This is a genomic window from Anianabacter salinae, assembly GCF_019061145.1.
In the GTDB taxonomy this organism is placed as follows: Bacteria; Pseudomonadota; Alphaproteobacteria; order Rhodobacterales; family Rhodobacteraceae; genus Anianibacter; species Anianibacter salinarum.
In genome coordinates this window covers 558311-613216 of sequence record NZ_JAHQZS010000001.1, presented here as the reverse complement: position 1 = coordinate 613216, position 54906 = coordinate 558311, and the positions used below count along the sequence as shown (strand labels likewise).

Below are 54906 nucleotides of genomic sequence, written 5' to 3'. Positions count from 1 at the left end.
GCCCCGCCTCGCGCGCCATGTCGAAGGCGTAGTCGAAGTCGCGGGCCTGCCCCGATTTCTCGTCTCCCGCGATGCCGAACCCGGTCAGGAAATCGCCCATCGTCTCGGCGGCGCAGCGCGCGGTTTCCCTGGCCTTGTCCGGGCCGAAATGGCGGATGCAGGTGACGATGCCGCGCATCGTGATGCCGTCCTGCCGCTCTGCCGCCTCGGCCGCCTCGCGGATGGCATGCAGGTATTCCTTCCACGCGCCCACATCGCGGCCACCGCAGAAATCGGGCGACAGGAACGCCTCGGTGTAGATCACGCCCTGCGCGGCGCTTTCGGCCAAGACGGCGCGGGTCAGGCGCTGGTAATCCTCGGGGCTGGTCAGAACGCTGGTAGCGGCCTCGTAGACCTCGAGAAAGTGCCAGAAGTCGCGGTAGGCATAGCTGCCGTCCTCGGCGAAGACGCCGTTGAGGTTGATGCCCCTCTCCTTGGCCATGTCGGCGATCAGGCGCGGCGGGGCGGCACCTTCGAGGTGCAGGTGCAGTTCGACCTTGGGCGTTGCGCGGTGGCTCATAGGAAACTCCGTCCGGCTCCTCGTTCGGAAAGGCCAAGGTGGTGAGCAAGCGTCGCGGCCACGTCGGCGAAATTTATCAGACCTACCTCGCCCAAGTCGGCCCCGTGCACAAGCACCGGCACCCGCTCGCGGGTGTGGTCGGTGCCGCGCCATGTGGGATCGTTGCCGTGGTCAGCGGTCAGGATCGCCAGATCGCCGGGGCGCAGGCGCCCGAGGAAACGCGGCAGCGATTGATCGAACCATTCAAGCGCGCGGGCATAACCGGACACGTCGCGGCGGTGGCCATACAGGCTGTCGAACTCAACGAAGTTGGCAAAGGTCAAGCTGCCCGGCGCCGCGCGGCCTGCCGCGTCCACCAGATGTTGGAAAAGGGCGGCATCGTCGCCCTTCGTCACGTCGTCGATTCCCCGCATCGAGAAGATGTCACCGATCTTTCCGATTGCATGAACCGAACCTTGTGCCGCTTGCACCCAGTCGCAGAGCGTGGGGCTTGGCGGCGCGATGGCAAAGTCCTTGCGGTTGGCAGTGCGGGTAAACCCGCCTTCGGGACAGCCGACAAAGGGCCGCGCGATCACCCGCCCGACCTTCATCTCGTGCAGCGTCGGCGCCAGCGCCCTGCACAGCGCATACAAGCGATCCAGCCCGAAGCTGTCCTCATGCGCCGCGATCTGGAACACGCTGTCGGCGGAAGTGTAGCAGATCGGCCAACCGCTGCGGATATGCTCGTCCCCCAGATCGTTGATGATGACCGTGCCCGAGGCGTGGCAGTTGCCAAGGATGTTGTCGGTGCCTGCTGCCGTGCAGACCTCTGCCACCAGATCGGCGGGAAAGGCCGGGGTCGCCTGCGGGAAATAGTGCCAGTCCCACGGCACCGGCACCCCCGCCAGTTCCCAGTGCCCCGATGGCGTGTCCTTGCCTTGCGACAACTCGGTCGCCGCCGCCCAAGCGCCCCGCGGCACGGCATCCAGCCCCGGCGTCGCATCCCCCGAGGCCAGCCGGATCGCCGCCCCCAGCCCCATGCCGTCCATGTTGGGCAGGTGGAGCGGACCGCTGCGCCCCTGTTCCGCGTCGCCCCGCGCACAAGCCTGCGCGATATGCGCCAGCGTGTTCGCGCCCGCGTCGCCGAAAGCCTCTGCATCGGGCGCGCCGCCGCACCCGGCGCTGTCGAGCACGATCAGAAACGCGCGGGCCATCAGCAGACGCTCCGGTAGGTGATCGGCGGCAGGTCGGGCAGCGTATCGCCAAGGATGATCGCGTATGCCACCGCATCCGCCGCCGCCTCTGCATCCTGTTCGCTTGCCGCGTGGACCATCGCGAGCAGATCGCCGGGCGCAACCTCGTCGCCCAGCCCGACGATGGACGACAGCCCGACAGAAGGATCGATGCGGTCGCCGGGGCGCAGCCGCCCCCCGCCCAGCCGCACCACCGCCTCGCCCAACGCGCGCCCGTCGATGGCGGTGACATAGCCGCGCCGCGTCGCCGCGATGGCCACCTGCACGCGCGCGCCCGGCAGGCGGTCGCGCCAGCGGTCCACGAAATCGGCAGGGCCGCCCATCTCGGACACCATCTTGCCAAAGCGTTCGGCGGCAGCGCCGCTGGCGATGGTCTGCAGGATCAGCGCCGCGCCTTCGCGCCGGTCGTCCGCCATGCCCGCAAGCCGCAACAACTCTCCCCCCAGATCCGCGGTCAGATCGCACAGCGCCGAGGCCGGATCGCCCTCGGTCAGCGCCTGCATCACCTCCATCACCTCAAGCGCGTTGCCCGCTGACGGTGCGACCGGCTGGTTCATGTCGGTGATGAGCGCCGATGTCCGGCACCCTGCCCCGTTCGCGGTCGAGACCAGCGCCTCGGCCAATGCCACGGCGTCGTCCATCGTCTGCATGAAGGCGCCCGATCCCAGCTTGACGTCCAGCACCAGCGCCTCGAGCCCCGCCGCCAGCTTCTTGGACAGGATCGACGCTGTGATGAGATCGAGGCTGTCGACCGTCCCGGTCACGTCGCGCACCGCGTAGAGGCGCTTGTCGGCGGGCGCGATGTCGGCACTGGCGGCGACGATGGCGCAGCCCGCCTGCTCCACGATCCGGCGAAACCGCGCCTCGTCCGCCTCGACCTTCAGCCCCGGGATCGATTCCAGCTTGTCCAGCGTGCCGCCGGTATGACCAAGCCCGCGCCCCGAGATCATCGGAACATAGGTGCCCAGCGCCGCCAGCGCAGGCGCCAGCAGCAGCGACACGCAATCGCCGATGCCTCCGGTGGAATGCTTGTCGATCACCGGCCCCGGCATATCCCAGCGCAGCACCTGCCCGCTGTCGCGCATCGCCAGCGTCAGGGCGACCCGCGCCTCGGGCCGCAGGCCGCGCGTGCACACGCCCATGGCAAAGGCCCCGGCCTGTTCATCCGTCACGCCGCCATCCGCCAGCCCGCGCGCGAACCAGCCGATCTGGTCTGCGGTCAGCGCCTTGCCCGCGCGCAGGGCCGACAGGACCGTCCGGGCGTCCAAGGTCAGCCCTTGTCCATGTGCGCGCGCACGAACACGCCGGGGATCAGGTCGGCGATGGCGGCGCGCGTCTCGGCGCCGTCGGTGGTGGCCATGGTGATCTGTGCCAACGGCCCGGCGAATTCCGCCAGCTTCTGGCGGCAGCCGCCGCAGGGCGGCACAGGATCGGGGCTGTCGGCGATCACCGCGACCTCTGCGATCACCGTCTCGCCATCGGCGATCATCGCCGCGATCGCCCCCGCTTCGGCGCAGGTGCCTTCGGGATAGGCGACATTCTCGACGTTGCAGCCGACATAGACCTTGCCGTTGGCGCCCAGGATCGCCGCGCCGACCTTGAAGTTGGAATACGGCGCATAGGCGCGGTCCCGCACCGCGCGGGCGGCTTCCGTCAATGACATCGCAGGCGTTCCTTCATCCAGGGCCAGCATTCAGGGCCAGTCGGTCAAGCCTGTCTCGCAACAGCGCGCAAGGCAAGGTGTCCCGTCGCGTCCCGTTTACGCTTGACCGGCAAGATCGGCGATGTGCATGGGGATTGCAGCGACCCGCAGGGCGCGGGATAGTCGTTCAACGTTAAACTATCGGGCGGAACCATGAACTCGAACGATCTCAGGCAGGACGCATTCCGCGACACGGCGCTGCGGTATCACGAATTCCCAAGGCCCGGCAAACTGGAGATCCAGGCGACCAAGCCGCTTGCGAACGGCCGCGACCTTGCGCTGGCCTATTCGCCCGGCGTCGCCGAGGCCTGCCTTGAAATCAAGGACGATCCGCAGAACGCCCGGCGCTACACCACGCGCGGCAATCTTGTCGGCGTCGTCACCAATGGCACTGCGGTGCTCGGTCTTGGCAACATCGGCGCACTGGCGTCCAAGCCGGTGATGGAAGGCAAGGCGGTCCTGTTCAAGAAGTTCGCCAACATCGACTGCTTTGACATCGAACTGGACGAATCCGACCCTGAAAAGCTCGCCGACATCGTCTGCGCGCTGGAGCCGACGTTCGGCGCGATCAACCTTGAAGACATCAAGTCGCCCGATTGCTTCATCGTCGAACGGATCTGCCGCGAGCGGATGAACATACCCGTCTTCCACGACGACCAGCACGGCACCGCCATCGTCGTAGGCGCCGCCGCAACGAACGCCATGCGTGTCGCGGGCAAGGCCTTTGCCGATATCAAGATCGTGTCCACGGGCGGCGGCGCCGCCGGCATCGCCTGCCTCGACATGCTGCTGAAACTTGGGGTCCAGCGAAAGAACGTATGGCTGTGCGATCTGCACGGGCTGGTCCACGAGGGCCGCGCCGAGGATATGCCCGAGCAGAAGGCTGCCTATGCCCAGCCGGGCGGTCCGCGCACGCTGGCCGATGTGATCGACGGCGCCGACCTGTTCCTTGGCCTCTCCGGCCCGAACGTCATGACCCCGGACATGGTCGCGCGCATGGCCGAGCGCCCGATCATCTTTGCGCTGGCCAACCCCACGCCCGAGATCATGCCCGATGCCGCGCGCGCCGTGGCCCCCGACGCGATCATCGCCACCGGGCGCAGCGACTACCCGAACCAGGTCAACAACGTGCTGTGCTTTCCGTTCATCTTTCGCGGTGCGCTGGACGTCGGTGCGACGACGATCAACGACGAGATGAAGATCGCCTGCATCGAGGGGATCGCCGCGCTGGCCCGCGCCACCACCAGCGCCGAGGCCGCCGCCGCCTACCAGGGGGAGCAGCTGACGTTCGGGCGCGACTACCTGATCCCCAAGCCGTTCGATCCGCGCCTGATGGGCGTCGTCGCCAGCGCCGTGGCGCGCGCTGCGATGGACACCGGCGTCGCGACCCGCCAGATCGACGATCTGGACGCTTACAAGAAGCAGCTCGACGGCTCGGTGTTCCGCTCTGCCCTCATCATGCGCCCGGTGTTCGAGGCCGCCGCCACCGCGAACCGCCGCATCGTCTTTACCGAAGGCGAAGATGAACGCGTCCTGCGCGCCGCAAACGCGATGATCGAGGAAACCACCGATGTGCCGATCCTGATCGGCCGCCCCGAGGTGATCGAGGCCCGCGCCGAGCGCGCCGGCCTCGCGATCCGCCCCGGCACCGATTTCGAGCTGGTGAACCCAGAGAACGACCCGCGCTACCGCGACTACTGGACGACCTACCACGGGCTGATGGAACGGCGCGGCGTGACCCCCGATCTGGCGCGCGCGATCATGCGCACCAACACCACCGCCATCGGCGCGGTGATGGTGCATCGCGGCGAGGCCGACAGCCTGATCTGCGGCACCTTCGGACAATATCTGTGGCACCTGAACTACGTCAGCCAGGTGCTCGCCACCGACGGGTTGCACCCCGTGGGCGCCCTGTCGCTAATCATCCTCGAAGACGGGCCGCTGTTCGTCGCCGACACCCAGGTGAACCCCGAACCGACACCCGCCGAGATCGCCGAAACCGTGATCGGCGCGGCACGGCACGTCCGGCGCTTTGGCCTTTCCCCGAACATCGCGCTGTGCTCGCATTCGCAGTTCGGCAACCTCGACATCGATTCCGGGCGCAGGATGCGGGCCGCGATCGACCTGCTCGATGCCGCACCCCGCGATTTCGCATACGAGGGCGAGATGCACGCCGATGCCGCGCTTGACCCCGAACTGCGCGCGCGCATCTTCCCGAACGCGCGTCTGCAGGGGCCCGCGAACGTGCTGGTCTTCGCCTCGACCGATGCCGCGTCCGGTGTGCGCAACATCCTCAAGATGAAGGCGCGCGGTCTCGAGGTCGGGCCGATCCTGATGGGCATGGGCAACCGCGCCCATATCGTGACCCCGTCGATCACCGCGCGCGGGCTGCTGAACACCTCCGCCCTCGCCGGAACGCCGGTGGCACATTACGGCTGAGGGCTGGGCGCGACAGCGGGTTTGCAAACGGCCCATGCCAGGTGCGCGCGCGGCAAAGCGTGTCCGACTTTGCAAAGCTAGCCGCACAGCGGGCACCGAATTCTGCAAATTTCGCGCCCGGTGCGCCCGGGTGCGGCGCTAACACGCTTGCCGCGCCGCCAAGCGGGGCCTTACACCTGACCCGTCACGACGGAGGAGGAGAGCGGTCATGGCGACGTATGCCGAGGTCTATGAAGCGTGGAAATCCGACCCCGAGGGGTTCTGGATGGAACAGGCGCAGGTGATCGACTGGGTAGAGCCTCCGTCCCGCGCGCTGTTCGACAAGAACGCGCCGCTTTATGAATGGTTCGTCGATGCCAAGGTCAACACCTGCTGGAATGCAGTCGACCGCCACGTCAAAGCCGGGCGCGGCGATCAGGCGGCGCTGATCTACGACAGCCCGGTGACGGACACCAAGGCGACGATCACCTATTCCGATCTTCAGGACCGCGTTGCGCGGCTTGCCGGTGCGCTTCAGGCGCAGGGTGTCGGCGTCGGCGACCGCGTCATCATCTACATGCCGATGATCCCCGAGGCGGTGGTGGCGATGCTCGCCGCGACTCGCATCGGGGCGATCCACTCGGTCGTCTTTGGCGGCTTCGCGGCGCATGAACTGGCCGTCCGGATCGACGATGCGACACCGAAATGCATCATCGCAGGCTCTTGCGGGATCGAGCCGGGGCGCGTCGTCCACTACAAACCGCTTCTGGACGGCGCCATCGAACAGGCGCGGCACAAACCCGAGTTCTGCGTCATCCTGCAACGCCCGCAGGGCATGGCGGACCTGACCGAAGGCCGCGACCACGACTGGGCCGATTTCGCGGCCGATGCGCCCCATGCCGATTGCGTCCCGGTGCCGGGCGATCACCCCGCCTACGTCCTCTATACCTCGGGCACTACCGGCCAGCCCAAGGGCGTCGTGCGCCCGACCGCGGGGCATCTTGTGGCCTTGCAATGGACGATGAAAAACATCTTCAACGTCGATCCGGGCGAGGTGTTCTGGGCCGCCTCGGATGTGGGCTGGGTCGTAGGTCACAGCTACATCTGCTATGCGCCGCTGATCGCGGGCAACACCAGCGTCCTGTTCGAGGGCAAGCCGGTCGGCACGCCCGACGCAGGCACGTTCTGGCGCGTGATCTCGGAACACAACGTGCGGTCCTTCTTTACCGCGCCGACCGCCTTCCGCGCGATCAAGCGCGAGGACCCCAAGGGCGAATTCCTCAAGCCCTACGACATCTCGTGCCTGCGCGCGCTGTATCTCGCAGGTGAACGGGCCGATCCCGACACCATCACATGGGCGCAGGACCTTATGGGCGTGCCGGTGATCGACCACTGGTGGCAGACCGAAACCGGCTGGCCCATCGTCGCCAACCCGATGGGGATCGAGGCGCTGCCGGTCAAGATCGGCTCGCCCTCCGTGCCGATGCCGGGGTGGGACGTGCAGATCCTCGACGAGGCGGGACACGAGGTCGCGCCCGGCACGCTGGGCGCCATCGCCGTCAAGCTGCCGCTGCCCCCCGGCACGCTGCCGACGCTGTGGAATGCCGAAGACCGGTTCCGCAAGGCGTATCTCGACCACTTCCCCGGCTATTACGAGACGGGGGATGCGGGCATGAAGGACGAGGACGGCTATCTGTGGATCATGGCGCGCACCGATGACGTCATCAACGTCGCGGGGCACCGGCTGTCCACCGGCGCGATGGAGGAAGTCCTGGCCAACCACCCGGATGTCGCCGAATGCGCCGTGATCGGGGTCGCGGATGAGCTGAAGGGGCAGTTGCCGATGGGCTTCGTCTGCCTGACCAAGGGCGTGAACCGACCGCACGAGGAAATCGCGAAGGAATGCGTGGCGATGGTGCGCGATCAGATCGGGCCCGTTGCGGCGTTCAAGCTGGCCGTGGTGATCGACCGGCTGCCCAAGACCCGTTCGGGCAAGATCCTGCGCAAGACGATGGTGCAGATTTGCGACGGGGCCGAGTTCAAGGTGCCAGCGACCATCGACGATCCGGCGATTCTGGACGAGGTGCGCGCGGCCGTGGGCACGCTGGGGTATCCCAAGGGGGCGTGACGGGACGGCGGGCGGGGCGTCTTCGCGGCGGATGCCGCGAACAGCGCCGCGCGCCGGCCCCCTCAAGCGCGGTTGGTCAGACGAACTGCTCGCGGATCAGGCGTTCTTCCAGCCCGTGACCGGGATCGAACAGCAACCGGTGCCGCACGTCCGGGTCGCTGATGATCTCGACCGACACCACGGTGCCGACGCTGCGCGCATCGGCATCGGCCATCACCGGGCGCTTCTCCGGCTCCAGCACGTCGATCCGCACCCGCGCGGTGTCGGGCAGCAGCGCGCCGCGCCAGCGACGCGGGCGAAACGCCGACATCGCGGTAAGCGCCAGAACATCGGCGTCGATGGGCAGGATCGGCCCGTGTGCCGAGTAGTTGTAGGCCGTCGATCCGGCGGGCGTGGACAGAAGCGCGCCGTCGCAGACCAGCTCTTCCATGCGGATGCGGCCATCGACCGAGATCTTCAGCTTGGCCGCCTGCGGACCAGAGCGCAGCAGCGACACCTCGTTGATCGCAAGCGCCGCGTGTTCCTGCCCGTCCATGCCCATCGCCGTCATCGACAGCGGGTTGATGACCGTCTCCTCGGCCGCCTCCAGCCGGTCCCACAGGTCATGGGCGTGAAACTCGTTCATCAGAAAGCCGACGGTGCCCCGGTTCATCCCGTAGACCGGCACATCGAGATGCATGGTGCCGTGCAAGGTCTGAAGCATGAACCCGTCGCCGCCCAGCGCCACGATCACGTCCGCCTCGTCCAGCGTCACACCGCCATACGCCTCGGCCAGGGTGGCCTTGGCGTGCTGCGCGATCTCGGCCTGGCTCGCCACGAAGGCGATGGCGGGGCGGTTGGCCATTTCGGTCCTTCCGAAAGGTTTCGCATACGTCATCCCGCGTCACATCTGGAAACACAAGCGCCGATCCGCGCCCCTCGAGGTCGTCCTCTGCCGCGCGGATCGCCACATCTGCCGCTTTCAGCCTTTCATGGCCACGGCGATTCCCTTAGATACCGCGCATCCCAGACAGCCTTTCAAGGGGGACCAAGGCCCATGAACGCACCGCACCGCGACGACGGCTTCTTTACCGAACGCCTTGCCGACCGCGACCCGGAGCTTTTCGGCGCGATCACGTCAGAGCTGGGCCGCCAGCGCGACGAGATCGAGCTGATCGCCTCCGAGAACATCGTCTCTGCCGCCGTGATGGAAGCGCAGGGTTCGGTCATGACCAACAAGTATGCCGAGGGGTATCCCGGCCGCCGCTATTACGGCGGGTGCCAGTATGTCGACATCGCCGAGGAACTGGCGATCGACCGCGCCAAGCAGCTCTTTGGCTGCGGCTTTGCCAACGTGCAGCCGAATTCGGGCAGCCAGGCGAACCAGGGCGTGTTCACCGCGCTGCTGAAACCCGGCGACACCATCCTCGGGATGAGCCTCGATGCAGGCGGGCACCTGACCCACGGCGCCAAGCCCAACCAGTCGGGCAAGTGGTTCAACGCCGTCCAGTATGGCGTGCGGCAAGACACGCTTGACGTCGACTACGACCAGATCGAGGCGCTGGCGCTGGAACATCAGCCGAAGCTCATCATCGCGGGCGGCTCGGCCATCCCGCGCCGTCTGGATTTCGCCCGGTTCCGTGCCATCGCCGACAAGGTCGGCGCGCTGGTGCTGGCCGATGTCGCGCATTACGCGGGCCTGATCGCGGCGGGCGTCTATCCCTCGCCCTTCCCGGACTGCCACGTCGTGACCACGACCACCCACAAGACCCTGCGCGGTCCGCGCGGGGGCATGATCCTGACCAACGACGAGGATATCGCCAAGAAGGTCAACTCGGCGATCTTCCCCGGCATCCAGGGCGGTCCGCTCATGCATGTGATCGCCGCCAAGGCCGTTGCCTTCGGCGAGGCGCTGCGCCCCGAGTTCAAGACCTACCAGGAACAGGTGGTGAAGAACGCCGCCGCGCTGGGCGAGGCCCTGATGGCGGGCGGTCTGAACCTTGTGACCGGCGGCACCGACAGCCACCTTCTGCTGGTCGACCTGCGCCCCAAGGGCGTCAAGGGCAACGCCACCGAAAAGGCGCTGGGCCGGGCGCACATCACCTGCAACAAGAACGGCATCCCCTTCGACACCGAAAAGCCGATGGTCACCAGCGGCGTGCGCCTTGGCACGCCCGCGGGCACCACACGCGGCTTTGCCGAGGGTGAATTCGCCCAGATCGGCCGCTGGATCACCGAGGTCGTGGACGGGCTTGCCGCCAGCGGCGAGGACGGCGACAGCGCCGTCGAGGCCCGGGTCAAGGCCGAGGTGATGGAGATGTGCGCGCGGTTCCCGATCTACCCGGCGCTCTGATCCGCCCCCCATCGAGACGACAGGCCGGCGCGGAGGCCATCCCCCGCGCCGGTTCGCGTTTCAGAGGTAGCCGCGCCAGACCAGCACGGCGACGACGATCACGAACATCACCAGAAGATCGAAGGCCACGAGAGCGGCAAGGTTCAAGAGCCGCCTGCGCCTGCGCTCGGCAGGATCGACCTTGGCCAGGTAGCGTGACACGGCGCTGAAATCCTTCTCGATGGCGCCCGGGTCCATCCGGCTGGCAAGCTTGGGGTGCGCCGACAATTCCTCGGCATCGGCCAGCCGCTCGATCGAGGCGCGCACGTCCCAGGGCAGCAGCCTGCGCGTGCGTTTCAGCTTGGCGCGCAGGGTCTTGCCGCCGACGCCAAGCTTTTTCTCAAGCATCCGCGCGATCAGGTCGGCCTTGTCGGCCGCAAAGCCCATCTGTTGCGCCAAGTGCCGCCCCCCAAAACCAGACGGTGCGACCTTAGCGAGCATCCGGGGCGCTGGAAACCCCGCCAACATGCGTCTAGACCAAGGGTCATGCTGACCCGGATCGACCACCCCTCTGACGGCGCCGCGCGCCCGCTTCTCATCGCCCACGGCCTGTTCGGGTCGGCGCGCAACTGGGGCGTCATCGCCAAGCGCCTGTCCGACCGCGGCCCCGTGGTGGCGGTGGACATGCGCAACCACGGCGACAGCCCCTGGACGGACAGCCACGGCTACGACGACCTTGCCGCCGATCTGGCCGAGGTGATCGAGGCCATGGGCGCGCCGATGGACGTGCTGGGGCATTCGATGGGCGGCAAGGCGGCGATGGTGCTGGCGCTGATGCAACCCTCCCTCTTGGGCAAACTCGTCGTCGCCGACATCGCGCCGATGGCCTATGGGCACAGCCAGATGCAGTACATCGACGCGATGCGCGCGGTGGACCTGTCGGGGATCGAGCGGCGCTCGGACGGCGAGGCGCTGCTGGCGCCGCATGTCGCGGACAAGGGGCTGCGGGCGTTCTTCCTGCAATCGCTCGACGCCGCGCAGAAGCGGTGGAAGCTGAACCTCGACGTGCTGGCCGCAGACATGGACCGCATCACCGGCTGGCCGGACACGCCGGGCACATTCGACGGCCCCGCGCTGTTCCTGACCGGCGCAGACAGCGACTACGTCCCGCGCAGCGCGCGCGATCAGGTCCGCGCACAGTTCCCCGACGCCCGCTTCGCGTCGATCCCCGGCGCGGGCCACTGGCTGCACGCCGAAAAGCCGCGCGACTTCGAGGCGGCGGTGCGGGTGTTCCTGGACCTGTGATCAGCGCAGGATCTGCCGCGTGACGATCCACGTCGCGGGGATCGCCAGCACGAAACCGATCCCGACCGCGATGAGGATGGGCTCAAGCGTGTCATGCCCCATGGTCAGCGCCGCAACGAAGGCGGAGCCCGCAAGGGTGGTGGCCACAAGGCTGAACAGGATGGCCGCAAGGCGTAGCATGTGAAGTCTCCCGGAAGGCGCGCGTCTGGGGGGAGACTAGCGTGCAGGCGGGATGGGCGGCTTTGCGCTGGGTCAAGTCGGGGGCACGGTCTGGGGCGTTCAGGCGGAGATGAGCACAGCGTTCCGGCGGCAAGCACTTACTAGACACACATTCTTTAAATTAATCGTCACCCAACTTTGGAAGTATTGGGAAAGCCTGCCTGAGCCTTCTATAAATAGAACGAATAGTTCCAGGCGCGATTTGATCCATAAGACCCAAAATAGATGCCAAGCTTCCAATTGCGCCAAGCGCTGCAGGATTCAAAACAACAAAGAGTGAAGAAAAGAAAAGTATTCTCCCAATATAAATAGAACCACTCTTTACCGCCTCCAATCGACGCCTACGAAGAACGCCGCGCCTAAATTCGTCTGCTGTAAATACTTCAGCCTCTCCAATATCTCGCACCTCCTTCCCAATATCACGGAGCAAAGTTGGTATATCGCTGTCAAAGACTGGCTGACCATCACCATTTACCGTGCTCTCAATAAGGTCTGCGGCATCATAAAAATGATCCGCAGAAGTAACACCCTGAGATTCGTCTTCGACAGGCATTGCCTCCACTTCTTGAGCCTTGGCCAATGCCTGCCTAAAGTATAATCTCATCAAATCGATATGATCTTTATTAAATCCGTCGATGGCGACCTCGTCCCATCGGTTTACAGCATGTCTCACATCGTCATCTTGTGTCTGACGCGCTATTGTATCTCCTAAGCGGTGAAGCAATCTAGGATTGGGCTCTTGATTTGAAGCGTGAGTTCTGTACTCATCAAAGTATCTGACAAAATTTTCTGAGTTGAGATTCGAAAATCTGTCTACAGAATCCGAAATCAGTCGAGCTTGCGTTGCCAGTGAGGCAAGGAGATTCCTCTTGTCCTCTTCAAGTTCCTTCTGGTCTCGGACCCGATCATCTGATTGAAACGGAATGGGAACTATTCTGTTGCGCGCCTTGTCGAATTCAAAGTCAGTGATCGCCGCGTTTAGGATCGAATTGTCCAAGCCACGACGCGTAGAAACTGCATCGAATTCGATCTTTATACCAACCCTGCTGGCCAATCCATTGATGCTAGACTTCTCTTCTTCCAAAACGGTACGAGAAGCTGATAGTAGACGCCGCCTATACCCAGTATTTGGATACGTTATTCCACGTTCCCAATTCCCAATAGTGCCCTGCGCCACCCCAACGAGATGAGCCCATTCAGATTGAGATCGAGTCGAGTTCCTAAATCCAAAGAATAGATGACGATCAAACACGTCATCAGATTCCAACCTTTCAACAAATTCTTGATAACGCGAAACGCGCTCAACCCATATCGCTCTTAGTCTAGCCGACGGGTTGCTCGAACGTTTCTGAATGGCCAATTCATGTATCCTTAGAAATTCTTCCAACCAGAGGATACGAGCTTTGCAGTCCTGATCAAAGCTCTTTCTTAGCTATCCATCTTCAGCGCGTTGATGAACGCCTGCTGCGGGATCTCAACCTTGCCGAACTGGCGCATCTTCTTCTTGCCGGCCTTCTGCTTTTCCAGAAGCTTCTTCTTCCGAGTCGCGTCGCCGCCGTAGCACTTGGCGGTCACGTCCTTGCGCAGCGCGGCGAGCGTCTCGCGGGCGATGACCTTGCCGCCGATGGCGGCTTGGATCGGAATCTTGAACATGTGGCGCGGGATCAGCTCTTTCAGCTTTTCGCACATCGCCCTGCCCCGCATCTCGGCGCGGTCGCGGTGGACCATCATCGACAGCGCGTCCACCGGCTCGTCGTTCACGAGCACGGACATCTTCACGAGGTTGTCCTCGCGGTAGCCTTCGATGGCGTAATCGAACGACGCATAGCCCTTGGTCACCGATTTCAGCCGGTCGTAGAAATCGAACACCACCTCGTTCAGCGGCAGGTCATAGACCGCCATCGCGCGGCTGCCCGCGTAGGTCAGATCAAGCTGGATGCCGCGCCGGTCCTGGCAAAGCTTCAGCACATCGCCGAGGTATTCGTCGGGCACGAGGATCGTCGCCTTGATACGCGGTTCCTCGATATGCTCGACCGTGGCAGGGTCGGGCATGTCGGCGGGGTTGTGCAATTCGCGCATCTCGCCGTCCCGCGTGAAGATGCGGTAGACCACAGAGGGTGCCGTGGTGATGAGGTCAATGTCATACTCGCGTTCCAGCCGGTCGCGGATGACTTCGAGGTGCAGAAGCCCCAGGAACCCGCAGCGGAAGCCAAAGCCAAGCGCGGCCGAGGTTTCCATCTCGAAGGTGAAGGACGCGTCGTTCAGCGCCAGCTTTTCGATGGCGTCGCGCATGTCCTCGAAATCGTTGGCGTCCACGGGAAAGAGGCCGCAGAAGACCACGGGGATCGACGGCTTGAAGCCCGGCAGCGCGGTTTCGGTCTGGCGCTTTTCATGGGTGATGGTGTCGCCGACGCGGGTGTCGCGCACCTGCTTGATCGAGGCGTTGAGATAGCCGATCTCGCCCGGGCCCAGTTCGCCTACCGAGGTCATGGCGGGGCGGTAAACGCCCACGTCGTCCACGTCATAGGTGCCGCCGGTCTTCATCATGCGGATGCGGTCGCCCTTTTTCAGGACGCCGTCGATGATGCGCACGATGACGATCACGCCGAGATAGCTGTCGTACTTGCTGTCCACCAGCATCGCCTTGAGCGGCGCGTCGCGGTCGCCGGTCTTGGGCGGCGGCAGGCGGGTGACGATCGCTTCCAGCACGTCGGGGATGCCGAGGCCGGTCTTGGCCGAGATCAGCACGGCATCATGCGCCTCGATCCCGATCACGTCCTCGATCTGTTCGCGCACGCGGTCAGGCTCTGCCGCCGGCAGGTCGACCTTGTTCAGGACCGGAACGATCTCGTGATCGGCGTCGATGGCCTGGTAGACGTTGGCCAGCGTCTGCGCCTCGACGCCCTGGCTGGCGTCCACCACCAGAAGCGAGCCTTCGACGGCGCGCATCGAGCGGCTGACCTCATAGCCGAAATCGACGTGCCCGGGGGTGTCGATCAGGTTGAGAACATAGGTGTGGCCGTCCTTGGCGGGATAGTCGATCCGCACCGTGTTGGCCTTGATGGTGATCCCGCGCTCGCGCTCGATGTCCATGGCATCGAGCATCTGCTCTTTCATGTCGCGTTCGGCGACGGTGCCGGTCAGCTGGATCAGCCGGTCGGCAAGGGTGGATTTCCCATGGTCGATATGCGCGACGATGGAGAAATTGCGGATATATGCGAGCTCGGTCATTGCGCGGATATGCGGCTGTTTTCGGCAATGGTCAATGGGACGTGGCGCGGCGCCGCGTGCCGCAGGCGGCGTTGGCAGGGAACTGTGCCCCGCGTCGCGGGATTGTCATGGCAATGGCCGATCAAGGGCCTTGAAAGGAAGCGAGGAGGCAGCCCGAGATGACCGACACCACCGCGATCCGGGCGCGCATCAGCGGCCGTGTGCAGGGCGTGGGATTCCGCGCCTGGGTGCAGCATGAGGCCGAGGCGCGCGGGCTGACGGGATGGGTGCGCAACGAAGGCGACGGCAGCGTCGCCGCGCTGATCGAGGGGCCCGCAGCGCGGGTGGCCGAGATGCAGGCGCTGCTGCACCACGGGCCGGACGCCGCGCGGGTGTCCACCGTCACGGTCGAGGACGCCCGCCCCGGCGACGCGGGCGAAGGGTTCCGGATCACGGGGTAGCGGTCACAGGTCCAGCTTGCCCTGGGCGCGCGTGTCCTGTTCGCGGGCGGCCTTCTTGAAGGCGTCGTCGCGGCGGGCGGGAAGGCGCACGGCGCGGTCGCGCAGGGCCAGAGCTTCTTCGATAGAGACGATCTGCAGGCGCGGCACCGGGGAAAAGCCCGCTTCCTCGTATTGGCCCGCCGCCGCCGCTTCGGCGACCATCGGCTTGGTCGGTTCGGTCAGCGTCAGGAAGATGCCGATCTCGGCGCCTTCGCGTTCGATCACGCCGCGTAAGTAGCTTTTACTTCACACGTCAAGTGAACCCTGAGGGTCTTCCGGTGGTAAGTCGAGATCGGCTGTGCGGTAGGCATCCAATCCCGCATGTTTGGAATAGCTGTGCACGTCTGCGTCATCTGAATAGACCGCATGCGCGCCTTCTGCCTTTGCGATTGCGACGATCTGTCGGTCGAACTTGATCTTGGTCTTGGTCGCATCTGGATTTGCCGCATCGACGCGATGGCCGCCGCGCTTGATCGCATCACTCATGGCGAGTGCCGCTTCAATGGCGGCCTTCTGGTCAAAGGGCGCTATCCGAAATGCAGACTGGCCGTTCATGATGTCGAGATAGGGCTGCATCGCCTCGCCAGCGTGAACCAGAATCTCGGTCAAGACCGGTGTAGGGATCACGATTTTTTCGTTGTCAGCCGTTAGGTTATGGATCAGATGCTCAATCCGTTTGGCAGCCTTGTCCAATGGTTGTCCCGTGGCGGGATCGTTGGGCGGTTTGGCGTTCTGATCGAGGACAAGAAGCAGAACCGAGCTATCGAAAACAACCATTAGTGCAAACCGTTATCCTTTTCGCGAAGGGCTTTCACGGCACTGATGGGATCGTCCATGTCTTTCCACTCGCTGCCTTCGATTTTGCGCATCTGGTAAATGGCTTCCTTCAGATCATCGTCCGCAAGGACGCTATAGCTTTCAACCTTGAACTTCTTCAGACTCCACTTCCCGTCCTGGTCACGCAACCACCGGCCCGTGCCGAACACGCGCACGGGTTCATACATGTGTTTGGCCAGTCGGCGTGCCGTCTCGCGGTTCGTGTCGATCCCCGTGTACTTGGTTTCGCCGTTTTGAAGCTGAAGGTGTACGGTATGATCTGCGCCACTAACGCTGATCAAGATACCGTCGAGCGAGCCTACTTGGTTGAACGGGCCGAACGTGCTTGGCTTCGGCCGAGTCACGCCTGGGAATGCGATGATTTCAGCGCTCTCGTCTTCATCCTCATAGACAAAGCCCGTTGCGTTGTCCTCTGCCAGCAAGCGGTCGATTTCAGCGTGCGCCCTGGTGGCTTCCGGACTGCCTTCACCGCGCTTCACTTGAGCCAAATGAGTTGCGACCTTTGGCACGTCTTCATGGTCGATCCTGGTGACAAGCTGTGTACTGCCAGGTTTAAGCGTGTCGAAGTGTACGGCTGCATCGTGACCGAGCATTGCAGCTAGATTTTGCATGTACTGAGCCAGCCGGGCCATGGGGATGGTCTCGGGCGTATAGGCTTTGATGTACAATGTGTAGCTCTTGCTCATTCCAAATGGCCTACTGGAGGACGCTGGTAGCCTTTCTACTTAACCCACATGACGCATTTTAACTAGGCCATCATGTCGTTTTCCCCGAGGAACGAGCGCATCGCCCGCAGCATTTCCGCCGCCGCCCCGTTGCCCGAGCGCAGCACCTCGCCGAACGCCTCGATCTGCGCCGCGCTTTCGTTGCCCTGCGGCCCCTTGAACAGCACGTTGTAGCTGGCATTCGAGTTGAACGGCGGGTCGAGATAGATCAGGTCTACGCTTTCATCCGCGATGCTCTCGCGCAGCACCCGCAGGTTGTCGCCGTAATACAGGTGGTTGCCCATGAACGCCCTCCGCCGTGTCCGGTTCTGCGCCGGGATCGGTTAAGGCCGAGTTTAGGAACACCCCCCGAAAACACAAGCCACAGTTGCCCGGCGCCCACCGACCCCGAAATCTGCCCGATTGAGTTTTTCCACGATTTGCAGCATCTTTGCGCAAAGAGTTAATCCCGAAACCGGGACCACAGGGGCAGTATCCATGCGAACCATGCAAACCACTTTCGTGCTTCTGGCGGCGCTGGCGCTTGGCGGCTGCGGCGGCGGGGGCGATACGGTCGACCGTGCGGCGACCTACTCGCCGGTGCGCGCGGCCTCGGGGCCGATCTCGACCGCGTGCGCGCGCTCCGAGCGCGGGGCGAAGACCCCGGCGGTCTGCTCGTGCATCCAGGGGGTCGCAGACGTGTCGCTGTCCTCAAGCGACCAGCGGATGGCGGCCAAATTCTTTGCCGACCCGCACCAGGCGCAGGAAATCCGCCAGTCGGACAATCCCCGGCACGAGGTGTTCTGGAAGAAATACGTCGCCTTCGGGGAACAGGCGGAACTGTACTGCCGCGTCTGACCTTGTCGGTCCGCGTCCCTGCGCTGTGAAAGGTCGGCAGATGCAGGACATCGTCATCCTGACCGGCGCGGGCGTCTCGGCCGAAAGCGGGCTTGGCACGTTCCGTGATACGGACGGGCTTTGGACGAAATACGATCTGGCCGAGGTGGCGACGCCCGAGGGCTTTGCCCGCGATCCGCAGCTAGTGCATGATTTCTATAACGCCCGCCGCGCCAATGCGCGCGGCGCGGTGCCGAATGCCGCCCATGACGCGCTCGCCCGGCTTGAGCGCGCCCATGCGGGGCGCGTCCTGATCGTCACGCAGAATGTCGACGACCTGCACGAGCGCGCCGGATCGCAGGCGGTCTGGCACATGCATGGCACGCTCGCGGGCGCGCTCTGCGCCGCCTGCGGGCACCGGTGGGAGGCGCCGCCCCTGATGGCGCCGGACGATCCCTGCCCCGCGTGCCAGCGCCCCACCACCCGGCCAGACGTCGTGTGGTTCGGCGAATTTCCCTACCGGATGGAGGAGATCGCCGACCGCCTGGCGGCGTGCGACCTGTTTGTGTCCATCGGCACCTCGGGAAGCGTCTATCCCGCCGCCGGGTTCGTGGCCGAGGCTGCGGCGCGCGGGGCGCGCACGGTCGAATTGAACCTCGAGCCGTCCTCGGGCGGGGCGCTGTTCGACGAGGCGCGGCATGGGCTGGCAAGCGAGATCGTGCCCGCCTTCGTGGACGAGGTGCTGGCGCCGCGCTGAGCGGATCAGCGGAACGCCGGGCCGTGCGCCCATGTGGTCAGCGAAGCCCGCCCGCCTTGGGTCACCGGCGTGACCCGGTGGAGCGCGAAACTGGGGAACAGCGTCGCCGTACCCACCTCTCGCGGCGCGGTGCGGACTTCGGCGTCGATCTGCCATTCCAGCGCGCCGCCTGCATAGTCCGCCGGATCGCTCAGTTGCACCACCAGCGTCAGCTTGCGCTTGCGCGCCACGGGGCCGTCGCCGACATCGGCATGCCAGTCGAAATGCCCCGCCACCTCGGCGCCATAGCGGGCCACCTGCGGGCTTTCGGCGAACTCGGTCAGGTCAAAGCCGAAATGCGACCGATTCGCCTCGGCGACCAGCGTGATGATGCGCTGCATCACCCAATCCGTGCCGGGAGCCTCGTCCAGCCAGGCGATCTCGGCCCGGCGCATGTTGTGAAGCTGGCCGCCGACAAGGCCTGCGTCCTGCGCGGGCGCGGCGGCGGACAGCACCAGGATGGCAGCGCATTCGGCGGGCGAGAACGCATCGGGGATCGTGAGGGCGGAGAGCATAGGGGCACCTTGTGGCAAGGTTGACCCGATGCCCCGGAATGCGGTGGCCCGCTGCGCCATCTGCGACGCGGCGGGCCGAAAGCGACGTCAGTTGGTCGGTGTGCCGTGCTTCATGCTGCCGTGCCCGCCATGGTCCATCGGCATCCGGTCATTGTCGAGCGGCACCTCGACGGTGATCTCGCCCACCTTCTCGAACACCAGCGTGACGGTCACGCTGGCATCCTCGGACATCGGCGCGCCAAGACCCAGGAACATGACGTGATCCGCGCCGCGGTCGAGCATGTGCATGCCATTCGCAGGGATCTCGAAGCCGTCCTCGTCATGGGACATCTGCATCTTGCCGTCGCCAAGGTCGATGTGGGTGTGCAGTTCCACCCGCTCTGCCGCGTCCGAGCGCACGTCGATCAGCCGGTCGGCCTCGCCGCTGTTCTCGATGGTCATGAAGGCGGCGCCGGTGGGCGCGGTCGGTGGCACCCGGCGCAGGTAGGGGTCCTTGACGGTGATCTCGGCAAGCACGGGAGACGCGGCAAGGATCGCCGCAAGGGCGGTGGTCAGGAAGGTCTTGGTCATCGGAGTGGTCTTTCTCTGGTCTGATCGTTGATGAAAGGCGGTGGCGATCAGGCCAGGGGAGGTCCGCGTGCCGAGGGCGCGCGCAGGGCGCGGGCAATCGCCGCGGTCCGGTGCAGACCGAACGGTTCGGTTGTGGCAAGGGCGGTCGGCGGAACGGGTGCGGCGACAGCGGGCAGCACGCCAAGCGCCAGAGACATCATGCAGTCGGGACAGATATGGGCAGGGCCGGTCGGCTGGCCGTCCGCATCGACGGGAACCGTCACAGGGCCGGTGCCGGTGCACAGCACCATCTCGCCGACCGCCATGGACTGGCCGCGCGCCAGCGTCATCGCCGGGCCGGTCAGAACCAGCACCGCCACCAGAAGGCAGGACAGGAGGGCGCGTGTCATCCGCATGGCACAGCGATACCGGCGCGCCGCGGGATTCGAAAGCGTCAAAACGAAGCGGCCCCGCCCGTCGGGGCGAGGCCGCTTTGATGTGCAGTGCCGAAAAGGATCAGGCGGCGGGGGCCTGCGCCTTGGCGATCTCTTTCTTGACCTTCAGCGCGCGCGCGCTCAGCTCTTCGTCCTTCGACTTGGCAAAGAACGCGTCGATACCGCCACGGTGATCGACCGTGCGCAGCGCGGCTGCCGAGATGCGCAGCTTCACGGGGCGACCCAGCGCCTCGGACATCAGCGACACGTCGTTGAGGTTCGGCAGGAACCGGCGGCGGGTCTTGTTGTTGGCGTGGCTGACATTGTTGCCAGTCATCGGCCCTTTTCCAGTCAGTTCGCAGCGGCGCGACATCGGTTCATCCTCGTCTTTTCATAGTTTCCGGCCGGGCACTGGCGCCGGGGCCAATAGAAACAGGCACCGCGGGCGGGCGGTGCCCTGAAATTCGTCGCGTGGCTTTACCGCCGGATTCTGGTGGCGTCAAGGGGCCGGGTCCGCTTTCGCGGCAAGTTGCTCGGCGGCGCGGGCGATCTCGGCGCGCAGCTGCAGGCCCTTCACCTCGGCGCGGGCGGCCCAGAACGGGTGCCGCCGCGACAGACCGGCGGCCATGTTGGCCCAGTAGGACGGCGAGCGGTGGCGCGTGTCGCGGAACAGCGCCAGCACCTCGCGGCGACCGGCGCCCTCGTCCAGCGCCAGCGCACGCAGATCGGCCGCCCCGCGCCCGACCGACAGCACATCGGACGCCGGATGCCCGGCAAAGGTAAGAGCCGTCAGTTCCAGCCGGGGAAACAGCACTGAAATCGCACGGGCATGCTGCCGGTCCTCGGAAATCGCGGGGTCGTACAGCAGCGCGCCGGTCAGATCGCTGCGCGCCGCCTGCGCCAGATCGCCCGCCTGCCCGTCGAAGCCCTGCGCCTCGGGATAGCGCGATTCCCACGGCGCGCGCCCCCGGTCGAGCGAGACCTGCGGCGACACCGCGATCATCTGCGACAGCCGCAGCGCCCGCGACAGGCGCAGCCCAGCATAGCCGCCGAGCGAATAGCCAAGCCCGTGCACCCGGCGATACCCCTTGACGAACCCGGCCAGCGCCGCCTCGAGCGCGGGCAGGTCGGGGTTCACGAACCAGTCGTTGCGGATCGTCTGAAGCCGCAGAAGCGTGACCTTGCGGCGGATGCACAGATTGGATCGCTTGGCCCTCTCCCACCCCGCCTTGCCAGGATTGTAGTGATCGAACGTCACCAGAAGATCATCAAAGCCCGGCAGGATCGCCACCGCGCGGGAATGTGCGCCGCCGAACACCAGCGTCTTGCGCGCCTCGGCCATCCCGTCAGCGCCCTAGGAACCGGTCGAGGACACGCTCTGCCGCGACGGCAGGCGCAAGCGTTCCGGCGGCAAGATCGGCGTCGATCGCCTCGATCTCGGCGCGGATGGCGGGATCGGCGGTCAGCCGGTCCAGAAGGCCCTGGCGCAATTCCTCGTCAAACCAGCGCCGCGCCTGCCGGGCGCGCCGGGTGGCCCAGTGTCCTTGCGCGCGCCGCCAGTCGGCAAGCGCCTGCATCTCGGTCCACGCCTCGGACAGCCCGGTTTCCGCCATGGCCGAGACGGTCAGCACCTTGGGAAAGCCCTCGGGGTCTTCCTCGCGCTTGCGCATCAGGTGCAGGGCGCCGCGATAGTCGGCCTGGGTGCGCCGCGCCGTCGCGGCCAACTCGCCATCCGCCTTGTTCACGAGGATCAGGTCGGCGATCTCCATGATGCCGCGCTTGACGCCCTGCAATTCGTCGCCGCCCGCAGGGGCCATCAACAGCACGAAGATGTCCGACAGGTCAGCCACCATCGTCTCGGACTGGCCGACGCCCACCGTCTCGATCAGGATCACGTCATAGCCCGCCGCTTCGCACAGCGCCGCCGCCTCGCGGGTGCGCCGGGCGACACCGCCCAGGTGCGACTGGCTGGGCGACGGGCGGATGAAGGCATCCGGGTCGCGCGCCAGACGGTCCATCCGGGTCTTGTCGCCCAGGATCGACCCGCCCGACCGGGCAGACGACGGATCGACCGCCAGCACCGCGACCTTGATCCCCTGTCCCGTCAGCATCGTGCCGAACGCCTCGATAAAGGTGGACTTGCCGACGCCCGGCGTGCCCGACAGCCCCACCTTCAACGCCTCGCGCCCGCCCTTCAGCGCCGCCAGAAGGTCGAGAGCGGCCGCGCGGTGATCGGCGCGGCGGCTTTCCACCAGTGTCACGGCACGCGCCAGCGCTCGGCGGTTTCCCGCCCGGATCGCGTTGGCAAGCTCTTCGGTTTCAGCCCGTTTCATGGCAGTCTTTCACCCGGTGACGGTGCCTTGATTTGACCGTTACCGTCGCGTTCTGCCTTTTTGCCACCTCGGGGTCCACCCCGCACCAGAAACCGACGAGTGATTGACATGATCCGTATCCGCACCCTCGCCGCCGCTGCGGTCCTTGTCCTTGGGCAGGCCCTGTCCGCCGCCGCCCAGGCCCGCGACACCACCGCCACGTTCGACGTCTACTTCGCCGGGATCAAGGCCGGGGTCGCCGCGTTCAAGGGCATCACCACCGACAGCGCCTATTCCGTGGCCGGCCAGTTGAAATCCACCGGCCTGATCTCGGCGGTCGTGGACCTGCGCTACGACGTGAAGGCGCAAGGCGCGCTGCGCAACGGCACCTTCATTCCGACCAGCTATTCCGAGAACAACAACGACGGCCGCGAAGTCAGCCGTGCCACGATGAGCTTTCAGAACGGCGTACCACGGGTCATGCAGACCACGCCCCCGGCAACGCGCGGCCCGAACGCGCTCGATCCCGCGACGCAAGGCGGCACGCTCGATCCTGCGACCGCGCTGTTCGCCACCTTGCGCGACCGCCCGAAGACCGAGCTGTGCAACCGCTCGGTCGACATCTTCGACGGCTCGCGCCGTGCCCGCATCGCCATCGGTCCCTTGCGCGAAGAGAGCGGCGCGGTCACCTGCAGCGCCAGCTACCAGCGCATCGCCGGATACGAGCCGTGGGAGATGCAGGAACGCCGCGTGTTCCCGTTCGAGCTGAACTTCCGCCCCGCGGGCGAGGTCTGGCAAGTGTCCGAAGTGCGCATCGCCACCGTCTACGGCACGGCCAAGCTGATCCGGCGCTAGGCGCACGCTCTGGCCCCGGCACCGCCCACAGGCTAAGCCGGGACCATGACCCGCCTACCCATCGAAGACGCGATCCCCGACCTTCTGGCTGCCCTGCAGGCCCAGGGGCGCGCCGTGCTGCAGGCGCCCCCCGGCGCGGGCAAGACCACGCGCGTGCCGCTCGCGCTGCTGGACCATGTCCCGGGCCGGATCGTCATGCTCGAGCCGCGCCGCCTTGCCGCCCGCGCCGCCGCCGAGCGCATGGCCGAAACGCTGGGCGAGCCTGTCGGGCGCACCGTCGGTTACCGGGTGCGGGGCGAAGCGAAGGTGTCAGGCGTCACCCGGATCGAGGTCGTCACCGAAGGCATCCTGACACGGATCCTGCAATCGGACCCCGAATTGACCGGCATCGGCGCGGTGATCTTCGACGAATTCCACGAACGGTCCCTGAACGCCGATCTCGGCCTTGCCCTGACCTGGGAGGTGCGCGGCGCGCTGCGCGATGACCTGTGGCTTCTGGTGATGTCCGCAACGCTCGACGCCGCCCCCGTCGCCGCCCTGCTGGACGACGCGCCGGTGGTCACCTCGGACGGCCGTGCCTTCCCCGTCGAGACCCGGTGGCTTACGGCGCCGCTGCCGCGCGGCCAGCGCCCTGAAGCGGCGGTTTCCGCGCTGGTGGAAGGCGCCCTGTCCGAGACGGACGGCGGCGCGCTGGTGTTCCTACCCGGCGAGGGCGAGATCCGGCGCGTGGCGGCGGCGCTGGAGGGGCGCCTGCCGCCGGGCTGCGCGATCCGGCCGCTCTACGGCGCCATGCGCTTCGAGGACCAGCGCGCCGCGATCGCCCCCGCAGCATCGGGCCGCAAGGTGGTGCTGGCCACAGCCATCGCCGAAACCTCGCTGACGATCGAGGACGTGCGCATCGTCATCGACGCCGGACGCGCGCGGCGGGCCCGCTTCGATCCGGGCACCGGCATGTCCCGCCTCGTGACCGAGCGCGTCAGCCGCGCCGAGGCCGACCAGCGGCGCGGGCGGGCGGGCCGTGTCGCGCCGGGGGTCTGCTACCGGCTCTGGACCCGTGCCGAGGAAGGCGCGCTGCCCGCCCATCCTCCCGCCGAGATCGAAAGCGCCGACCTGACCGGGCTGGCCCTGGACCTTGCGCAATGGGGCGCAGCGCCCGAGGCTCTCGCCTTCCTCACCCCGCCCGCGGCCGGTGCCTACGCCGAGGCGCAGGCGCTCCTGCATGATCTGGGCGCCCTTGGACCCTCCGGGCTGATCACCGACCACGGACGCGCGCTGGCCGCGCTGCCGCTGCACCCGCGGCTGGCCCACATGCTGATCCGCGCGGGATCGCAGGCCGCGCCGCTGGCCGCACTTCTGGGCGACCGCGATCCCCTGCGCGGCGCGGGCAGCGACCTGACGCTGCGCCTGCGCGCCTTGCAGGGCGAGCGTGTGGGCACGGCCGATCCGGCCGCGCTGAGGCGCCTGCGCGACGAGACGCGCCGCCTCGAGCGCCTGGCGCCGCGCGGCGGCGCGCCCCTGTCCCCCGGACAGATGGCCGCCCTCGCCTACCCCGACCGTATCGGCCTGCGCCGCCCCAGCGATGCGCCGCGCTGGCTGCTCTCGGGCGGGCGCGGGGCCGAGGCCGCAGCGGACGATCCGCTGGCCGGGCAGCGCCTGATCGTCGCGCCCGACCTCGACGGCGGCGGGCTCGAGGCGCGCGTGCGCCTTGCCGCAGCGCTGAGCGAGGCAGAGTTGCGCGCGGTCCACGCCGACCGCATCGGCTGGGTCCGCTTCGCCCGCTGGTCACGCCGCGAGCGCCGCGTCGAGGCCCGGCAAGTGGAACGGCTGGGCGCCATCGCCCTCGACACACGCGCCTGGACCGATGCCCCGCAGGATGCGCTGGTGGCCGCGATGCTGGACGGTGTGCGCGATCTTGGCCTGCCCTGGTCCGCCCCCGCCCGCCGCCTTCAGGCCCGCGCCGACCTGATGCGCCGCGAAGGCGCCGAGATCGCCGACGTCTCCGACGCCGCCCTCACGGACAGCGCCGAGGACTGGCTGGCCCCGTTCCTGAACGGGATCACCACCGCCGATCAGCTCAAGCGGCTCGACCTGACCGAGGCCCTGCGCCAGCACCTCGGATGGGACGCGCTGCAGCAGATCGACCGGCTGATGCCCTCGCACTTCGAGACACCGCTCGGCCGCCGGGTGCCGATCGACTACGCGGGCGACCACCCCACCATCGAGGTGCGCCTGCAAGAGATGTTCGGCGTGACCGAACACCCCGTCGTCGGTCCGCGCCGCCTGCCGCTCCGCATCGCGCTGCTCTCTCCTGCCCAGCGCCCGGTGCAGGTCACGATGGATTTGCCCGGCTTCTGGGACACCAGCTATGCCGATGTGCGCAAGGACATGCGCGGGCGCTATCCCCGCCACCCCTGGCCCGAAGACCCCCGCGCCGCCGATCCGACCCTGCGCGCCAATCGCAGGTCCTGATCCCCGCACCGCTGCCCCCCCCCCGCTGCCCCCCGGCCCCCAAAGGCGCCGGTCCCATCTTTGGCCCCGAAATACTCGGGAGAGCGCGAGAGGGAACCGTCTCGCACGCCCCAAGCGGGCTCGATGCCCGCGCCGGGGCGTTCCCCCGTCCCCGGACTTGCGCGCAAGGCCAGCCCCGTTAAACAGGGCAGGACACAGCGCAACCGGGGGCGAGGGACGATGACGGATACCATGATCGGCGTGATCGGCGGATCGGGCGTCTACGAGATGGGCGGGCTGGAGGACGCGACATGGGTCGCGGTCGAGACGCCCTGGGGCACCCCGTCCGACCAGGTTCTGACCGGCGCGCTCGGCGGCGTGAGGATGGCCTTCCTGCCCCGCCATGGTCGCGGCCACGTCCATTCGCCGACCACCGTGCCCTACCGCGCCAACATCGACGCGCTGAAGCGGCTTGGCGTGACCGACGTGATCTCGGTCTCGGCTTGCGGGTCGTTCCGCGAGGACATGGCGCCAGGCGATTTCGTCATCGTCGATCAGTTCATCGACCGCACCATCGCGCGGGAAAAGTCGTTCTTCGGCACGGGCTGCGTCGCGCATGTGTCCGTCGCGCATCCGGTCTGCCCCCGCCTCGGCGCCGCCTGCCTCGAGGCGGCCCGCGCGGAGGGCATCACCGTGCATGACGGCGGCACCTATCTTGCGATGGAGGGGCCGCAGTTCTCGTCGATGGCCGAATCAAAGCTCTACCGCGAGGTCTGGGGTTGCGACGTGATCGGCATGACCAACATGCCCGAGGCGAAACTCGCCCGCGAGGCCGAGCTGTGCTATGCCTCGGTCGCCATGATCACCGACTACGACAGCTGGCACCCCGACCACGGCGCGGTCGAGATCTCGGACATCATCCGCACCCTCACCGGCAATTCGGACAAGGCTCGTGCGCTGGTCAAACGGCTGCCGGGGCTTCTGGGCGCGGACCGCGCCCCCTGCCCCCACGGCTGCGACCGCGCGCTGGAATTCGCCGTGATGACCGCCCCGGACAAACGCGATCCGGTGCTGGTCGGCAAGCTGGACGCAGTCGCAGGGCGGGTTCTGCGCGACTGACCCTGCGACACTCTGGCAGACATTTATTCATTTATTTGCATGTATAGTCCGGCGATGCCCTAAGGGGCGCCAAAGGAATGACAGACATGATCCGCATTATTTCGATTACCGCCTCCGCCCTGCTTGCGCTGGCCCTCACTCCCGGCGCCATGGCGCAGGGCATGGGGCATGGGCACGGCGCCCTGCACGGCGCGGACGGCACCGGGCATGACGAGGCCGTGATGCCCGGCCTGCGCGGGCGTGATGCGACGCCCGAGGAAAGCGCCGAGATGGCCGCGCTGTTCCGCCGTTTCGAGGACCTGCGCCGCGCGGTCGAGCTGCTGCCAAACGGCATCCGCACCGTGACGGGCACCGACGATCCGGACCTCATGGCGATCCTCGCAAGCCATGTGACCGGCATGATCGGCCGGGTCGAGGATGGCCGGGACCCGCAGGTCTTCATCCAGTCGCAGACCCTCGGCATCTTCTTCGAGCGGCCCGAGGCCATCGTCACCGAGATCACCCTGACCGACGTGGGCATCGCCGTTGTTCAGACATCGCAGGACCCCGAGGTCGTCGCTGCGCTGCATGCGCATGCTGCCGAAGTCACGGACATGGTCGACCGCGGCATGGAGGCCGTCCACGACCGCATGGCAAGCCAGTCCGGGAACTGAACCCCGCACTTGCGCGGGCGTACGTCTTTTGCCCTAAAGGAGACCGACCCGATCCAACCGGAGCCCGGCCCATGACGCCTCGCAAGACTGTCCGCGATTACATCCGCACCATCGTCGATTTCCCGCACGAGGGCATCCTGTTCCGCGATGTCACGACCTTGTTCGCCGACGCGCGCGGGTTCCGCATGGCGGTCGACCAGATGCTGCACCCCTATGCCGGGCAGCGCATCGACGCGGTGGCGGGGCTCGAGGCGCGGGGCTTCATCCTTGGCGGCGCCATCGCGCACCAGCTTGGCACCGGCTTCGTGCCGATCCGCAAGAAGGGCAAACTGCCCGCCGCCACCATATCGGAATCCTATACGCTCGAATACGGCGAGGCCGTGGTCGAGGTGCACGACGACGCCATCGCCGCCGGACAAAAGGTGCTGTTGGTCGACGACCTGCTGGCCACCGGCGGCACCGCCGAGGCCGGGATCAAGCTGGTGGAACGGCTGGGCGGCGAGATCGTCGGCTGCGCCTTCATCATCGACCTGCCCGACCTTGGCGGACGCAAGAAGCTTGAAGCGTTGGGAATGGATGTGCACGCGCTCTGTGCGTTCGAGGGCGACTGATGGCGGGCGCGCTCGCGCTTTACGCAGCCGCGGCGCTCGCGGAAATCGCCGGGTGCTTCGCGGTCTGGGCGTGGCTGCGGCTTGATCGTTCGATCCTCTGGCTGCTGCCCGGAACCGCGTGCCTGATCCTTTTCGCGGTCCTTCTGACCCGGATCGACACCGGCTTTGCCGGGCGGACCTATGCGGCCTACGGCGGCGTCTACATCGCGGCGTCACTGCTCTGGCTGTGGGTGGTCGAGGGACAGTCCCCAACCCGCTGGGACCTTGTGGGGGCGGCCGTCTGCCTTGTCGGAACCGCGATCATCCTGTTCGGCTCGTCCGCGCGGGCCTGACACCCCGCTGCACCACGCGCGCGCATTAACGCTTTCGCAACCTGTCGCGCGCTAGGGTGTCCGCATGGGCGCCAGGCGGCAGCGCCGGTGCACCTTCCCTCGACTGTCCAGAAACCCCGCCTGCCCCGTGCGGGCGGGGTTCACCTGTGCCGCAGCACCGCACCGGGGTTCATGATCCCCGCCGGGTCGAGTGCGTCCTTGATCGCGCGCATCGCCGCCAGCTTTACCGGATCGCCATAGCGTTCCAGATCGGCGACCTTGGCCCGCCCGATGCCATGCTCTGCGCTGATCGACCCTTCCATCTCGGCCAGAAGATCATGGGTAATCGTCTTGGCACGCTTGCGATCCGCCTCGCGGCCCTTGTTGGTCTCGCCCGGCGCCGGAAAGACGTTGAAATGCAGGTTGCCGTCGCCCAGATGCCCGAAACAGTTGATCCGGCAGGACATCGCGGCGTGCAACTCAGCCCCCGCGCGGTCGATGAACTCGGCGACGCGGCCCAGCGGCAGGGAGATGTCGTTGGACACGATGGCCCCGACCTTGCGGTTTGCCAGGGGGATCGTCTCTCGCACGGTCCAGAAGTCGTGCCGCTGCTGCTCGGACTGGGCGATCAGGCCATCGGACACGAGATCCGCCTCGAAGGCGTCGGCGAACAGCGCTTCAAGCGCCGCTGACGGATCGAGGCCTAGTGGCAAACCAAGGTCGATCAGCACATGCCAGTCCGGCGGCGTTTCGAACGGCTGGCGGATGTCGAACCCGGTTTCGGTCAGAAAGCGCAGTCCCTCGCCGGAAATCAGCTCGAACGCCGAAATCCCCTCGCCGATGCGCGCCTGCGCCATCGACAGAAGGGCAAGCGCCGCCGCGGGGTCCGGCACCACCATGACAGCGGCGCCTGTCGCGGCAGGGCGCGGGAACAGCCGCAGCGCGGCGGCGGTGATGACGCCCAGCGTGCCCTCGGCGCCGATCAGAAGGTTGCGAAGGTCATACCCGGTGTTGTCCTTGCGCAGCCGCCGCAGCCCGTGCCATATTGATCCGTCGGGCAGCACGGCTTCAAGCCCCAGCACCAGATCGCGCGCGTTGCCGTAGCGCAGCACGTTCACCCCGCCCGCATTGGTGCCCAGAAGCCCGCCGATCCGGGCCGAGCCTTCGGACGCCAGCGACAGCGGAAACAGGCGCCCGGCGCCCTCCGCCGCTTCTTGCACTGTTTGCAGGATCGCGCCCGCCTCGGCGATGAGCACGTTCTCATCCGCATGGATGCTGCGAATCGCGGTCATCCGGTCCAGGGACAAAAGGATCGGCGCGGGGCCATCCTCGATCACCTGCCCGCCGACAAGGCCGGTGCCGCCGCCATAGGGGATCACCGGCACGCGCAATTCGGCGGCAATACGGATCACCGCCGAAACCTCGGACACGTCCGCCGGGGCGACGACGGCGCCCGCGATGCCGTTGTGAAGGCCGCGCGGCTCTTCCAGATGGCGCGGCTCGACGGGCCGGACGGCGCCGGGGACGGCGTTGTTCAGGCGGGCGATGACGGTGTCGTCGCAGGGGTTCAACGTGGTCATGCTGGCGTTATGGGACGCAGCGGCGGCGGCGGCAAGCGGCTGCGGGTTCGCCCGGGTAGGCGGGACGAGTCCCGCCCTACAGACCGAGGTCAAGGGTCAGGCTTTGCGGGTGCGAGCGTCCCTTCGTAGGGCGGGATTTATCCCGCCGTCCCTCGCCCCCCCCGCACCAAGTCGCGCAGGCGGCGGGACAAGTCCCGCCCTACGGGGTCAGCAGTCTTGGTTCCAGCACCATGACGGTGGGGCGGGACGGCAGGTCGCGCAGCGACAGGGTCAGCGTCGATGTGCCGGGCCGTTCGATGGCGAACTCGTCCGACATGCGCGACAGGAACGTCTCGAGTGCCGAGCGCCCGAACCAGTGCATCGGGATCACCACCGAGGATTTCAGGCGGTTCATGATCTGCGTCATCGTGCCGACGTCCAGCGTCAGCCCGCCGTCGACCGCCGCCATCACCACGTCCAGCCGCCCAAGCGCGGCGTATTGCTGATCGTTCGGCTCGTGATGCAGGTGCCCCAGATGGCCGATGCACAAGCCTGCCACCTCGAACACGAAGATCGAATTGCCGTTCTCCTCGGTCGAATATCCCCGGCGGATGTCCGTCGGCACGTTGCGGATCAGCACGTCGCCGACCTCGAGGTAGTGTTCGCGCGGCTCGCCCGGAACCTCGCCCCAGCCCGGCAGCGCGTGGGGGATGGCGGGATCGACAAACGGCGTCCAATGCGTCGAATGGGCGTGGTTCATCGTCACCACGTCGGGCAGGAAATCGGCGGTGCCGGTATAGCCTGCGTAGTCGGTGACGATGTTCACCCCGGTCTCGGAGCGGATCAGGAACATCGCGTGGTCGATGTAGTGGATCAGCACCGAGTATTCGGGCACCGGATCTGCGTAACTGGCCTTGTGCAGGTACTCGATCCCCGGCGCGGCATCGGCGATGGCGATGCAGTGGCTGGGGCGGCGGTCCTGCGCGGCGGCGGGAAAGGCGGCAAGCATGAGAAGGCAGGCGAGAAGGCGGCGCATGGCGGGTCTCCGGGCTGTCATGCCCGCAGCATAGCGCGCATGCCCGCCCCCACGGCAAACGCCGCGCGGCCTGCGCCGCTCACATCCCCGTGTGGTGCCTGCGGATCAGGCGAGCCCGACGTCGGTGCGCCCGCGCCGATCGCTGCGCAGGTTCGCGTAGAGGACATGGTTGCGCCAGCGCCCGTTGATCTGCAGGTAGCTTTGCGCGACGCCCTCGTACTTGAAACCGGATTTCTCGAGCACCCCGCGCGAGGCGGTGTTCTCGGGCAGGCAGGCGGCCTCGATCCGGCTGAGATCAAGCGTGTAGAACGCGTGGTGCACGACGGCTTCGATCGCCTCGCGCATGTAACCGAGACGGGCGTGCGGCTCGCCGATCCAGTAGCCCAGCGTGCCCGATTGCGCCGGACCGCGCCGCATGTTGTCGAGCGTGATCGCCCCCACCAGCGCCTCGTCCATCCGGCGGAACAGGAACAGCGGCACCGCCGTGTTGCCGGTGATCGACCGCTGCGCCCAGTAGACGCGGTTGGTGAAGGCCTTGCGCGTCAGGTGGTCGTCGGCCCAGGTCGGCTCCCACGGCTGAAGGAATTCCGACGAGATGGCGCGCAAGGTCGTCCAGGCCCGGAAATCGCCATGCTGCGGCGGCCGCAGGATCAAGCGGTCCGTCCCGATCCGCACCGTCCGGCGGCGGGTGAACATCAGGCGGCAAGCCTTTGGCGGATCGCGTCCAGCTCTGCCCGCTTGGCGTCGGGGCCATAGACCGTAAGCGCGGCCGGCGCCTCGGCGGTGCGGCGGGCGAAGGCCAGGACATCCTCGCGGCCCACCGCCTCGATATGGGCGATGGTTTCCTCGATGGTCGGCACCCGGTCCCAGATCGACACCAGCCGCGCCAGCCGCTCGGCCCGCGACGAGGGGCTTTCCAGCCCGATGAGCAGCCCGGCCTTGAGCTGAGCGCGGGCGCGCGCGACCTCGGCCTCGGTCATGTCGTCGGCGGCGCGCCGAATCTCGGTCGCCGTCAGGTCGGCCAATTCGCCAAGCTGCTTGCCGGAGGTGCCCGCGTAGATCGTCGTCATGCCGGTGTCGGCATAGGCACCGGACTGGGCGAAGATGGTGTAGCACAGGCCCCGGTTTTCCCGAATCTCCTGGAAGAGGCGCGAGGACATGCCGCCGCCCAGCGCGGTCGAATAGACCTGCGCGGTGTAGATATCGAGGTCGCGGTAGCCGGGCGCCTCGAAGGCGAGCGCGAAATGCACCTGTTCAAGCGTCTTGGTCTCGCGCCGCTCGCCGATCTGGAACTTGGCGGGGGTCGTCACCTCGCCCGCGCCGCGCGGCAGGTGCGAGAACAGCTTTTCCGCCTCGCGCACCAGCCAGTCGTGGTCGATGGCGCCCGCAGCGGCCAGGATCATCCGGTCGGGGCCATAATGCTCTGATACGAACGACGACAGATCGTCCCGCTTGAAACCCGATACCCGCTCGGTCGGGCCAAGGATCGACCGGCCCAGCGCCTGGTCGGGATAGGCGACCTCTTGCAGCCAGTCGAAGACCACGTCGTCGGGGGTGTCCAGCACCTGACCGATTTCCTGAAGGATCACGCCGCGCTCGACCTCGATCTCGCGGTCGTCGAAGACCGGGTTCAGGACGATGTCGGAAATCACGTCCAACGCCAGCCCGGCATCCGCCTCGAGCACGCGGGCGTAATAGGCGGTCATCTCGCGGCTGGTGTAGGCGTTGATGTAGCCGCCGACGTCCTCGATCTCTTCGGCGATCTGCAGGGCGGTTCGGGTCTTGGTCCCCTTGAACGCCATATGCTCAAGGAAATGGGCGATCCCGTTCTGTTCCAGCCGCTCGTGGCGACCGCCCGCATTGACCCAAAGGCCAAGGGCGGTCGAATGCAGTGCGGGCATGTGTTCGGACACGACCCGAAAGCCGTTCGGCAGCGTGGTGATCTGGACAGTCAACGGGGCAGACGCTCCTTGATGAGGGATGTCAGCGCGCCGTGGTCGTTTGCGACCGCGGTCACGCGTTCCGGCCTCTCATAGAGGTCGGCCATGCGATTTGGAAGGGGCGGGCGCGTGCCTGTCGCAGCCTCGACCGCATCGGGGAATTTCGCGGGATGCGCCGTGGCAAGTGTGACCATCGGGGTCGGGCCAAGGTGATCGGCGGCCACCTTCACGCCGACGGCGGAATGCGGGCACAGCGTCTCGCCAGTGGCGGCAAAGGTTTCGCGGATCGTGGCGCTGGTCTCGTCCTCGGACACGCGGCCCGAGGCGAACACCTCTCGCAGACGCTCCAGCGCGCCCTGGCTGACGGTGAACCCGCCGTCCCGCTTCAGCGCATCCATCTGCTGTGCCACGGCGCGCCCGTCGCGGTCGTAGACATCGAACAGCGCGCGTTCAAAGTTCGACGACACCTGGATGTCCATCGAGGGGCTTATGGACGGCGTCACGCCCTCTTTCCGGTGCATGCCGGTGGCAAGGGTGCGGTGCAGGATGTCGTTCTGGTTCGTCGCGATCACCAGCTTGCCGATGGGCAGACCCATGCGCCGCGCGATGTAGCCTGCAAACACGTCGCCGAAATTGCCGGTGGGCACTGTAAAGTTCACCTCGCGCCCCGGCGCGCCCAGCGCCACGGCGGCGGTGAAGTAATACACCACCTGCGCCAGCACCCGCGCCCAGTTGATCGAGTTCACGCCCGCCAGCCGCACCTCGTCGCGGAATGCAAAATCGTTGAACATGTCCTTGAGCGCAGCCTGGCAATCGTCGAAATCCCCCTCGACGGCGAGCGCATGCACGTTGGATTCGGTCGGCGTGGTCATCTGGCGGCGCTGCACCTCGGACACGCGGCCATGCGGGAACAGGATGAACACATCCACCGCCTCCAGTCCCCGGAACGCCTCGATCGCGGCGCTGCCGGTGTCGCCCGAGGTGGCGCCGACGATGGTGACGCGGCTGCCGGAGCGGGTGAGCGCGGCCTCGAACAGCTGGCCGATCAGCTGCATGGCGAAGTCCTTGAACGCCAGCGTCGGGCCGTGGAACAGCTCCAGCAGGAAATGGTTGGGGCCGAGTTGCACAAGGGGCGCGCGGGCGGCGTGGCCGAACCCGGCATAGGCGCGGGCGATGATGCCGCGGAATTCGTCATCGGTGAAGGCGTCACCGATGAACGGGCGCATCACCCGGAAGGCGACGTCTTCATACGGTAAACCCGCCAGCGCCGTGATGTCGGCATGGCTCATCTGCGGGATGGTCTCGGGGACATACAGCCCGCCGTCGCGCGCAAGCCCGGTCAGCATCGCTTCTTCGAAGCTCAGCGTCGGGGCGGCGCCCCGGGTGGAAACATAGCGCATGGAAACCCTTCCCTCAGACAGTCCGACGCCTGATACGCGACAGCAGGAACCCTGTCATCCCCAGCCACACGGCGCAGAGCGAAAACCAGGTGACCGCGTATTCGAGGTGGTCGTTCGGAACGCCCACCGTCGAGACCGGCAGCGGCGTGACGACATCACCCGGCGGCTCGACCGTGCGGGCGACGATCAGCAGCGGCTCTGTCCCCAGCGCCTCGGCGAGCGCGGGGACGTCGCGGGCGAACCACAGCGCCTCGGCCGGGTCCGGGTCGGGGGTGAAGCTGTCGATCTCGTCGGGCCAGTGCAGGTTGCCGGTGACCGTCACCTGCCCCGGCGTAGACACCCTGTCGCGCGCGGCGACGGGAACGACGCCCCGGTCCAGCAGCACCCGGCGCCCGTCTGTCGCGAACGCCGAGATCACGCGGTAGACGGCGCCCATGTCCTTGACGCTGGCCAGCACGAACGCCGTCTCGCTGCCCGCAACACCGCTGGCGCGCACCGGCAGATAGCGGTCCGCCTCGGGGTCTGCGCTGGCAGGCAGCGCCACCGGGGCGGCGGCGATCCGTGCCTCGATGTCCGACAGGATCGCCTCTTTCCACGCCAGCCGCTGAAGCTGCCAGACGCCCAGGCCGATCAGGATCGCCGCGCCGACGATCCCGATCAACAGCGGCACGATCATGCGTTTGGTCATTGCGTCGTCCCCTGACGTGACAGGGGGCGCAGGATGTCCCCCGCGCCCCCGTTGCCTGTGGTCCGAAAGATCAGGGCGCGGTCAGGCGCTGCCCCAGATGTAGATCGCGGCGAACAGGAACAGCCACACCACGTCGACAAAGTGCCAGTACCAGGCCGCCGCTTCGAAGCCGATGTGCTTTTCGGGGGTGAACTGGCCCGCCAGCGCGCGCAGCAGGCAGACGAACAGGAAGATCGTGCCGATCACCACATGCGCGCCGTGAAAGCCGGTCGCCATGAAGAAGTTGGCGCCATAGATGTTGCCCGAGAAACCGAAGGCCGCGTGCGAATACTCGTAGGCCTGGAAGAAGGTGAACACGATCCCCAGCAGGATCGCCACGATCAGGCCGTTCACGAGGTCCTTGCGGTTGTTCTCGTGCGCAAGCGCATGGTGCGCCCAGGTCGCCGCCGCGCCCGAGCACAGCAGGATCAGCGTGTTGATGAGCGGCAGGTGCCAGGGATCGAACACCTCGATCGAGGGCGGTGGCCACTGGCCTTCCGAGAATTCCTGCATCGGGTAGATCGCGTGCTTGAAGAACGACCAGAACCACGCGGCGAAGAACATGACCTCGGACATGATGAACATGATGAAGCCGTAGCGCAGGCCGATCCGCACCACGGGGGTGTGGTCGCCCTGCCGCGATTCCTCGACCACCTCGGACCACCACGCGAACATGACATAGGCCACGCCGGCAAAGCCGATCAGGAACATCCACGGGCCGTTGCCGTGGAACATCAGCACCGCCCCGAAGAGCATGATGAAAGCCGATACCGCGCCGATGAACGGCCAGATCGACGGCTGCAGGATGTGATAGTCGTGGTTCTTTTCGTGCGCCATTGGTCTTGTTCCCCCGTCGGGCGATCAGGTCAGTTGGTCTCGGTTTCCTTGGTCGCGGGCTCCGCGTCAAGCGCAGCCTGCTGGTCCATGTACTCCTCGGGCAGCGGGGCCTCGTGGAAGGTATAGGACAGAGTGATCTTGTTCAGGTGTTTCGCATCGCGGTCGTTCACCATCTCGGGATCGACGTAGAAGGTTACCGGCATCTCGACCCGCTCACCCGGCTGCAGCACCTGCATCTCGAAGCAGAAGCAGTCGATCTTGGTGAAATAGCCGCCCGCCTCGTAGGGATAGACGTTGTAGCTGGCGGTGCCCGCGACCACGCGGTCGGTGGGGTTGTAGGCCTCGTAGAACGCCAGCCCGCTTTCGCCGATGCGAAGCTCGACCTCGTTGGCCACCGGCTTGAACTCCCACGGCATCCCGCGCGCCTTGGAGGCGTCGAAGCGGATCTTGATCGTGCGGTCAAGGATGGTGTCCGATCCCGCCTCTGCGACACCGGTGGTGCCGCCGAAGCCGGTCACGCGGCAGAACCAGTCGTAGAACGGCACCGACGCCCAGGCGAGTCCGCCCATGACGATGACGACGCCGACAAGCTGGATAACGGTCTTTTGCGGCCCGGTCATTCGCCTGCTCCTGCAGCCAGTTCCGGGCGCACGACATGGTCAAAGCCCTGCACCGCGCCGATCTGCTGCACCTTGACGACGGTCAGGCCCAGCACGATGGCAACGAACCCGACAAGGCAGATGGCAACGCCCATGTTGCGGCCCGAGCGGCGCTGGTGGATTTCATGTTCGACCTTCAAAGCCATAGGGCACCCCCGAAGCCTGCGCGCAGCAAGGCCGCATCCGCGAGGAGGGCACCGAAATGCGCGAACAGGTAATACAGCGAAAAGCGGAAGAACGTCTTTTCGACCTTGTAGTTATCGGCTTCCGCAAGCCCCTCGTCCCGGCGCCAGATTTGCACGGCACCCTTCAGGAACCACGCGTTCATCAGAACGGCGGTAACCAGATAGACCGGCCCGCCCACGCTGGTCAGGCCAAGGCCCACGGCCAGCGGCGCCAGAAGCACGGTATAAGCCAGGATGTGGCGGCGCGTGGCAGGGCGACCGTGCGTCACCGTCAGCATCGGGACGCCCGCGTCGTCGTAATCAGAGCGCATGAACAGTGCCAGCGCCCAGAAATGCGGCGGGGTCCACATGAAGATCAGCGCGAACATCAGCACCGATTCCAGCGCCACGCCGCCGGTGGCAGCGGCCCAGCCGATCATCGGAGGGAAGGCGCCGGCCGCGCCGCCGATCACGATGTTCTGCGGGGTCGAGCGCTTGAGCCACATGGAATAGACGACGGCATAGAAGAAGATCGTGAAGGCCAGAAGGCCCGCCGCGAACCAGTTGGTCGCCAGTCCCAGCATCACGACCGAAAAGCCCGACAGCGCCAGCCCGATCGCCAGAGCCTCGTCGCCCGCCACCTTGCCGGAAGGGATCGGCCGCTTGCGCGTCCGCTTCATCACGCTGTCGATGTCGGCATCCCACCACATGTTCAGCGCGCCCGAGGCGCCGCCGCCGACCGCGATGAACAGGATCGCCGCGAAGCCGATGAACGGATGCACCGGAACCGGCGCAACCAGAAGCCCGGTGAAGGCCGTGAAGACGACAAGCGTCATCACGCGCGGTTTGAGCAACGCGAAATAGTCGCCAAAGCTCGCTTCGCCTTCATGGGTCTGGATGGTGGTGTCGGTCATGGTCGTCCTTGCGCATGTCTTGGCCGCAGCCCGGCGGTCCGGAGCGGCGGGTCCGGGCGCGGCTGTTGCGGCGCCCGGGTCTGGACCGGCGTCAGCCGTTCGCAGCCACGTCCTGCTCGGCGGTCAGGGTCGGCGTGCCGCCCTGTTCTTCGATCCACGCGTTGTATTGTTCCAGCGTCACGGCCTTGACGGTGATCGGCATGTAGGCGTGGTCCTTGCCGCACAGTTCGGAACATTGACCAAAATAGATGCCTTCGTTGCCTTCGTCGACCTCGAACCACAATTCCGCAAGGCGGCCGGGGACCGCGTCCTGCTTCACGCCGAAGGCCGGGATCGTCCAGGAATGGATCACATCGGCGCCAGTGACCTGCACGACGACCGTCTGGCCGGTCGGGATCACCATCGCCTCGTTGGTGGCCAGAAGGTATTCGTCTTGCGTGTAGCCGAATTCCTCAAGCTCTTCGCGGGTCAGCATGAAAGCGTCGAAGGACACATCGTTGTCGGTGTATTCGTAGCCCCAGTACCACTGGTAGCCGGTGGTCTTGATGGTCACGTCCGCCTCGGGGATTTCCTGCTGCTTGAACAGCACCGGCAGCGAGAAGGCGCCGATGAACACCAGGATCAGGATCGGAACCACGGTCCAGGTGACTTCGAGGGGCGAGTTGTGGGTGAACCGCGCGGGGTTGGGGTTCACGCGCTTGTTGTAGCGCACGATGACCACCGCCAGCAGCCCGGTCACGAAGACGGTGATCGCGGCGATGATGATAAGCACCATCCCGTCCAGCCAGTGCAGATCGCGCGCCAGTTCCGTCGCGGCCGGCTGAAAGCCGATGCCGTCGGGGGTCGGCTTGCCGATGATCGGCAGGTTGCCGAACGAGTCCTGGGCCTGCGCGGCCACTGCGGCGACCGAAACGGCGGCGGCGGCGGCGATGCGGGTGAAGATGGTGTTCAAGCGCATGATGATGTCTTCCTGTTCGGCTTGGCGGCCGTGGCGGCCCCGTCCCGGCGCCGGTGCTTTCGCGGCACCGGCATTCCGTTGTATCCCGGCGGTCTAAGACCATATTGAACGGCATGGAACAAGCATTTCCATTGCGGCATTCAGCCGCTTCGGAGCATCGCCTGATCCATATCAAGGACACCATGCGAGGTATTGCGATGTCATCCGACGCTTTCCGCCCCTTTGAAACCGACCTCGATCAGGACAGCGCCCTGCGCCTGCTGCGAGAGGCCGTCGCGGGCGCCGACGATGGCGAGTTGTTCCTCGAACGCCGCCGGTCCGAGGTGATCTCGTTCGACGACGGGCGCGTGAAGACCGCAAGCTACGATGCGTCCGAGGGATTCGGGCTGCGCGCCGTGCGCGGCGAGACGGCGGGTTATGCCCATTCCTCCGACGTTTCCGAGGCGGCGCTCAAGCGCGCGGTCGAAACCGCCCGGCTGGCGGTGGGCGACGGCGGCGGCACGCTGGCGGCGGCACCGCGCGCGACGAACCTCAGGCTGTATGGCGACTTCGATCCGATGGAAGACGCGGTGTTTCCGGTCAAGATCGACACTCTGCGCGAGATCGACGCCTTCGCCCGCGAGCTTGATCCCCGCGTCGTGCAGGTGTCCGCGACCCTTGCCGCCTCGATCCAGGAGGTCGAGATCCTGCGCCCCGAGGGTCATCTGGTGCGCGACGTGCGCCCGATGACGCGGCTGAACGTGTCGGTGATCGTCGAAGAGAACGGCCGCCGCGAATCGGGCGGCATGGGCGGCGGCGGGCGCATCGGGCTGACCGGCCTCATCACCCGCGAGCACTGGGAAGGCGTCGCGCGCGAGGCCTTGCGCATCGCGCTGGTGAACCTGCGCGCGGAACCGGCCCCGGCGGGCGTGATGGACGTGGCGCTTGGCGCGGGCTGGCCCGGCATCTTGCTGCACGAGGCAATCGGCCACGGGCTGGAAGGCGATTTCAATCGCAAGAAGACCTCGGCCTTTGCCGGGCTGATGGGCCAGCGCATCGCCGCCCCCGGCGTCACCGTGCTGGACGACGGCACCATCCCCGACCGGCGCGGGTCGATCACCGTGGATGACGAGGGCACGCCATCCGCGAAGAACGTGCTGATCGAGGATGGCATCCTTGTCGGCTACATGCAGGACCGCCAGAACGCGCGCCTGATGGGGGTCGAGGCCACGGGCAACGGACGGCGCGAAAGCTATGCCCATACGCCGATGCCGCGCATGACCAACACCTACATGCTGTCGGGCAATACCACCCCCGGCGACATTGTGGCGGACGTCAAGGACGGCATCTATGCCGTGGGCTTCGGCGGCGGGCAGGTCGACATCACCAACGGCAAGTTCGTGTTCTCCTGCACCGAGGCGTACCGCGTGAAGGACGGCAAGATCGGCGCGCCGGTCAAGGGCGCGACCCTGATCGGCGACGGCGCGACCGCGCTGCAGAAGATCCGCGGCATCGGCAACGACATGGCGCTTGATCCCGGCATCGGCAACTGCGGCAAGGCGGGGCAATGGGTGCCAGTGGGTGTCGGACAGCCGACGCTTCTGATCGGCGGGCTGACGGTCGGCGGTTCGGCGGCGTGACTGTGCGCGCAGCGGTCGAGGGCGATGTGCCGGCGCTGGCGCGGATGTGGCATGAGGGGTGGCATGATGGCCACGCGGCCCATGTGCCCGACGCGCTGACCCGGCTGCGCACGCTGGACGATTTCACCCGCCGCCTGCGAGAGATGCTTGAGGACACGCGCGTGTCCGGCCCCGAAGGCGCGCCCACCGGGTTCTTCATGCTGAGGGGTGCCGAAGTCTACCAGTTCTACGTTGCCCGCGAAGCGCGCGGAAGCGGCGCGGCGGATGCCCTGATGGCGGACGCCGAGGCGCAGCTTGCCATGCGCGGCACCGCCCGTGCACATCTCGACGTGAACCCGCACAACGCCCGCGCCATCGCCTTCTATCGCCGCGCCGGGTGGCAGGCGGGGGCCGTCCGCGACGTGGCGGTGGACACCTGCGAAGGACCATTCCCGGTCGCCTGCCTTGAGATGACCAAGCGCGTCGCCCCGGTCATGTGACGCCCGCGCGCGAAATTCCGTCAAGGGTAACGGGCTGTTAACCAGCGCTGCCGCATGGTCCGTCTTGCAAGAGATGGAATCACGGATGGCTCAGGACTTGATCCCTTCCCCCACCCCCCTCACCCCACCCCGAAGCGACGAGGATTGGCTGGCGTGGTTTCGTCTCTTGCGCTCGCGCCGTGTCGGCCCCGCCACATTCTACAGGCTGATGTCCGAACACGGCTCGGCGCAGGCCGCGCTTGCGGCGCTTCCCGGTATCGCGGCGGCGGCCGGCGTTGACGGATATGCCGCCTGCCCCGCCGACGTGGTGCACAAGGAACTGCACGCCGCCCGGCTGGCCGGTGCCCTGCCCATCGCGCGCGGCGATCCGCGCTATCCCGCAGGTCTGAATGATCTTCCCGACGCGCCGCCGATCCTGTGGACGCTGGGGCGTCTCGACCTGATGGCCAGCCCGATGATCGCCCTTGTGGGCGCGCGCAATGCCTCTTCCCTTGGCACGCGCATGGCCCGCAAACTGGCCGAGGATCTGGGCGCGGCTGGCTATACCGTCGTCTCGGGCCTTGCCCGCGGCATCGACACCGCCGCGCACATGGCCTCGCTCAAGACCGGCACCCTTGCGGTGATGGCGGGCGGGGTCGACGTGGTCTACCCGCCCGAGAATGCCGCCCTGACACAGGAAATCGGCGATCAGGGCCTGCGCCTGTCGGAACAACCCATGGGCCTGCAACCGCATGCGCGCCATTTTCCGGCGCGCAACCGCCTTGTCTCTGGCCTTGCCCGTGCCGTGATCGTGGTCGAGGCGGCGGCGAAATCGGGCAGCCTGATTACCGCGCGCACCGCGCTTGACCAGGGGCGCGAGGTGCTGGCGGTGCCGGGCCATCCGGTCGATGCCCGCGCGGCGGGATGCAACATGCTGATCCGCGACGGCGCGATCCTCGTGCGCTCGGCCGCCGATGTGATCGAGGCTGTGGGCGCCGCGCACCCCGCGCCTGTGACGGTTGCGGCAGATCAACAGGCGCTGCCGATGGATCTGGCGCCCCCCGCCGCCGCGCCACCAAAGCCCGCAACCAAGACCAGGTCCACGGCCCCGGCGAACCCGGCGCTGCGCGACGCCAACCGCCTGCACAACGAAATACTGTCGCGCCTTGGGCCATCTCCGCTGGCCGAGGATCAACTGATCCGCGATCTGTCGCTGCCCGCCCATGCCGTCGCGCCCGAACTCGTGCGGCTGGAACTTGACGGGCGGATCGAGCGCCGCGCCGGTGGGCTGCTGACCCGCGTGTGACCGCCGCGCGCCAATGGCCATGCCTTGCCATTGCCGGGGCGCCGGGCGCCGCATGAGGGTGGCCCACCTTGCCTCTCAGTCTTTGCGGTCAAGTCCATGCTCCCGCCCCCCGGAGCGATGTTGCGCGGCGTCCCCGGACAAGGCTGCAGCGCCGCGCCATGCCCCGCCCGGCATCCCTTGCCGCCCTGTCCCCCTTGCCATTCCCCTGGGCAGCGGCCAAATCCCTGCGTTGACAAGCCTCGTGCAGACACCACATCTTGCGCCGCCATAGGCTTTGCCCCCGTTCTGGCCGGTTTCGGTGCGATCTCGCCCGTCTCTCGGCCGCTTTCAGGAAGGATTTTCATGCCCGTTGTCGTTGTCGAGTCGCCGGCCAAGGCCAAGACCATCAACAAGTATCTGGGCAAGGATTACGTCGTTCTGGCCAGCTACGGCCATGTCCGAGACCTGCCACCCAAGGATGGTTCGGTCGATCCCGACAATGGCTTTGACATGCTGTGGGAAATCGCCAGCGACTCGAAAAAGCACGTCAAGGCCATCGCCGACGCGCTGAAAGACGACAATGCGCTGATCCTCGCGACCGACCCCGACCGCGAGGGCGAAGCGATCAGCTGGCACCTGCGCGAGGCGCTGACGCAGCGCAAGTCGATCAAGAAGGACACCGCCGTCAGCCGCGTCACCTTCAACGCGATCACCAAGGACGCGGTGACGCACGCGATGCAGAACCCCCGCGACATCGACGCGCCGCTGGTCGAGGCGTATCTCGCTCGCCGCGCGCTTGATTATCTTGTGGGCTTCAACCTGTCGCCGGTGCTGTGGCGCAAGCTGCCCGGTGCGAAATCGGCGGGCCGCGTGCAGTCGGTATCGCTGCGCATCATCGTCGAGCGCGAAATGGAGATCGAGGCGTTCCGGGCGCAGGAATACTGGACCGTCAAGGCGCTGTTGACGACGCCGCGCGGGCAGGAGTTCGAGGCGCGGCTGACCACCTTCGGCGGCAAGCGGCTGGACAAGTTCGACCTCAAGACCGCCACGGATGCCGAAATGGCCGTGCGCGCCGTCGAAAGCCGCGATCTGAGCGTCACCTCGGTCGAGGCGAAACCGGCCAGCCGCAACCCCTCGCCGCCGTTCATGACCTCGACACTGCAGCAAGAGGCCAGCCGCAAGTTCGGCATGGGCGCGCGCCAGACGATGAGCGCGGCGCAGCGCCTCTACGAGGCCGGGCACATCACCTACATGCGGACCGACGGCATCGACATGGCCCCCGAGGCGGTGACGGCCGCCCGCGCCGCGATCAAGGATCGCTACGGCGAGAAATACGTGCCGGGCAGCCCGCGCATCTACAAGAACAAGGCCAAGAACGCGCAAGAGGCGCACGAGTGCATCCGCCCGACCGAGATGACCGCCGACACCGAAAGCCTGCGCCTGTCCGATCCCGACCAGCGCAAGCTGTATGACCTGATCTGGAAACGCACGCTGGCCAGCCAGATGGAAGCGGCGCGGATGGAACGCACCACGGTCGACATCGGCAGCCGCGACAGCCAGGTCGGCCTGCGCGCCACCGGGCAGGTCGTCCTGTTCGACGGGTTTCTCAAGATCTACGAGGAAGGCCGCGACGATGTCGTGGACGAGGACGACGACAAGCGCCTGCCGCAGATGAGCGAGGGCGAGGCGACCGGCAAGAAGGCCGTGACGCCCGAGCAGCACTTCACCCAGCCGCCGCCGCGCTACACCGAGGCGACGCTGGTCAAGAAGATGGAGGAACTGGGGATCGGGCGCCCGTCGACCTATGCCTCGATCGTGACCACCATCCAGGAACGCGGCTATGTCACCAAGGACAAGAACCGCCTGATCCCCGAGGACAAGGGGCGGCTGGTGACGATTTTCCTCACCAACTACTTCAACAAGTATGTCGGCTATGACTTCACCGCCGACCTCGAACAGCAGCTCGACCATGTGTCGGCGGGCGAGCGGGACTGGAAAGACGTGCTCGACCGGTTCTGGCGCGATTTCAAAGCGCATATCGACGAGACTTCAGAGCTGCGGATTTCCGAGGTGCTCGACAAGATCGACGAGGTTCTTGCGCCGCACCTGTATCCCCCGCGCGAGGATGGGACCGATCCGCGCATCTGCCCCAACTGCGGCAACGGGCGGCTGTCGATGCGCACCGCGCGCTCGGGCGGCGCGTTCATCGGCTGCTCGAACTATCCCGAATGCCGCTTTACCCGCCCCTTCGGCCCCCCGCAGGAAGGCGAATTGGCCGAAGGCGCGATCCCGCCCGAGGGCAAGTTTCTGGGCGAGGATGCGGGCGACCGGATCTATGCCTTCAAGGGCCGGTTCGGCCCCTATGTCCAGCGCGGAGAGGTCACCGACGACAACAAGAAGCCGCCGCGCCAGTCGATCCCCAAGGGCTGGCCTCCCGAAGAGGTTGATCTGGAGCAGGCGCTGCGCCTGCTGGCTCTGCCGCGCGAGATCGGCAAGCACCCCGAGGACGGGGTGACGATCTGGGCCAACATCGGGCGCTATGGCCCCTACCTCAAGCACGCAGAGTCGATTTCCGACAAGGGCGGCAAGAACGCCAACCTCGAGTCGATCGACGAGGTGTGGGAGGTCGGGATGAACCGCGCGGTCGAGATCCTCGCCTCCAAGCCCGACCGGGGCCGCGGCGCGGTCGCAGCGCCGCTGAGAGAGCTGGGCGAGCATCCGTCCGAGGGCGGCCCGGTGTCGGTGATGAAGGGGCGCTATGGGCCTTACGTCAAATGGGGCAAGGTCAACGCGACCCTGCCTAAGGACGTGGAGCCCGAGGCGCTGACGATGGACACGGCTGTCGAGTTGATCGCCGAGAAGGCGTCGAAATCCGGCAAGAAAGCCCCTGCGAGGAAAGCCCCCGCGAAGAAGCCAGCGGCCAAGACCAGCAGCACGGCAAAAAAGAAAGCGCCCGCCAAATCAAAGGCTGCCGCGAAGAAAACCGGGTGAACGCAGGGGCATGGCCGACCGGCCATGCCCCGCCCCCCGGCGCGAATTGACTCCCCCCCGTCCGGCGGGCACAACCTTCCCGACCCCGAAACCCAACCGGAGACGCTTCATGAAGAAAGTGTATGACAGCGCGGCGGCCGCCCTCGACGGGCTGCTGTTCGACGGCATGACGATTGCGGCCGGGGGCTTTGGCCTCTGCGGCATCCCCGAGAACCTGATCGCGGCCATCCGCGAGGCCGGAACCAAGGACCTGACGGTCGCGTCGAACAACGCTGGTGTCGACGAATTCGGCCTTGGCGTGTTGCTGCAGTCGAAACAGGTCAGGAAGATGATGTCGTCCTATGTGGGCGAGAACGCCGAGTTCATGCGCCAGTATCTTTCGGGCGAGTTGGAGCTGGAATTCAACCCGCAAGGCACCCTGGCAGAGCGGATGCGGGCGGGCGGAGCGGGTATCCCCGGCTTCTACACCAAGACCGGCTATGGCACGCAGATCGCCGAGGGCAAGGAAGTGAAGGTCTTTGACGGCGAGCACTATATTCTCGAGCGCGGGATCGTCGCGGACCTGTCCATCGTCAAGGCCTGGAAGGCCGACGACACTGGCAACGCGATCTTCCGCAAGACCGCGCGCAACTTCAATCCGCCCGCCGCGATGTGCGGCAAGGTCTGCGTGATGGAAGTCGAGGAAATCGTGCCGCGCGGCTCGCTCGACCCCGATCACATCCATTTGCCGGGCATCTATGTCCACCGCATCGTGCAGGGCGAGTTCGAAAAGCGGATCGAACAACGCACCGTGCGGGCGGCGTAACCCCGGACCGGAGCAAACATGGACCAGCAGAAGATGGCCCGCATGACGGCGCTGTCGGAAGACGAGGCGATTTCCGCCCTGTCGCAATCCGACATCGCGATGGTGCTGACCAATCCCAATCTGGACGACAACCCGATCGTATATGTCAGTCGCGGGTTCGAGCGGATGACCGGTTACGCCGGTCCCGCCGCTCTGGGCCGCAACTGCCGGTTCCTGCAGGGCAAGGGATCGGACCCCGACGCCGTCGCCAAGCTGCGCAAGGGCATCGAGAACCGCGAGGACGTGGCGGTCGATCTTGTGAACTACCGCGCCAATGGCGAGACGTTCCACAACCGGCTGCTGGTTTCGCCGATCCTGAACAGCGAGGGCGAGCTGACGTTCTTCCTGGGTGTCCAGAAAGAGATGACCGCCAAGGATCTTGCAAAGGACCCGCTTGGATCGGACGAGGCGCTGCGCGAGATCCAGCACCGGATCAAGAACCACCTTGCGATGATCGTCGGCCTGATCCGCATGCAGCGCAGGCAAGCCAGCGACACAGAGGCGTTCAACGCGCTGGCGCGCCGGGTGGAAAGCCTGCAGCTTCTGTATGAAGAAATGACCGGGCGAAGCGGGACCAGCAACAGCGACACGATCTCGCTTGGCTCGTATCTCAGCCGGGTCGGCACGGCGATCGCCCATCTGGACGGGCGCGCGGGCATCCGCGTAAACATCGACGTGGACGAGATGGACGTGCCGGTGGACATGGCCGTGCGGCTGGGCCTTGTGGTGTCCGAGGTCATGACGAACGCCTTCCAGCACGCTTTCGAGGGCCGCGACGCCGGCATCCTGGACCTGCGCGTGAACCGGTTGTCGTCCGGTGCCGTGCGCGCGATGGTATCGGACGACGGCGTCGGCCTGCCCGACGACGTGGAATGGCCCGACATCAACAGCCTCGGCGGCCGCATCGTGCTTGGCCTGATCGACGGACTGAATGCAACGCTCGACGTGACCCGCGGTGCGGCGGGCACAATCGTCACGCTGGACGTTCCAGCGGCAACAGACATGGATTGACGGAGGACCGAGATGGCTTGGGACAGGAACCAGATGGCCGCCCGCGCGGCTCAGGAACTTGAAGACGGAATGTATGTGAACCTCGGCATCGGGATCCCGACGCTGGTGGCGAACTATATCCCCGAGGGCGTCGACGTGACGCTGCAATCCGAGAACGGGATGCTGGGCATCGGCCCCTTCCCCACCGAGGACAACATCGACCCCGACCTCATCAACGCGGGCAAGCAGACCGTCACCTCGCTTGATCGCACGTCGTTCTTCGACAGCGCCACCAGCTTCGGGATGATCCGGGGCGGTAAGATCGCCATGGCGATCCTTGGCGCGATGGAAGTCGCCGAGAACGGCGATCTGGCGAACTGGATGATCCCCGGCAAGCTGGTCAAGGGCATGGGCGGCGCGATGGACCTTGTCGCGGGCGTCAAGCGCGTGATCGTGGTGATGGACCACACCAACAAGGCCGGAGAGCCGAAGGTGCTCAAGGCCTGCACGCTGCCCCTGACGGGCACCGGCGTGGTCAACCGCATCATCACCAACCTCGGCGTGCTGGACGTGGTCGAGGGCGGGTTGAAGATCGTCGAATGCGCCGACGGCGTCACCGAGGAAGAGCTGCGCGCCTCGACGGAAGCGACGATCGTCTGATCCGAAAGACGGCGGGACGAGGCCACCGGACAAAGTGAACGCGGGCCGCCGAAAGGGGCCCGCGTTCTTCGTTGGAGGGCGAGGACTGTCTCACTCGTCGCTCGCGCTTTCGGCCTTGATGCGGTCGAAGATGGCCTGAGCGGACGCGCTGTGGATATCCGACGGCGAGACGTTCTTCGTTTCGACCACTTCGATCTGGGGCGAGGTCATCGCGGCGGCGGGAAGGGCCGCTCCAAGGGCGACGAAAAGGCTGAGTGTGATGGCTTTCATGGGACTATTCCTTTGTCGGGGTTCAGTTTGATGGGGTCGTCGGGCAAAAGATCACTCGTCCGACAGGCTCTCGGCGCGGATCTGCGCAAAGATCTGACGGGCGCGGTCGCTGTGCTGTTCGGAGGTCGAGAAGCGGAAGCTTTCGCCGTCGAAGAACACGGTGGCGTCGGAGCCGGTTTCGGACTGCGCGAACTTCAGCTGTGCAAGCTGCGAGGTCGTAAGCCCCTCTGCGCCGACCTGGGATTCAAGCTGGGTCATTGCAAAGGCCGGGGCCGACAGCGCGGCGAGAACGGCGGCGAGTGCTGCGATACGGGTCATTGTAGTCTCCTTGGTTCGGGTTCTGGTGTCCGGCGGGCCGGTCGACGTCGTGTCGATGAACCAAAGATGCGCCTGTCGCCCCCATGTCGAAATGCACATGAATGGCCTCCCTTGCGTGCATACGTGCACTCACGAACATGGGAATCGTGTAACGGCCGTCATTCTTGCAGTTCTCGCCCGGGTCGGCCTTCGATTGCTGGGCAGCCGACGCAGCGCGCTGCGGTCGCGGAAGCGCGTCTGAAACGTGCGGCCCGGCGGAAACGGGCGAACTTCACGGATCGCTCTCGCGTCTGCGACATGCCGCGATCAGGATGTTTCAGGAATTGCCGCGCCGCGTCACGGGCCTGTGACGGCGCATTTGCCTTCTGGCGGCTCTCTTCTAGCCGAACGGCGCGAATCCTGCACCGAATCGCACCAGCGCAAGGATCCCGACCGACAGGCAAGCCATCGCCACCGGCGCTCTCGGCAAGCCGAGCACGGACCCCACAGCCACCGGTCCACGCCGCGCCGCCCAAAGAAACCTCAGCAGTGCCACCCCGATCAGCACAGCGCCCGACAAGAGCATCACGGGAGCAGCCCACAGCCGCATGAGCAGCCCAAAGCCAAGCCCCGCACCGGCGAGTATGAAGAGGTTCGACAAGAGAGGGTCGGCTTTCTGCGCTTCTGCGCTTTCCCGGGTGATGCGAGTCAATGCCGCCAACGCGAAGAACAACGTCCCCAACTGGACGACCCCGTGTTCGGTCAGCGACAGGCCCAGCACCGCCGCACCGGCCGCGACGCGCAAGAGATCCAGCGTCGCCGCCCCGGCCAGTTCCAGCGCGGCGTGGTGGTTCAGCCAGAAGGCATGCACCAGCGACACCAACAGGAACAGCGCGGCGAAGGCGGCGGCGGGCGCGCCTGCAAGCACCGCAAGCGCCATGCCGCCCACGGCCAGGACGGACGCCGCAGCAACGCCAAGCCCCAGCGGCAGCGCGCCCCGCGCGAACAGGCGGGACCGGCGCAAGCGGTCCTGTCGGTCGCGGTCGAGGTCCGCCAGATCGCCGACAATGTGGAAGGCGGCGGACAGCAGCATCAGCGCCAGGACGGTCAGCGTCAGGCCGGGCGCGGCCTGCCACGGCGCGTCAGGCAGTGCGGCAAGCGGCAACAGGGCCAGCCCCGCGCGCAGCGTCTTTGTCCAGCGCATCGCGTCCCAAAGGTCGCTCCAGCGCCAGCGCATCGGATAGGTCGTGACGTTCCGGTTCATCGCCGCCAGCCGCGATTCGACGCGCGGGCGGGCGCCGACGACGATGATGTTCTCCGCCATCTCCCAGATCGGAAGATCGTCGCCCGAATTGCCCGCGTAGTCGAACCCGGCTTCGCCATAGTCCGCCACCAGCGCCTCGCGCTTGCGGGGGCCGCGCAGGTGCACGCCATGCTCAGAGGCCAGAACGCGCGCTTGCAGGCCAAGGCTCTGCGCGATGGTGTCGACCACCGGCCTTGGAAAGGACGAGATCAGGACCACCGGCCGCCCGGAGCGGTTCGCCTCTTGCGCCAGTTTCAGGATCTCGGGGTTTGCGGGCAGGCGTTCGGGCGCCAGCGCGGCGGCCTCGGCCAGGGCCGTCTTCATCGCCAGCGGGTCGCGGAGGCCGGACCAGAGCGCCAGCACGGCCTGCCCCGGGCGCTTGCGGAACGAGGCCAGCCCCGCCTCCCATGCCAGTCCGGTGCGAAGAAGCGTGCCATCGACGTCGATCACAAGCGGACCGGGGCCGGGCATGTTACCGCTTGCCCGCCACGAAGACGCAGCCGTCGCTGGCCAATACCGGCGGGGTCAGGCACAGCGCCTTGGCGGTCATCCAGGCGGTGATGACCTTGGGCACGTATTCCCGCGTCTCGGCGAAGGGCGGCACGCCCTGGTGGTCGCGCACCGATCCTTCCCCGGCGTTGTATCCGGCAAGCATCAGCACCGGGTCTTCGGAAAACCGGTTTGCCAGCCAGTCAAGATAGGCGACGCCGCCCTTGATGTTCTGCTCGGGGTCGGTGGCGTCGGTCACGCCAAAACGCATCGCGGTGTCGGGCATCAGCTGCATCAGGCCAGTGGCCCCCGCCCGGCTGACAGCATCGGGTCGGCCCGCCGATTCGACACCGATCACCGCCAGCGCCAGCGCGGGCGACACCTTGGTCCCGACAGTCGCGGTCAGGATAAGCGTGCCATAGGTCGCGGCGATCTCGTTCAGCACCTGCATCGAGGGGATGCGGCGCCCGAAGTCGGCAGGGGCGGCGGCCAGCGCCCGCTCTGCCGCGTCGATACGGCCCGGGCCCGCATCCGCGAGCGAGGGCGCGATCACCTGCCAGTACCAGTCCGCGGTCGTCGTCACCGCGCCTTCGGTGTCCGGCTTTGGCGGCGCCAGGGGCGGCACGGGCGCGGTTTCCTCGATCTGAATGGTGATGCGCCGGTCCGTTCCGGGCGCGGGCGGCTTGGACCTCTTGAAGGTGAACTCGGGAAATGGAGGCGGGTCCGGCCGCGCGGTGTCCTGCGCGTCCGCCGTGCCGGTGAGGGTCAGGGCCAGGCCAAGGGCCACAACCACACCGAGTCTGCCGATCCACATCATGAGAGGCCTGCCCCTGCGCCCCGTTTTTCGTTGCCCTGACTATCCCAGAAAACTGTCCACAAGGCCACCGAAAGCGGAAAGCGGACCGGCGCGAGCCCCATCGCAAGCTGTTTCAGATACATTTGTTAATTTTTAAATCGTTAAAAAACAGCATGTTAATTGATATTCCGCAAGAATTTCCACTCCATCCAAAATTGTACGAATGCCGCCCAAATCATGCCTGATTCTGAGGGCTTATTCATCTCATCCGAAGCGGGGAAGACAGCAAGGACGCTGACAAGCCCGACAAGGTGAACTGCAACTTGGACATGTATCAGAGGGACACATCACATGTTTAACTTCATCAATACCTTCAAGCGTGACGAAGATGGCGCCGTTACCGTTGACTTCGTGGTCGTGACTGCAGCAGTCGTTGGCCTGGGCATCGCCGTTCTGGCAACGCTCGCAGACGGCATCACCGACACCGCCAACTCGCTCGAGACCGGCATGTCGTCGAACATCACCGCACAGACCTACACGGCTCAGACCGACTAATCATCGGCTCGGCCAGAAATGGTTCAGGAAGCCGCACCTGCTGCCAGGTGCGGCTTTCCTATTCCAGCCGGACGAAACCGGGTGGAAAAACTCCTAAAGGACGGACAGGGCAATGCTGGACACATTGAAGAAATACCTGGCCGAAGACTCCGGTGCCATGACAGTCGATTTCGTCGTGGTGACAGCCGGGGTCGTGGGCCTCGGAATGGCTGTGGTGATCACGCTCGCCGATCACATCCTCGACATCTCGAACGTCGTCGAGGACGAAATCCAGACAGGCATTTCGGTTCAGACCTACGCGGCGCAGACTGACTGAGCCGCTGACGGATCACTGCTATCGCCTCAAGGGCCACGCTCCGTTTCGGGGCGCGCGCTCGTTTCCGGCCCTGCTCGCTGGCGGGTGCAAATTCCCGCGACCTGAAGCGACTGTTTCAAATCCTTCACCTTTTCTCTCTTTCTCCCGATTTAAGCCCGATTTGCGGGTCACTCTTTCAGGGACCGTGCGGCCGCTCCGCACATGCTCGCTTGCTCGAAAGGTTTGGTCATGAAACTCGCGTTCTATTCCGTCCTGGTCCTTGGTGTCGGACTCGCCGGCGCCGCCGTCTACATGGCGAACGGCTATATCGGCCAGTATCAGGCAAAGCTCGAGGAAGAGCGCGCACAGCGCGGGCCCGAGATTCCGCTGACCCAGGTGATCGTCGCGCAGAACCCGCTGAAATATGGCCAGCGCATCACCACCGAAGACGTGATCCTCGTGCCATGGCCCGAAGCGTCGTTGCCCGAAGGCACGTTCTCCACCTTCGAGGACTTCTTCAGCGAAGGCGCAGAAATCCTGCGCACCGCCACCCGCGCCATCGAGGCGATGGAGCCCGTTCTTGCCGTCAAGGTCACTGAACCCGGCGAGTTCGCCAGCGTCTCGTCGCGCCTCGACAAGGGCATGCGCGCCTTTGCGATCAACGTGGATGTGACCACCGGCGTATCCGGCTTCCTGCGCCCCGGCGACACGGTCGATGTCTACTGGACCGGGGCGGTCCCGGGCGGCCAGCGCGGCGGCGTGACGCGGCTGATCCAGTCGAGCATGAAGCTGATCGCAGTTGACCAGATGGCTGACCTCGACGCCTCGAAGCCGACAATCGCGCGCACTGTCACGGTGCAGGCGACCTCTGAACAGGTTGCGCGGCTGGCTCAGGCGCAGAACTCTGGCAAGCTGTCGCTTGCGCTGGTGGGCGACAACAGCGAGCTTGCGGATGCCGGGTTCGAGATCGACCAGAACGCGCTTCTCGGGATCGTCGCACAGGCGCCCGTCGAAGAGGAAGTGGTCGAGGTGACGCCCGAAAAGGAAATCTGCACTATCCGCACCCGCCGTGGGTCCGACATCGTGGAAACCGTCATTCCCTGCCGCAACAACTGATGGCCGGGCCGCGCGTGGGCAGCACCCCATGTTGTGGGTGTTGCCCGGCGCCCACATGAACACCTCACGCCAAGCACCTGATAGTTGCAAAAAAATCCAATCCGCCGCATCCTTCCACCCAAACCGGGCGACAGATCCGGTCACATTCGTGATCAGAGAGGCAGGATCACATGGCATTTCGGGTAAGCCTTCGGGCGGCATTGCTTGCCGTATCCGCATGTATTGCATGCGCGACGTCAGCAGGGGCGCAGAACCTTCGGATCATGAACGAACAGGCGCGGGGCGGAACGCTCGAGGTGCCGATCAACCGCGCGGTGGTCGTCGAAAGCGACGTGCCCTTCGCCGAGCTTTCCATCGCAAACCCCTCGATCGCTGACATCTCCACCCTGTCCGACCGCACCATCTATGTGCTGGGCAAGACGCCAGGGCGGACCACGCTGACGCTTCTGGGGGCGGATGGCCGTCTTCTGACCAACGTGGACGTTCAGGTCAGCCAGGATGTGGCAGAGTTCAAGGAACGCCTGCTGCAGATCCTGCCCGGCGAACAGGTCGAGGTTCGCACCGCGAACGACGGCATCGTGTTGTCGGGCGTCGTGTCGAGCACTACGGTCATCGACCGCGCGCTTGATCTGGCGGAACGATACGCTCCGGGACGGATCTCCAACATGATGTCGGTGGGCGGCACCCAGCAGGTGCTTCTCAAGGTGCGCTTCGCCGAAATGCGCCGCAGCGTCCGCAAGGAACTTGGCGCGTCGCTCGGGGGGAGTGTGGGCGGCAACAGCGTCAGCGCCGGCGGCGGCAACGGCCAGTTCGCCGATGGCAGCGTTCTGGGCAACGTGCTGTCGGGCCAGAGCGCCACGATCAGCGGGGCCGCGACGGGCCGTTACCTGTTCGGCTTCAACCTTGGCGGGGTGCAGGCCGCGCTGTTGCTGGAAGCCCTTGAAACCAAGGGACTTGTCCGCACGCTGGCGGAACCCAACCTTGCGGCGCTTTCGGGTCAGCAGGCCCGGTTCCACGCCGGTCAGGAATACCCGGTGCCGGTCGTCGGCGACTCGGGCAACGTCGGGATCGAATACCGCCCCTTCGGCGTCGAGATGACATTCACGCCGACGGTTCTGGCCGACAAGACGATCAATCTTGAACTGCAGACCTCTGTGTCGAACCTCGATGCGACGGTTCAGGTCGCCCTCAACAGCGGCACGGTCAGCGGCTTCTCCAAGCGCGAGGCCTCGACCACCATCGAGTTGAAGGACGGCGAAAGCTTTGCCATTGCGGGCCTGCTTCAGGACAACTTTCAGGACTCCAAATCGGCCGTTCCGTTCCTGGGCGACCTGCCGGTTCTGGGCGCGCTGTTCCGCAGCGTCGATTACGAGCGCAACCAGACGGAACTGGTGGTCATCGTCACCGCGCATCTGGTGTCGCCGACCCGCGGCGAGGCGCTGGCGCTGCCGACCGACCGGATCGAGCTGCCGACCGAGGCGGAGTTGTTCCTATACGGCAACCTGTCCGGCGGCGAGAACCGTCGCCCCCGGCAGGGCGCGGCGGGTGAAGTCGCCCAGCAGGACTTTTCCGCCCCCTACGGCTATGTGATGGAGTGAGCGCGATGAGCATCCGACCGATCACGCGCGTTGGGCTGGTGGCCCTGAGCGTTCTGACCGCCGGGGCCTGCGCCCCGCGCGAAACCTACCGCGACTTGTTCCGCGAAGCCGGGTCCGGCATCGACAACGGGTCTTTCGGGAACGCGACGGCGAACAACCTCTCGGTCCAGCAAGGCGATGAGGGCTATCTTCTGGGGCTCGATACCGAGTTCCAGCGGAAGGTTCCGGCGACGATCTACTTCGACTTCAATTCCAGCGCGCTGAATGCCGATGCCGTCGAGGCGCTGCGCCAGCAGGCAGCGTTCATCCGCAGCTATCCTGCGATCCGCTTCTCGGTCTACGGCCACGCCGACGCCGTCGGCTCTGCCGCCTACAACAAGCGTCTTGGCCTGAAACGCGCGCAGGTGGCGGTCGCCTATCTGGTGTCGCTTGGGGTCGAGCGTGACCGGCTTGAGGCGCTTGTGTCCTTCGGGGAAAGCCAGCTGGCCGTGCCGACGCAGGATCGCGAGCGGCAGAACCGCCGCGCGATGACCCGCGTCGCGGGGTACGTGAACGCGTCCGCGCGAACATTGGACGGGAAA

59 protein-coding genes (2 of these 59 only partly in view) are annotated in these 54906 nt (G+C 66.3%); 25 read left to right on the top strand and 34 right to left on the bottom strand.

The features are described 5' to 3' along the window. The 4 genes in view from KTJ87_RS03025 to KTJ87_RS03010 are tightly spaced (at most 2 nt apart) and all read right to left on the bottom strand, a layout consistent with a single transcriptional unit that may run on beyond the window. On the bottom strand, positions 1 to 559 hold the 5' portion of the coding sequence (locus tag KTJ87_RS03025; protein WP_267137585.1) for an adenosine deaminase. Its footprint begins 431 nt before the window's first position; the window shows 559 of its 990 coding nt (coding positions 1–559); it begins with the start codon at positions 557 to 559; the stop codon falls past the left edge of the window. Continuing rightward, positions 556 to 1752, bottom strand: a complete 1197-nt coding sequence (locus tag KTJ87_RS03020) for a phosphopentomutase (protein ID WP_267137584.1) — start codon at positions 1750 to 1752, stop codon at positions 556 to 558. The genes KTJ87_RS03025 and KTJ87_RS03020 overlap by 4 nt, the downstream gene beginning before the upstream one ends. Further along, the gene (locus tag KTJ87_RS03015) at positions 1752 to 3059 is read right to left on the bottom strand and encodes a thymidine phosphorylase (protein WP_267137583.1); all 1308 of its coding nucleotides are present in this window, start codon (positions 3057 to 3059) and stop codon (positions 1752 to 1754) included. Before KTJ87_RS03015 ends, KTJ87_RS03020 begins: the two co-directional genes overlap by 1 nt. A gap of 2 nt (positions 3060 to 3061) precedes the next feature. Continuing rightward, a complete protein-coding gene (locus KTJ87_RS03010; RefSeq protein ID WP_267137582.1) occupies positions 3062 to 3454 on the bottom strand; it encodes a cytidine deaminase in 393 nt (130 codons plus the stop codon). Positions 3455 to 3646: 192 nt separating this feature from the next. On the opposite strand from KTJ87_RS03010, the gene KTJ87_RS03005 reads away from it, so the two are divergent. Further along, positions 3647 to 5932, top strand: coding sequence for an NADP-dependent malic enzyme (locus tag KTJ87_RS03005; RefSeq protein WP_267137581.1), 2286 nt, complete (start codon positions 3647 to 3649; stop codon positions 5930 to 5932). 208 nt (positions 5933 to 6140) lie between these two features. Beyond that, a complete protein-coding gene (locus KTJ87_RS03000; protein ID WP_267137580.1) occupies positions 6141 to 8039 on the top strand; it encodes a propionyl-CoA synthetase in 1899 nt (632 codons plus the stop codon). A gap of 76 nt (positions 8040 to 8115) precedes the next feature. Here KTJ87_RS03000 and KTJ87_RS02995 read toward each other — a convergent pair whose 3' ends face one another. Then, a complete protein-coding gene (locus KTJ87_RS02995) occupies positions 8116 to 8883 on the bottom strand; it encodes an NAD kinase (protein ID WP_267137579.1) in 768 nt (255 codons plus the stop codon). 192 nt (positions 8884 to 9075) lie between these two features. Between KTJ87_RS02995 and glyA the strand changes: the two genes are divergently transcribed. Beyond that, positions 9076 to 10371, top strand: coding sequence for a serine hydroxymethyltransferase (gene glyA, locus KTJ87_RS02990; RefSeq protein WP_267137578.1), 1296 nt, complete (start codon positions 9076 to 9078; stop codon positions 10369 to 10371). A gap of 60 nt (positions 10372 to 10431) precedes the next feature. On the opposite strand, the gene KTJ87_RS02985 is transcribed toward glyA, so the two are convergent. Continuing rightward, positions 10432 to 10809, bottom strand: a complete 378-nt coding sequence (locus tag KTJ87_RS02985; RefSeq protein ID WP_267137577.1) for a hypothetical protein — start codon at positions 10807 to 10809, stop codon at positions 10432 to 10434. 87 nt (positions 10810 to 10896) lie between these two features. Here KTJ87_RS02985 and KTJ87_RS02980 point away from each other — a divergent pair, with 87 nt between their 5' ends. After that, positions 10897 to 11655 carry an alpha/beta fold hydrolase gene (locus KTJ87_RS02980; protein ID WP_267137576.1) on the top strand — a complete coding sequence of 253 codons (759 nt, stop codon included), beginning with the start codon at positions 10897 to 10899 and terminating at the stop codon, positions 11653 to 11655. Here KTJ87_RS02980 and KTJ87_RS02975 read toward each other — a convergent pair whose 3' ends face one another. The 3 genes from KTJ87_RS02975 to lepA form a co-directional block, all read right to left on the bottom strand. Further along, positions 11656 to 11835: a CTP synthetase gene (locus KTJ87_RS02975; protein ID WP_267137575.1), complete on the bottom strand. Its 180-nt coding sequence runs from the start codon at positions 11833 to 11835 to the stop codon at positions 11656 to 11658. 160 nt (positions 11836 to 11995) lie between these two features. Continuing rightward, positions 11996 to 13234: a helix-turn-helix domain-containing protein gene (locus KTJ87_RS02970; RefSeq protein WP_267137574.1), complete on the bottom strand. Its 1239-nt coding sequence runs from the start codon at positions 13232 to 13234 to the stop codon at positions 11996 to 11998. A gap of 68 nt (positions 13235 to 13302) precedes the next feature. Then, positions 13303 to 15105, bottom strand: coding sequence for a translation elongation factor 4 (gene lepA / locus KTJ87_RS02965; protein WP_267137573.1), 1803 nt, complete (start codon positions 15103 to 15105; stop codon positions 13303 to 13305). A 158-nt stretch (positions 15106 to 15263) separates the two neighbouring features. Between lepA and KTJ87_RS02960 the strand changes: the two genes are divergently transcribed. Beyond that, entirely contained in the window at positions 15264 to 15545 is a 282-nt protein-coding gene (locus KTJ87_RS02960; RefSeq protein WP_267137572.1) for an acylphosphatase, read from the top strand. A gap of 3 nt (positions 15546 to 15548) precedes the next feature. On the opposite strand, the gene KTJ87_RS02955 is transcribed toward KTJ87_RS02960, so the two are convergent. The 4 genes from KTJ87_RS02955 to KTJ87_RS02940 all read right to left on the bottom strand — a co-directional run bounded on the left by KTJ87_RS02955 (position 15549) and on the right by KTJ87_RS02940 (position 17430). Next, positions 15549 to 15809 carry a hypothetical protein gene (locus KTJ87_RS02955; RefSeq protein ID WP_267137571.1) on the bottom strand — a complete coding sequence of 87 codons (261 nt, stop codon included), beginning with the start codon at positions 15807 to 15809 and terminating at the stop codon, positions 15549 to 15551. Positions 15810 to 15830: 21 nt separating this feature from the next. Then, positions 15831 to 16361 carry a PIN domain-containing protein gene (locus KTJ87_RS02950; RefSeq protein WP_267137570.1) on the bottom strand — a complete coding sequence of 177 codons (531 nt, stop codon included), beginning with the start codon at positions 16359 to 16361 and terminating at the stop codon, positions 15831 to 15833. Beyond that, positions 16361 to 17107 carry a hypothetical protein gene (locus tag KTJ87_RS02945; RefSeq protein WP_267137569.1) on the bottom strand — a complete coding sequence of 249 codons (747 nt, stop codon included), beginning with the start codon at positions 17105 to 17107 and terminating at the stop codon, positions 16361 to 16363. The genes KTJ87_RS02950 and KTJ87_RS02945 overlap by 1 nt, the downstream gene beginning before the upstream one ends. A gap of 62 nt (positions 17108 to 17169) precedes the next feature. After that, positions 17170 to 17430: a class I SAM-dependent methyltransferase gene (locus KTJ87_RS02940; protein ID WP_267137568.1), complete on the bottom strand. Its 261-nt coding sequence runs from the start codon at positions 17428 to 17430 to the stop codon at positions 17170 to 17172. Positions 17431 to 17623: 193 nt separating this feature from the next. Here KTJ87_RS02940 and KTJ87_RS02935 point away from each other — a divergent pair, with 193 nt between their 5' ends. Beyond that, positions 17624 to 17983, top strand: a complete 360-nt coding sequence (locus tag KTJ87_RS02935) for a hypothetical protein (RefSeq protein WP_267137567.1) — start codon at positions 17624 to 17626, stop codon at positions 17981 to 17983. A 40-nt stretch (positions 17984 to 18023) separates the two neighbouring features. Beyond that, positions 18024 to 18719, top strand: a complete 696-nt coding sequence (locus KTJ87_RS02930; protein ID WP_267137566.1) for an NAD-dependent deacylase — start codon at positions 18024 to 18026, stop codon at positions 18717 to 18719. A gap of 5 nt (positions 18720 to 18724) precedes the next feature. On the opposite strand, the gene KTJ87_RS02925 is transcribed toward KTJ87_RS02930, so the two are convergent. From KTJ87_RS02925 to meaB, 6 genes are all read right to left on the bottom strand, one after another. Beyond that, positions 18725 to 19273, bottom strand: a complete 549-nt coding sequence (locus KTJ87_RS02925) for a 2OG-Fe(II) oxygenase (RefSeq protein WP_267137565.1) — start codon at positions 19271 to 19273, stop codon at positions 18725 to 18727. Positions 19274 to 19360: 87 nt separating this feature from the next. Further along, positions 19361 to 19843 carry a copper chaperone PCu(A)C gene (locus tag KTJ87_RS02920; RefSeq protein WP_267137564.1) on the bottom strand — a complete coding sequence of 161 codons (483 nt, stop codon included), beginning with the start codon at positions 19841 to 19843 and terminating at the stop codon, positions 19361 to 19363. A gap of 47 nt (positions 19844 to 19890) precedes the next feature. Continuing rightward, positions 19891 to 20232, bottom strand: coding sequence for a hypothetical protein (locus KTJ87_RS02915; protein ID WP_267137563.1), 342 nt, complete (start codon positions 20230 to 20232; stop codon positions 19891 to 19893). A 106-nt stretch (positions 20233 to 20338) separates the two neighbouring features. Then, positions 20339 to 20629 carry a 50S ribosomal protein L28 gene (gene rpmB, locus KTJ87_RS02910; protein WP_267137562.1) on the bottom strand — a complete coding sequence of 97 codons (291 nt, stop codon included), beginning with the start codon at positions 20627 to 20629 and terminating at the stop codon, positions 20339 to 20341. A 126-nt stretch (positions 20630 to 20755) separates the two neighbouring features. Next, a complete protein-coding gene (locus tag KTJ87_RS02905) occupies positions 20756 to 21598 on the bottom strand; it encodes an alpha/beta hydrolase (protein ID WP_267137561.1) in 843 nt (280 codons plus the stop codon). A gap of 4 nt (positions 21599 to 21602) precedes the next feature. Continuing rightward, complete coding sequence (gene meaB, locus KTJ87_RS02900) at positions 21603 to 22589, bottom strand: methylmalonyl Co-A mutase-associated GTPase MeaB (RefSeq protein ID WP_267137560.1); 987 nt, start codon at positions 22587 to 22589, stop codon at positions 21603 to 21605. Between the two features lie 108 nt (positions 22590 to 22697). Here meaB and KTJ87_RS02895 point away from each other — a divergent pair, with 108 nt between their 5' ends. From KTJ87_RS02895 to KTJ87_RS02870, 6 genes are all read left to right on the top strand, one after another. After that, positions 22698 to 23423: a DUF3108 domain-containing protein gene (locus tag KTJ87_RS02895; RefSeq protein ID WP_267137559.1), complete on the top strand. Its 726-nt coding sequence runs from the start codon at positions 22698 to 22700 to the stop codon at positions 23421 to 23423. A 45-nt stretch (positions 23424 to 23468) separates the two neighbouring features. Then, a complete protein-coding gene (hrpB, locus tag KTJ87_RS02890; protein WP_267137558.1) occupies positions 23469 to 25892 on the top strand; it encodes an ATP-dependent helicase HrpB in 2424 nt (807 codons plus the stop codon). A 219-nt stretch (positions 25893 to 26111) separates the two neighbouring features. Further along, positions 26112 to 26990 carry an S-methyl-5'-thioadenosine phosphorylase gene (locus KTJ87_RS02885; RefSeq protein ID WP_267137557.1) on the top strand — a complete coding sequence of 293 codons (879 nt, stop codon included), beginning with the start codon at positions 26112 to 26114 and terminating at the stop codon, positions 26988 to 26990. An 86-nt stretch (positions 26991 to 27076) separates the two neighbouring features. Beyond that, entirely contained in the window at positions 27077 to 27643 is a 567-nt protein-coding gene (locus KTJ87_RS02880; RefSeq protein WP_267137556.1) for a hypothetical protein, read from the top strand. A 71-nt stretch (positions 27644 to 27714) separates the two neighbouring features. Continuing rightward, positions 27715 to 28254: an adenine phosphoribosyltransferase gene (locus tag KTJ87_RS02875; RefSeq protein ID WP_267137555.1), complete on the top strand. Its 540-nt coding sequence runs from the start codon at positions 27715 to 27717 to the stop codon at positions 28252 to 28254. Then, the gene (locus tag KTJ87_RS02870; RefSeq protein ID WP_267137554.1) at positions 28254 to 28586 is read left to right on the top strand and encodes a YnfA family protein; all 333 of its coding nucleotides are present in this window, start codon (positions 28254 to 28256) and stop codon (positions 28584 to 28586) included. The genes KTJ87_RS02875 and KTJ87_RS02870 overlap by 1 nt, the downstream gene beginning before the upstream one ends. Positions 28587 to 28726: 140 nt before the next feature. On the opposite strand, the gene KTJ87_RS02865 is transcribed toward KTJ87_RS02870, so the two are convergent. The 11 genes from KTJ87_RS02865 to coxB form a co-directional block, all read right to left on the bottom strand. Continuing rightward, positions 28727 to 30145, bottom strand: coding sequence for an FAD-binding oxidoreductase (locus tag KTJ87_RS02865; protein WP_267137553.1), 1419 nt, complete (start codon positions 30143 to 30145; stop codon positions 28727 to 28729). A gap of 199 nt (positions 30146 to 30344) precedes the next feature. Then, on the bottom strand, positions 30345 to 31160 hold the full coding sequence (locus KTJ87_RS02860; RefSeq protein ID WP_267137552.1) for an MBL fold metallo-hydrolase: 816 nt from the start codon (positions 31158 to 31160) through the stop codon (positions 30345 to 30347). 105 nt (positions 31161 to 31265) lie between these two features. Further along, positions 31266 to 31856: a GNAT family N-acetyltransferase gene (locus tag KTJ87_RS02855; protein WP_267137551.1), complete on the bottom strand. Its 591-nt coding sequence runs from the start codon at positions 31854 to 31856 to the stop codon at positions 31266 to 31268. Beyond that, positions 31856 to 33115, bottom strand: coding sequence for a M16 family metallopeptidase (locus tag KTJ87_RS02850; RefSeq protein ID WP_267137550.1), 1260 nt, complete (start codon positions 33113 to 33115; stop codon positions 31856 to 31858). The genes KTJ87_RS02855 and KTJ87_RS02850 overlap by 1 nt, the downstream gene beginning before the upstream one ends. After that, on the bottom strand, positions 33112 to 34500 hold the full coding sequence (gene thrC, locus KTJ87_RS02845; protein WP_267137549.1) for a threonine synthase: 1389 nt from the start codon (positions 34498 to 34500) through the stop codon (positions 33112 to 33114). The genes KTJ87_RS02850 and thrC overlap by 4 nt, the downstream gene beginning before the upstream one ends. Positions 34501 to 34513: 13 nt before the next feature. Then, positions 34514 to 35188, bottom strand: a complete 675-nt coding sequence (locus KTJ87_RS02840) for an SURF1 family protein (RefSeq protein WP_267137548.1) — start codon at positions 35186 to 35188, stop codon at positions 34514 to 34516. Between the two features lie 81 nt (positions 35189 to 35269). Beyond that, positions 35270 to 36064: a cytochrome c oxidase subunit 3 gene (locus tag KTJ87_RS02835; RefSeq protein ID WP_267137547.1), complete on the bottom strand. Its 795-nt coding sequence runs from the start codon at positions 36062 to 36064 to the stop codon at positions 35270 to 35272. A 29-nt stretch (positions 36065 to 36093) separates the two neighbouring features. Beyond that, positions 36094 to 36684: a cytochrome c oxidase assembly protein gene (locus KTJ87_RS02830; protein ID WP_267137546.1), complete on the bottom strand. Its 591-nt coding sequence runs from the start codon at positions 36682 to 36684 to the stop codon at positions 36094 to 36096. Beyond that, positions 36681 to 36869: a hypothetical protein gene (locus KTJ87_RS02825; protein ID WP_267137545.1), complete on the bottom strand. Its 189-nt coding sequence runs from the start codon at positions 36867 to 36869 to the stop codon at positions 36681 to 36683. Before KTJ87_RS02825 ends, KTJ87_RS02830 begins: the two co-directional genes overlap by 4 nt. Then, positions 36860 to 37801: a heme o synthase gene (gene cyoE, locus KTJ87_RS02820; protein ID WP_267137544.1), complete on the bottom strand. Its 942-nt coding sequence runs from the start codon at positions 37799 to 37801 to the stop codon at positions 36860 to 36862. Before cyoE ends, KTJ87_RS02825 begins: the two co-directional genes overlap by 10 nt. A gap of 91 nt (positions 37802 to 37892) precedes the next feature. Beyond that, positions 37893 to 38759, bottom strand: a complete 867-nt coding sequence (gene coxB / locus KTJ87_RS02815; protein WP_267137543.1) for a cytochrome c oxidase subunit II — start codon at positions 38757 to 38759, stop codon at positions 37893 to 37895. A gap of 197 nt (positions 38760 to 38956) precedes the next feature. Between coxB and tldD the strand changes: the two genes are divergently transcribed. From tldD to KTJ87_RS02780, 7 genes are all read left to right on the top strand, one after another. Further along, positions 38957 to 40378, top strand: a complete 1422-nt coding sequence (gene tldD / locus KTJ87_RS02810; protein ID WP_267137542.1) for a metalloprotease TldD — start codon at positions 38957 to 38959, stop codon at positions 40376 to 40378. After that, complete coding sequence (locus tag KTJ87_RS02805; RefSeq protein ID WP_267137541.1) at positions 40375 to 40857, top strand: GNAT family N-acetyltransferase; 483 nt, start codon at positions 40375 to 40377, stop codon at positions 40855 to 40857. The genes tldD and KTJ87_RS02805 overlap by 4 nt, the downstream gene beginning before the upstream one ends. Positions 40858 to 40942: 85 nt before the next feature. Beyond that, positions 40943 to 42142: a DNA-processing protein DprA gene (gene dprA / locus KTJ87_RS02800; RefSeq protein WP_407650455.1), complete on the top strand. Its 1200-nt coding sequence runs from the start codon at positions 40943 to 40945 to the stop codon at positions 42140 to 42142. Positions 42143 to 42484: 342 nt separating this feature from the next. Next, on the top strand, positions 42485 to 45112 hold the full coding sequence (gene topA / locus KTJ87_RS02795) for a type I DNA topoisomerase (RefSeq protein WP_267137539.1): 2628 nt from the start codon (positions 42485 to 42487) through the stop codon (positions 45110 to 45112). 109 nt (positions 45113 to 45221) lie between these two features. Next, a complete protein-coding gene (locus KTJ87_RS02790; protein WP_267137538.1) occupies positions 45222 to 45917 on the top strand; it encodes a CoA transferase subunit A in 696 nt (231 codons plus the stop codon). A gap of 18 nt (positions 45918 to 45935) precedes the next feature. Further along, positions 45936 to 46967, top strand: a complete 1032-nt coding sequence (locus KTJ87_RS02785; RefSeq protein ID WP_267137537.1) for a PAS domain-containing protein — start codon at positions 45936 to 45938, stop codon at positions 46965 to 46967. Between the two features lie 12 nt (positions 46968 to 46979). Then, positions 46980 to 47606: a CoA transferase subunit B gene (locus KTJ87_RS02780; RefSeq protein ID WP_267137536.1), complete on the top strand. Its 627-nt coding sequence runs from the start codon at positions 46980 to 46982 to the stop codon at positions 47604 to 47606. Positions 47607 to 47696: 90 nt separating this feature from the next. On the opposite strand, the gene KTJ87_RS02775 is transcribed toward KTJ87_RS02780, so the two are convergent. The 4 genes from KTJ87_RS02775 to KTJ87_RS02760 form a co-directional block, all read right to left on the bottom strand. After that, positions 47697 to 47876 (bottom strand): hypothetical protein, encoded by a 180-nt coding sequence (locus tag KTJ87_RS02775; protein ID WP_267137535.1) that lies wholly within the window; start codon positions 47874 to 47876, stop codon positions 47697 to 47699. A gap of 51 nt (positions 47877 to 47927) precedes the next feature. Further along, the gene (locus KTJ87_RS02770) at positions 47928 to 48194 is read right to left on the bottom strand and encodes a hypothetical protein (RefSeq protein WP_267137534.1); all 267 of its coding nucleotides are present in this window, start codon (positions 48192 to 48194) and stop codon (positions 47928 to 47930) included. 379 nt (positions 48195 to 48573) lie between these two features. Further along, the gene (locus tag KTJ87_RS02765) at positions 48574 to 49947 is read right to left on the bottom strand and encodes a haloacid dehalogenase-like hydrolase (protein ID WP_267137533.1); all 1374 of its coding nucleotides are present in this window, start codon (positions 49945 to 49947) and stop codon (positions 48574 to 48576) included. A gap of 1 nt (position 49948) precedes the next feature. Next, positions 49949 to 50782: a lytic transglycosylase domain-containing protein gene (locus tag KTJ87_RS02760; RefSeq protein ID WP_267137532.1), complete on the bottom strand. Its 834-nt coding sequence runs from the start codon at positions 50780 to 50782 to the stop codon at positions 49949 to 49951. A 330-nt stretch (positions 50783 to 51112) separates the two neighbouring features. Between KTJ87_RS02760 and KTJ87_RS02755 the strand changes: the two genes are divergently transcribed. The 5 genes from KTJ87_RS02755 to KTJ87_RS02735 all read left to right on the top strand — a co-directional run. Further along, a complete protein-coding gene (locus tag KTJ87_RS02755; RefSeq protein ID WP_267137531.1) occupies positions 51113 to 51316 on the top strand; it encodes a Flp family type IVb pilin in 204 nt (67 codons plus the stop codon). Between the two features lie 112 nt (positions 51317 to 51428). Continuing rightward, on the top strand, positions 51429 to 51632 hold the full coding sequence (locus tag KTJ87_RS02750) for a hypothetical protein (RefSeq protein ID WP_267137530.1): 204 nt from the start codon (positions 51429 to 51431) through the stop codon (positions 51630 to 51632). 228 nt (positions 51633 to 51860) lie between these two features. After that, a complete protein-coding gene (gene cpaB / locus KTJ87_RS02745) occupies positions 51861 to 52727 on the top strand; it encodes a Flp pilus assembly protein CpaB (RefSeq protein ID WP_267137529.1) in 867 nt (288 codons plus the stop codon). Between the two features lie 170 nt (positions 52728 to 52897). Then, a complete protein-coding gene (locus KTJ87_RS02740) occupies positions 52898 to 54325 on the top strand; it encodes a type II and III secretion system protein family protein (protein ID WP_267137528.1) in 1428 nt (475 codons plus the stop codon). A 5-nt stretch (positions 54326 to 54330) separates the two neighbouring features. Beyond that, a protein-coding gene (locus KTJ87_RS02735) for an OmpA family protein (protein WP_267137527.1) crosses the window boundary here: on the top strand, positions 54331 to 54906 show its 5' portion. It continues 114 nt past the right edge of the window; only the first 576 of its 690 coding nucleotides appear in the window; it begins with the start codon at positions 54331 to 54333; its stop codon lies off the right edge, out of view.

Bases quoted from the DNA above. Each gene is read 5' to 3' on its own strand.
- KTJ87_RS02860 (WP_267137552.1), bottom strand. From the start codon at position 31,160: ATGCGCCGCCTTCTCGCCTGCCTTCTCATGCTTGCCGCCTTTCCCGCC.
- KTJ87_RS02765 (WP_267137533.1), bottom strand. From the start codon at position 49,947: ATGCCCGGCCCCGGTCCGCTTGTGATCGACGTCGATGGCACGCTTCTT.
- KTJ87_RS02825 (WP_267137545.1), bottom strand. From the start codon at position 36,869: ATGGCTTTGAAGGTCGAACATGAAATCCACCAGCGCCGCTCGGGCCGC.
- KTJ87_RS02770 (WP_267137534.1), bottom strand. From the start codon at position 48,194: ATGACCCGTATCGCAGCACTCGCCGCCGTTCTCGCCGCGCTGTCGGCC.
- KTJ87_RS02830 (WP_267137546.1), bottom strand. From the start codon at position 36,684: ATGACCGGGCCGCAAAAGACCGTTATCCAGCTTGTCGGCGTCGTCATC.
- cpaB (WP_267137529.1), top strand. From the start codon at position 51,861: ATGAAACTCGCGTTCTATTCCGTCCTGGTCCTTGGTGTCGGACTCGCC.
- KTJ87_RS02875 (WP_267137555.1), top strand. From the start codon at position 27,715: ATGACGCCTCGCAAGACTGTCCGCGATTACATCCGCACCATCGTCGAT.
- KTJ87_RS03020 (WP_267137584.1), bottom strand. From the start codon at position 1,752: ATGGCCCGCGCGTTTCTGATCGTGCTCGACAGCGCCGGGTGCGGCGGC.
- KTJ87_RS02935 (WP_267137567.1), top strand. From the start codon at position 17,624: ATGCGAACCATGCAAACCACTTTCGTGCTTCTGGCGGCGCTGGCGCTT.
- KTJ87_RS02870 (WP_267137554.1), top strand. From the start codon at position 28,254: ATGGCGGGCGCGCTCGCGCTTTACGCAGCCGCGGCGCTCGCGGAAATC.
- KTJ87_RS02980 (WP_267137576.1), top strand. From the start codon at position 10,897: ATGCTGACCCGGATCGACCACCCCTCTGACGGCGCCGCGCGCCCGCTT.
- KTJ87_RS02945 (WP_267137569.1), bottom strand. From the start codon at position 17,107: ATGAGCAAGAGCTACACATTGTACATCAAAGCCTATACGCCCGAGACC.
- meaB (WP_267137560.1), bottom strand. From the start codon at position 22,589: ATGAAACGGGCTGAAACCGAAGAGCTTGCCAACGCGATCCGGGCGGGA.
- KTJ87_RS02915 (WP_267137563.1), bottom strand. From the start codon at position 20,232: ATGACACGCGCCCTCCTGTCCTGCCTTCTGGTGGCGGTGCTGGTTCTG.
- KTJ87_RS02995 (WP_267137579.1), bottom strand. From the start codon at position 8,883: ATGGCCAACCGCCCCGCCATCGCCTTCGTGGCGAGCCAGGCCGAGATC.
- KTJ87_RS02920 (WP_267137564.1), bottom strand. From the start codon at position 19,843: ATGACCAAGACCTTCCTGACCACCGCCCTTGCGGCGATCCTTGCCGCG.
- KTJ87_RS03010 (WP_267137582.1), bottom strand. From the start codon at position 3,454: ATGTCATTGACGGAAGCCGCCCGCGCGGTGCGGGACCGCGCCTATGCG.
- KTJ87_RS03005 (WP_267137581.1), top strand. From the start codon at position 3,647: ATGAACTCGAACGATCTCAGGCAGGACGCATTCCGCGACACGGCGCTG.
- thrC (WP_267137549.1), bottom strand. From the start codon at position 34,500: ATGCGCTATGTTTCCACCCGGGGCGCCGCCCCGACGCTGAGCTTCGAA.
- KTJ87_RS02960 (WP_267137572.1), top strand. From the start codon at position 15,264: ATGACCGACACCACCGCGATCCGGGCGCGCATCAGCGGCCGTGTGCAG.
- hrpB (WP_267137558.1), top strand. From the start codon at position 23,469: ATGACCCGCCTACCCATCGAAGACGCGATCCCCGACCTTCTGGCTGCC.
- cyoE (WP_267137544.1), bottom strand. From the start codon at position 37,801: ATGACCGACACCACCATCCAGACCCATGAAGGCGAAGCGAGCTTTGGC.
- KTJ87_RS02840 (WP_267137548.1), bottom strand. From the start codon at position 35,188: ATGACCAAACGCATGATCGTGCCGCTGTTGATCGGGATCGTCGGCGCG.
- KTJ87_RS02880 (WP_267137556.1), top strand. From the start codon at position 27,077: ATGATCCGCATTATTTCGATTACCGCCTCCGCCCTGCTTGCGCTGGCC.
- KTJ87_RS02855 (WP_267137551.1), bottom strand. From the start codon at position 31,856: ATGTTCACCCGCCGCCGGACGGTGCGGATCGGGACGGACCGCTTGATC.
- KTJ87_RS02790 (WP_267137538.1), top strand. From the start codon at position 45,222: ATGAAGAAAGTGTATGACAGCGCGGCGGCCGCCCTCGACGGGCTGCTG.
- KTJ87_RS02740 (WP_267137528.1), top strand. From the start codon at position 52,898: ATGGCATTTCGGGTAAGCCTTCGGGCGGCATTGCTTGCCGTATCCGCA.
- coxB (WP_267137543.1), bottom strand. From the start codon at position 38,759: ATGCGCTTGAACACCATCTTCACCCGCATCGCCGCCGCCGCCGCCGTT.
- rpmB (WP_267137562.1), bottom strand. From the start codon at position 20,629: ATGTCGCGCCGCTGCGAACTGACTGGAAAAGGGCCGATGACTGGCAAC.
- lepA (WP_267137573.1), bottom strand. From the start codon at position 15,105: ATGACCGAGCTCGCATATATCCGCAATTTCTCCATCGTCGCGCATATC.
- KTJ87_RS02925 (WP_267137565.1), bottom strand. From the start codon at position 19,273: ATGCTCTCCGCCCTCACGATCCCCGATGCGTTCTCGCCCGCCGAATGC.
- topA (WP_267137539.1), top strand. From the start codon at position 42,485: ATGCCCGTTGTCGTTGTCGAGTCGCCGGCCAAGGCCAAGACCATCAAC.
- KTJ87_RS02905 (WP_267137561.1), bottom strand. From the start codon at position 21,598: ATGGCCGAGGCGCGCAAGACGCTGGTGTTCGGCGGCGCACATTCCCGC.
- KTJ87_RS02760 (WP_267137532.1), bottom strand. From the start codon at position 50,782: ATGATGTGGATCGGCAGACTCGGTGTGGTTGTGGCCCTTGGCCTGGCC.
- dprA (WP_407650455.1), top strand. From the start codon at position 40,943: ATGGCTCAGGACTTGATCCCTTCCCCCACCCCCCTCACCCCACCCCGA.
- KTJ87_RS02755 (WP_267137531.1), top strand. From the start codon at position 51,113: ATGTTTAACTTCATCAATACCTTCAAGCGTGACGAAGATGGCGCCGTT.
- KTJ87_RS02895 (WP_267137559.1), top strand. From the start codon at position 22,698: ATGATCCGTATCCGCACCCTCGCCGCCGCTGCGGTCCTTGTCCTTGGG.
- KTJ87_RS02950 (WP_267137570.1), bottom strand. From the start codon at position 16,361: ATGGTTGTTTTCGATAGCTCGGTTCTGCTTCTTGTCCTCGATCAGAAC.
- KTJ87_RS02940 (WP_267137568.1), bottom strand. From the start codon at position 17,430: ATGGGCAACCACCTGTATTACGGCGACAACCTGCGGGTGCTGCGCGAG.
- KTJ87_RS02835 (WP_267137547.1), bottom strand. From the start codon at position 36,064: ATGGCGCACGAAAAGAACCACGACTATCACATCCTGCAGCCGTCGATC.
- KTJ87_RS03000 (WP_267137580.1), top strand. From the start codon at position 6,141: ATGGCGACGTATGCCGAGGTCTATGAAGCGTGGAAATCCGACCCCGAG.
- KTJ87_RS02930 (WP_267137566.1), top strand. From the start codon at position 18,024: ATGCAGGACATCGTCATCCTGACCGGCGCGGGCGTCTCGGCCGAAAGC.
- KTJ87_RS02750 (WP_267137530.1), top strand. From the start codon at position 51,429: ATGCTGGACACATTGAAGAAATACCTGGCCGAAGACTCCGGTGCCATG.
- KTJ87_RS02865 (WP_267137553.1), bottom strand. From the start codon at position 30,145: ATGACCACGTTGAACCCCTGCGACGACACCGTCATCGCCCGCCTGAAC.
- tldD (WP_267137542.1), top strand. From the start codon at position 38,957: ATGTCATCCGACGCTTTCCGCCCCTTTGAAACCGACCTCGATCAGGAC.
- glyA (WP_267137578.1), top strand. From the start codon at position 9,076: ATGAACGCACCGCACCGCGACGACGGCTTCTTTACCGAACGCCTTGCC.
- KTJ87_RS02975 (WP_267137575.1), bottom strand. From the start codon at position 11,835: ATGCTACGCCTTGCGGCCATCCTGTTCAGCCTTGTGGCCACCACCCTT.
- KTJ87_RS02780 (WP_267137536.1), top strand. From the start codon at position 46,980: ATGGCTTGGGACAGGAACCAGATGGCCGCCCGCGCGGCTCAGGAACTT.
- KTJ87_RS02885 (WP_267137557.1), top strand. From the start codon at position 26,112: ATGACGGATACCATGATCGGCGTGATCGGCGGATCGGGCGTCTACGAG.
- KTJ87_RS02785 (WP_267137537.1), top strand. From the start codon at position 45,936: ATGGACCAGCAGAAGATGGCCCGCATGACGGCGCTGTCGGAAGACGAG.
- KTJ87_RS02775 (WP_267137535.1), bottom strand. From the start codon at position 47,876: ATGAAAGCCATCACACTCAGCCTTTTCGTCGCCCTTGGAGCGGCCCTT.